Origin of the sequence: Bacteroides caecigallinarum, from assembly GCF_016902295.1 — a bacterium.
Lineage (GTDB): Bacteria > Bacteroidota > Bacteroidia > Bacteroidales > Bacteroidaceae > Phocaeicola > Phocaeicola caecigallinarum_A.
Map to the genome: position 1 here is coordinate 1 of NZ_JACJLQ010000007.1, position 57455 is coordinate 57455.

The following is a 57455-nucleotide window of genomic DNA, read 5'->3' on the forward strand; positions in this document are numbered from 1 at the left end:
CGCTTCCTATGATATATCAGAGCGGTTACCTGACCATCAAGGATTACGATATGGAGTTCAATACTTTCCTTCTTGACTTTCCGAACAATGAGGTCAAGAACGGTTTCCTTACAGCGCAAGTTTCTCTTCCGAAACCGGAACGATAGGAGATTGGAAAACGGTCTGACTAATTAAAAGTTAATACTCATCAGCCGTACGGATTTGTCCGTTGCCCCTACAACCAGATTGACAACTATCACGAACAGCCGCCGGGAGAGATTTGCCTGTACTATGGAGTTCTCGGCACTGTCGGTGGGTATCGTCTTATTCTGATATAAACGGAAAGAGCAACTAAGGTTTTAGGGCCCGGTTGCTCTTTCTGCTTTTTATAAAGGAATAAAATTTACTGCTTGCTTATGTCTCCATAAAGTCCGGAAGTGTATTTCATCAGAGCTTTCTCGCATAAGGCATCGCCCACGTTATAATAACTCTCGGAAATTTTGTTGAAACGTTCCATAATTTTGTCTGCCTTTTCACGGTCTTTATCGTAAATCAGGGCAATGGCATATTGGATTCTTAACGCGGAAGGCCGGAATGTGGCATTCTGGTTCAAGTAATTCATAATGTTCTTGTCATTGACAGCTTCTTCGATTTTGCTTATCTCGCCATTGTCTATCAGATTGAGGAACAGACGTTCCATTGCTATTTCGTTTTTGTATATCTGAATTATTTCATTCCATCTTTCTTCGGCTAAGGCTATCAGACTATGTGCTTTATCGAAGTCCAGCCTGTCTAGTGCCACTGCCAGATCCATGGTAAGGGCGCAGACATGAAACGGAGACGACATGTCAAGCCGTTTATTGTCGGAATAATACTCTTCCATAGCTTCGTGAGGTCTTTTGCCGCTTTGTGTTTTTGCCAGAAAACGGAGTGAATCCAGAAACACCTGTGTGGAGAACTTGTCTTCTCTGAGTCGCAATATATTGTAACCGTCGTTAGGGATGCCTGAGAAAGTGGAAGGAATACCGTTTACCAGAAAAAAGCATATCCCTACACCAGAAAACAGCATCAGGAATATATTCAGATATGGGTTTAGCGACTCGTGGCATGTCCACAACAATATCCCGCTAATGACGGAAAACATCAGATTGAACATTACGCCTCCAAGATTGTAAAGCATAATCCCGAAATCCGAGTCCCCTTTTTCTGGGGGGAGCAGAAGGCATTGCCCTCCGGCACCCGCAAGTTTCATGGTGGAGATTCTGTAGTGTCCGTCACGCCTGGTCAATATAAAACCGAACGCCATAAAGGAAATGAATTTCCATCCGCGCATCAGAGCTGCGGTAAGATGTCCCGTTTCATGTATTATTATTTGCAGGAAGATACATACAATCATTATCAGGAATGAAAGCAACAGATTCATTATAAGAGAAACGAAACCTTGTTCCTTGCCGAAAAAAATTATTAATGAATATCCGATGCATCCTCCAAAAATCAATGACAATACTATAAACAGTATTACGGCAATGTTTTTCTTTAAAAAACTAATCATGCTATTTTCGGAAGTATTATTTGAAAATCATTGTAGCAAATTCAGACAGATAAATTCTCCAGTTGCGCCAGATGTGTCCGCCTTCGCTTTCTCTATACACATATTTGTAGTTGTGTTTGTCAAGCAACTTTCTGTATTCCACGTTGGCATTATACAGGAAGTCTGTCTTTCCAATTGCAATCCAGTATAGTTTAGGGGCTTTGCTGAACTGTTTGGCCAGTTTTTCTTCCATGTTTTTGTAGATGTCAGAATCTTTTTCCTTGTCAGGGAGTATTGCTGCAGAGAAAAGACCTACATAATCGAATTTGTCCGGATATTCTTTGGAGATATGGAGTGAATGATATCCACCCATTGAAAGGCCTGCTATGGCACGGCTTGATTTTTTCTTCTCAACTCTGTAATTTTTTTCGATGAATTTCATTATTTCAGGGAATGTACTTTCCATAGTGCCTTCCATTGTTCGGGGAAGATTCATCGTAGGTTTATATAGTCCTAAAGAAGATTCTCCCGGAGCGGCTTCCTGATCTACATTTCCGTTGGGCATCACCACTATCATCGGTTCTGCCTTTCCCTGGGCTATCAGATTATCCATTATCTGTGCTGTCCTTCCAAGAGTAGTCCAGGCATCCTCGTCGCCACCCATTCCGTGAAGCAGATAAAGCACGGGATAACGCTTGTTGCCGTTTTCGTAGCCTGACGGAGTATAGACAGTCAGTCGGCGGTCATATCCAAGCTTGTCGCTATGGTACCAGCGTTTTGTCACTGTTCCGTGAGGTACTTTATTCACGCTGTATAAATCGCCAGGCTCTCCTTTCACAATGAAAATATTGAAAACGGACGCTACATCACGGCTTACATATACATTGTTCGGATCTGTCACTTTCAGACCATCGACTATAAATGAATAATTGTAAAGCTCTGATGCTAAAGGTTGCGGAGTTGTGTATTCCCAAACACCGTTCTTGCCTTCTTTCAGCTCGGCATCTCCCGGTACATCGACCTTGCCGAACTGAGTGTCCATTTTTACAGTAGGCAGGAAGTCGCCTGTCACCTTTACCTGAACCGCTTTAGGTGCATGAAAACGGAAGGTTACAGTGTTGTCCGGATGTATTTCCGGTGAAATTATATTTTGTCCACCCCATAATGATTCTTGGGCAAAACAAGTCAGACTTATAAATAAGACTGATAATAAAAGATTGAATTTTCTCATGGTGCTGTAAATGTTATTGTTTAAATAAGTTATTCAGGTTTGACTTTCAAAGATTCCTTGCATATACCGTTCAATCCGCATTCCGCACATTTGGGCGAACGTGCGATACAGACATATCTTCCGTGCAGAATCAGCCAGTGATGTGCCTTGGGTACAATATCCTTTGGAATATATTTCATCAGATAGTTTTCTGTAGCAAGAGGGGTTGTGCATGATTTTGGAACCAGTCCGATTCTGTGGCTCACACGGAACACGTGTGTGTCAACAGCCATTGCGGCTTTATTGAAAACCACGCTTTGTATCACGTTGGCAGTCTTGCGGCCCACACCAGGCAGTTTCACAAGCTTTTCCAATGTGTCCGGCACAGTGCTGTTATATTCGCTTACGAGCATCTTTGCCATTCCTACCAGGTGCTTGGCCTTATTGTTGGGGTAGCTCACACTGCGGATATATTCGAATATCACTTCGGGAGTGCTTGCGGCAAGGGCTTCCGGAGTAGGGAAGTCGTGAAACAACGGGGGAGTAATCATGTTCACACGCTTGTCCGTACATTGCGCGCTAAGTATCACTGCAATGAGCAGTTCAAAAGGGTTTGAGTAATGTAGCTCGGTCTCTGCCACCGGCATTGCCTTCTCAAAATATTCTATAACCTTATTGTATAATTCCTGTTTACGCATAGTCTGTTACCATTTTTTGTGTCTGAAAAAGAAGAAAAGCGAGATACCCATAGTCAGCATAAGGCTCCATGCGAAGAGGTATCCGTACTCCCAATGCAGTTCGGGCATCCATTCGAAGTTCATTCCCCACATTCCGGCAAGGAAGGTTAGAGGGATGAAGATTGTTGAGACTATGGTGAGCTGTTTCATTATGTCGTTCAGTCGCTGGTCGTTTCTTGAGATGTAGAGGTCAACGATGGCGGTTATCAGGTCGCGGCAGCTTTCCATCGTCTGTAGAACGAACTGAAGGTGGTCGTTCACATCGTTGAAGAACGGACGTTGCTGTTCGTTCAGCAGTTCGTTGTCGGCATGAAACAGCTTGTTGATATGTTCCTTCATCGGGAAGATACATTTCTTTATTATACGGTAGTTTTTCCTGTATTTCTGTATGTTCTCTATTCCCGGTGCGTCCGGATTGTGAGGAACGATTAAAGCTTCTTCCATATCTTCCAGTTCATCTTCCATAGCTGTCAGCACGGACATGAAGTTTGCCATGGAGCTGTTCAGTATCACACTTAGCAGATAGTCCGACTGGCGGTGACGTATCTTCAGCGTGTTTTTGTTCAGGGCGGAAATAATCTCATTGAAGAAATCTGTTTCTTTTTCAACGAATGTGAGAACATATGATTTGCCTTGAATGATACATAGTTGCATCGATTCGTAATCTCTATCCTTGTTCATCGCCAGGAGCTTGATGATGATGACATTGTAATCATCGTGTTCTTCCACTTTTGTGAGGTGTTCCGGATTAAGGATATCCTGAGTAGTCAGAAAATCGATGCAGAACATCTGGCATATATTTTTTATTTTATCAGTATCCTGCATACCGGTAATCTGTATCCAGTTTATTTCGTCCTCGTTCATTAATTCCTGAAGATGCTCTAGTTCTATATCCTTGTGATACGTGATGGAGTCTTTCTTATAAGAACACAGATTTATTTTGGTAGGACATATGTTCTCGCCTGTATATCTCAGTTGTTCTGTAAGTAGGTTATTTTTGGTCATGGTGGAAACTCTTTTTTAATACAGCTTCAAAAGTAAATATAATATGTGAGATTATAAATATTTGCTATTTGAATATTCCTGTTAAAATTCAAATATTTATCAGTTAATATTTTTGATTTAGTTTCTTTATTACTTTTTTCTGCAAGTTGAAAAATGTTGCATCTTTTTGAAATAACCTCTATTTTTGTGTTATAGTAGCGAAATTCAGAAGAATCCTGAAGTATTATAAGAATTATAAGAGAAGACGGAAATGCAAAAACTGCGCTGTGTAGTAGAACGTATCACATACCAGAATCCTGAGAACGGATATTCGGTGATGAGGGTTAAGGTGAAAGGTTATGATGAACTGGTAACTCTGGTGGGAAATCTCCTGGAGGTACCGGCAGGAAGTGTGCTATTGTGTGAGGGCGACTGGAAGGTAGACAAACGCTATGGCAGTCAGTTCGTGGCTCAGACATGGGAAGAGGTGATGCCTGCCACTCTTTACGGCATAGAAAAGTATCTGGGAAGCGGACTGGTGAAAGGTATCGGACCTAAGTTTGCACAGCTCATTGTGAACCGTTTCGGTCTTGATACTATCGAAATCATAGAGACAGATATAAAACGCCTCTATGAAGTGCCGGGAATAGGCCAGAAACGGGTAGAGAAAATAGCTGAGAGTTGGGAAAAACAGAAGGACATTAAAAATGTAATGCTCTTTCTGCAGGGTTATGGGGTGAGTACCGTTTATGCCGCAAAAATTTACAGACAATATGGCAAGGAGAGTATCGACACAGTGAAAACTAATCCATATAAACTGGCAGATGATATTTGGGGAATAGGTTTCAAGACAGCCGACACTATTGCCTCAAAAATGGGTTATGAGAAGAATGACCTGCGCAGACTGAAAAGTGGAGTCACATACACATTGAGCCATATGGCCGAGGAAGGCAATGTCTATGCCGAGGAAGAACAGCTTGTAAAATCTGCAATTGAACTTCTTGATGCAGATGAGAATCCCGTTCGTCAGGCTATATCTGAGATGTTACAGAGTGAAGACCTCATAGCTGATGCCGAAGCCATATATATGCCACCGTTCTATTATGCCGAAGTCGGTACAGCGAATCGCCTGAACAAATTGCTGGACTGTGTGGAAGGCAGTCTGTTCAATATAATTCCTGATATTTCAGTTATATCAAAACAAACGGGGATAGAGTATGACGAAGTGCAGGCAGAAGCCATTCGTGAGGCTGTATCTTCTAAAGTTATGGTGCTTACAGGAGGTCCCGGAACAGGAAAAACTACTACCACACAAGGTATTATAGCGGCCTTGAAAGCTATGGGCCTACGCATTCTGCTCGCAGCTCCGACCGGTCGTGCAGCCAAACGCATGAGTGAGGCTACCGGGATGGAGGCCAAGACCATCCACCGTCTGTTGGAGTACAATCCTAAAGATGGATATAAACGTAATGATGATAATCCTTTGGAAGGAGATGCTCTCATTGTAGATGAATGTTCTATGATAGACCTCTTGCTGATGAACAATCTGATGAAGGCAATTCCGGCAGGCATGCGTCTTGTATTGGTAGGCGACATTGACCAGTTGCCGAGTGTGGGTGCCGGAAACGTGCTGCGTGACATCATCGACAGTAAGAGAATACCCGTCATCCGTCTGACACGTATTTTCCGCCAGGCACAGGAAAGCCGTATCGTCATGAGTGCGCATGCCATAAATAAAGGTGTATTTCCAGATACAAGCAACGGTAAGCATACTGATTTTTTCTTTATCCAACGGGAGGAACCGGAACAGGCAGTAGATACAATCGTCAAATTGGTGAAAGAGCGTCTGCCTAATGCGTATAAGCGTCCGACAAGCGATATACAGGTCCTTACACCAATGCAGAGAGGGGTAGTGGGGGCCGCCAATCTCAACATGGCGTTACAGACTGTATTGAATCCCGGGCAGGTGTCATTGAACCGCAGTGGATATTCATTCCGTCAAGGAGACCGTGTGATGCAGTTGCGTAATAATTATGATAAAGAGGTTTTCAACGGTGATTTGGGCTATATCGAAAGAGTAGATATGGAAGACAGAACATTGTTTGTCTGCTTCGACGGAAGAACGGTGGAATATGATGTATCTGAACTTGACGAGCTGACACTAGCTTATGCTACTACCATCCATAAGTCACAAGGCTCCGAGTATCCCATTGTAGTAATGCCTGTGCTGATGACTCACTATGTAATGCTCCAGCGCAATCTGATTTATACCGGAATTACACGTGCTAAAAAAATCTGTGTGCTGGTAGGTACAAAAAAAGCATTGAGCTTTGCTATACGTAATTTGTCGGTGCTGAAACGAAATACAAAGTTGAAAGAGCGCCTGAATGCGCTTGAAAGTCAGTCTGCTGAAATATTTATGGCTGCTGAGTCGGATGAAGGGTATGGAAAGAAGGCATAACTGTTCAGAGGTCGGACATTAATATAATTTAATCCGGATTTACAAATTGTCCATGTTATATCACAAATTGCAGCTGTATTATTTTTTATCATTTCTTTTTGTAAATCTATGACACGTTCCAATTCTTTCTTATATATTTCAGAATCTTCCCAATTATAAATCGGTCTATAAATACCATAGTCCATTATATTTATATCATTAGTAAGTTTCTGAATGTCATTAGATAGTTCATTATATGTAGCTAAACTTTTCAAATAATCCTGGTTAAGATATTCTTTTTTATGTTCTAAATACTTTATTTTCTTCTGAATATCTCCTAAATCTTTCAATAATTCAAGTTTATAATCCTCATAAAAATGTATATCACTTTCCAAACGAGAAATTTCACTTTTCAATGCTTCCTTCTTATCTTTAAATTCTTCGCTCATAGTAAAAATATATGTATATCAATACATCGTTTTATTTTTAATTAATTTTGCCTTTACATTTATTCGCCAGTAGCCAGTCTTGTCAGAACCTTCATGAGTCAAAATACCCATAGTCCTAAGATTCTTGATGTTTTTCTCTATAGCGCGTTTAGTTACACCAATCTTGTTAGCCATATTATCGGCTGTTATTGATGGATCAGAAATAACGAGGTCAATTATCTTTTGTGCAGTTTTACTGACCGTCTTCTGTTTTTCCAATGTGTCTCCGAACTTTTCTGTGTTTACACCGAACTTTTTCACCGAACTTTCTTCGTTTTCACCGAACTTTTCTGTGTTTACACCGAACTTTTTCACCGAACTTTCACCGTTTACAGGGTACTTTTCGAGGGTACTATTTACCCTGTTGGCAACTTCCTCAACAGGTATCCTTCCGTTCTCTCCCCAATTTAAGTTATAGAATGTGGTATAGAAAGAAATCGCTTCCGTTTGATATTGTGGTTCTTTGCCAGGCAGGAAATTAGGCAGTTTCTCCGTAAGTTCACGCATTTTACGTAAACCAGAGCCACGTTTCTCCATATAGTCCAATTGGGTAAACATATCCGCAATGACAGGGTTACGGCGCATGGACGGTACTTTGTATATGTCTCGGTCTTGGATTTGTGTGCCATCAAGCATTGCACCGGGTGATACCAATTCTACCCGGTCATCATAGATATCAATATGTACTTCACCACCCATTACAGTGTAATCTCTATGGATAAGATGGTTTACTAACCCTTCAAAGATAGCGCGGTCGGAATAGTCAGGGAGGTTCAGGCGATAGTTAGGCATCTTCACCCATCCGCTCATTGTATAGTTTTTGATGAAGTCCATACCATATTTCAAAAGCAATACGAGATTTGCCCGATGTTCTACGGAACTGATAGCATCGTCTTTATAGAGCCCTGTCCAACGGGTGCAGAAAATACGTGATTGGAATACAGTGCAATTATCTACAAACAGCAATCCGGCATTGGTCAGCTTACCGTCAGATGTGACAAGTCCGAATGACTCCAAATACTTATCATTCCATTCCTGATGGGTTTGCTCTCGGAAGGTGTTGGCAAGTATAACGAAAGAATGTTTGTTGGCATCTACTTGTGTAGGTAGAGAATCCCAAGTCATGTGCGTACCCTTTAATACTAATGAAAGAAGTTGTTGCGAATTGCATTCCACACTTTCATTGCCGACTCGTGTATAAGCTGTACGTGTTCCGTCTTGATAATAATAATATGGTGTCAGCGTTCCTGCCTTTACTTTCACTTCAAGCAGGGTATGTCCTTCGTGTTCAATAGGGATAAGCTGTACTTCCGGGACAGGGTCAAGTCGTGCCTTTATCATTTCACTGATAAAATCGGCATCTGATTGCGGATTTTCCAAACCAACAATCACTCCGTCATCGTTTACTCCATAGAACAAACTGCCACCGTCCGTATTGGCAAAAGCTGATACGGATTTGAGCCATGACTTTACTTTCTTACGCTCCAGCATTTCCTTGAAATCATAAGACGAGCATTCCGCTATCAATGTATTGTTATGAATCTGCATCGTTTTCTTTTTGTTGTTCGGGTATAAATCTCAGGTTATATATACAAAGGTAATGATAAAACCGGATATTCTGTTAAAATCACTCCATTGATTTGATTACTATGTGTTTGTATCACGATATTTATACAGTTATTCCCAGTTTTATACTCATATTCAGTCACAAATATAACTTTTTCTTGCATATATCGTAAATACTCTGTACTTTTGCGCCCGAATTAAAAAAGAAACAGAGATCATTAACATGCGATGCCGTGAATAGCGGCCGTGTATTCTAGAACACCACGTAAAAAACAGGAACGATGAAAAAAGAAAATCTCGTATCAGTACCTTTTATGGTCTTGGGTATTGTGTTTTGTGTCTGCCTCGTGGCAGCCAATCTTTTAGAGGCCAAAGTCGTACAATTCGGTCCGATTTCCGTAACTGCCGGACTGATAGTTTTCCCAATCTCTTACATTATCAATGACTGTATTGCCGAAGTCTGGGGCTTCCGCAAGGCGCGTCTTATCATCTGGATGGGGTTCCTTATGAACTTCATGGTCGTAGCCCTCGGTAAAGTGGCAGTGGCTCTTCCTGCGGCTCCTTTCTGGGAAGGCGAACAGGCATTCGATTTCGTGTTCGGTCTTGCTCCGCGTATCGCGGCTGCCAGCCTGACTGCTTTCCTTGTAGGCTCGTTCATCAACGCTTTCGTTATGAGCAAGATGAAGATTGCTTCAAAAGGTAAGAATTTCTCTGCCCGCGCTATTGTTTCAACTTTGGCCGGCGAGGGTGCAGATTCAATCATTTTCTTCCCGCTGGCTTTCGGCGGACTGATGCCTGTGAACGAACTGCTGAAGATGATGGCGGTGCAGGTAGTCCTGAAAACGCTGTATGAAATCATCATTCTCCCTGTGACTATCAGGGTGGTGAACTACATCAAGCGTGTGGACGATTGTGATGTGTATGATGAGAATATCTCATATAATGTACTGAAAATTAAGGAGATTTGATTATGACAATGAATAAGGAGGCCGCACTGGTAGTTTTCAGTGGCGGCCAGGATTCTACTACTTGCCTGTTCTGGGCAAAGAAACATTTCAAGGAAGTTTATGCGCTTAGTTTCATCTATGGTCAGAAACATGTGAAAGAGGTGGAACTGGCGAGAGGAATTGCCGAAAGGGCAGGGGTGCATTTTCACGCAATGGATGTATCGTTCATCGGTCATCTTGGCAAGAACTCTCTTACTGATACTTCAATAGTGATGGACGAGGAAAAACCGGAAGGCTCTTTCCCTAATACTTTCGTGCCGGGAAGAAATCTTTTCTTCCTCAGTATAGCTGCTGTTTATGCGCGCGAGCATGGCATCAGTCATCTGGTGACAGGAGTTTCGCAGACTGACTTCAGCGGTTATCCCGACTGCAGGGATTCGTTTATCAAGTCGCTCAACGTCACTCTTAACCTTGCTATGGACGAGCAGTTCGTGATTCACACTCCGCTGATGTGGATAGACAAGGCACAGACATGGGCTTTGGCTGACGAGCTTGGAGTGCTTGACCTGATAAGAAACGAAACTCTGACATGCTATAACGGGGTGCAGGGCGACGGATGCGGACATTGCCCGGCGTGTAAGTTACGTCGCGAGGGACTTGAAAAGTATTTGAACTCGAAAAATAAATAATCTGCTTTTTATTGCTGATTTCCGATAAAGAATGTTTATCTCCACACGGCCGTGTCGAGTTCTCCACACGAGCGTGTCGAGCGCTCCACACGAACGTGTGGAGATAATTGTTTGCGGACATTATATCGTACAAAAGGAAAAATTATATATAAAATGGAAAGAAAAGAAGAACTGACTCTGCTTGGCGGTAGCACTGTATATCGTCAGGACTATGCTCCGGAGGTACTTGAGGCTTTTGTAAACAAGCATCCGGAGAATGATTATTGGGTACGTTTCAACTGCCCTGAGTTTACAAGTCTTTGTCCTATCACCGGACAGCCTGACTTTGCTGAAATCCGTATAAGCTATCTGCCTGACGTGAAGATGGTGGAAAGCAAGAGCCTGAAACTCTATCTGTTCAGTTTCAGAAATCACGGAGATTTTCATGAGGACTGTGTGAATATAATCATGAAGGACCTTATCAAACTGATGGATCCTAAGTATATCGAGGTGACTGGTATATTCACTCCGCGCGGAGGTATATCTATTTATCCTTACTGCAACTACGGACGTCCGGGAACGAAGTATGAGGAACTGGCTGAGTACCGTATGCGCAATCACGATTTGTAATTTTATTGTTAGAAATTTCTTTAGAGGGTTTTATTAAATATCAATAAGCAGTATAAAAAATCCGGTAAGAGAAGATTCTGTCTCCTCTTACCGGATTTTTTATACTGTATTCTTTATTACATATCTTCCATTGAGAGATCCTTGTAAGATATGTCATATCCCTTGAACTCGCCGGTGGCACGCAGGAAAGCTGCTGCCTTCTGCTTAAGCACCTCCATATCGATATTTGCGGATTTACGTTTTATTTCGAAGAATGTAGCTTTATTGTTTAGCTCATTTTCCGCCACGATGTCAATCTCATTTTCTCCTTTGCGGTCCCACCATCCTCCAATCCTTGTATATATCTGGTGTTCAATCAGTACTCGCCTGAAATAACGTTCAAGCATCAAACCGCTGAATGTTTCGTAGTCTCTGTTTATAATTGTTTTTAAGCTTTCGTAGTTTTCTATTTCCAGCATATAACTGTATTTGTAGATAAAGCGGAACCAGAACATAAAGAAATTGTCTTCTATAGTATAGCGGACATTTTTTGTGGAGCTTTTTTCAAACAGAGGTTGTTTTTTTGCAATTACCTCGTACTCGTTTTCAAGTTTGGTCAGATAACCGCCAATTTCTCTACCTACTACGTTTTCTATTTCTGAACGTGAAGTTTTTCCCCTTGCTATGGCTGATAGTATTGAAAAATAAATGCCATAGTCTTTACCGAATTCCTCTATAAGTATTGCTTTGCCTTCACCTAGAAAAATCGAATCACCCTTTACAATTTGATCCAACATTCTTTCTTTTGTTGTAGCTCCGGCATCTATAAGTAACTGTACATACTTTGCCACTCCTCCAGTGAAAGAATATAGAGCCAAGAGGTCTTCTGCAGTGTAACTGGTGTTATAGTCTGTTAAAATCTCCTTTAGAACTGCTGGTGTAAATGGCCGTACAGTCATTAAACGTGTCTGTCTGTTATATAGTGGTTCCTTCTTGTCTTTGAAGATTTTTGTCATCATTGAATAAATAGATCCGCAGACAATCAGGTTTATATGGGCTTTCTGGCTGTACATATCCCAGATACGTTGCATATCACTGTACACAGACTTGTTTACACGAAAGAATTCCTGAAACTCATCGATAAACAGCGTGATGGGGCGTTCTATGGAGAGTTTCATCAGAAATTCAAATATATCTGCAAAATGCTCTGTGCGTCCGATAGTTGGGATTCCCAACTTGTTTTCAATTTCAAGCCGATAATCTTCACACAAGTCACTTTCAGCTTTGCGAGCAACGAAAAAATAGAGAATAGGTTCATCTTCATATGCTTTCCATATAAGGAATGTTTTACCGATACGGCGTCGCCCTGTTACGACCGTGAACTGTGCATTATTTTTTGCCATTTCACGAATCTCACGCAGAGATGCGATTTCTTTTGTTCTATCAAAAAATTTCATATCCTTATTTGTTTATTTTCTATTTCCGAAATGACCGTTTCCGAAACAGCCGTTTCGCTACTGCAAATATAACGTGTTTTAATTAGTCCGGAAATGAGATTTCTATGATAACTCCAGTCCGAACTCTTCTTTCAGTTTCAGCAGATTAGGATTTTTCTTGCTCATCATCTGGAAACGTTCCACATGGCTGTAGGCTCTGATATTCTCATCGGCTGCACTTACGCGGACGGTCATTCTGATTTTTCTGTTGTGAAGCTGTTCCCTCAAGTGATTCTCTATCTGCGGTGCCAGCTGCTGCATGTATTTCTGAACCATCTCGTTGTCTACTGCCACTTCGAATGTAGTCTGGTCGTCAAGAAGTTTCGGCGACATGTTCATCATTCGTCCTGCATTAGCTTTTTCCTCTTTGGGAAGTCGGGTGGCAAACTCTCTCCAGTAGTAGTTCAGGTCTTTTTCATACACATCGTAGTCTTCCCATTCCTTTTCTGCCTGCTGGACTTGTGCTGCAGGTTTCTGCGCTACGGCCTCCTCCAGATGCTGTGGCCTTTTCTTTATTGACGGTCCGAGTATTCCCGCTTTTACTACAGGTATTTTCTTCTCCTGGGTAACTTTCAGTCCGTCGGGCAGTTTATGCATCTGCTGTTGGGCGGGGTTGTTGCCGTATTGTGGTTGAGGCTCTGAAGTGTTCTGCTGTACCGGTTGCTGCACGTTCTGTACATTAGCCGGTTGCTGAGTTATCGGTTGCTGCTGGGCTACGGGTTGTTGCTGTGTTGCTGCCGGAGCAGTCTGCTGGTTGAAGATAGGTTTTATCACTTTAGGGCTACGCCCATTGCCGGCATCATCTTCTTCGGATGTTATCTGTGCCAGCTGTATCAGTGTCAGCTCTACCAGAAGTCGTTTATTTTTGCTCTGTCTGTAGTTCAGGTCGCAGTCGTTGCACAGCTTCATTGCCTTGTAAAGGAATTTCTGTTCGCATTTCTGTGCCTGAGCCTTGTATCTTTCTCTGATTGAGGCTCCTACTTCCAGAAGCTGGAGTGTCTGTTCATCGCGGCTTACGAGCAGGTCGCGGAAATGTGAGCTAAGTCCGGTTATAAAATGATTGCCGTCGAATCCTTTTTTCAATACCTCGTTGAACAGAAGCATACATTCCGAAACCTTGTTCTCAAGAATATAGTCCGTCAGTTTGAAATAATATTCGTAGTCAAGTACGTTGAGGTTTTCGATGACGCTCTTGTAAGTGATATGCCCGTTTGAGAAACTTGTCACCTGGTCGAAGATGGACAAGGCATCGCGCATACCACCGTCTGCCTTTTGTGCTATCACGGTCAGCGCTTCAGGTTCGACGTCTATACCTTCTTTCTGTGCCACTCCCTGAAGATGTTCCACTGTATCGGTCACACTGATACGACTGAAGTCGTATATCTGACATCGGCTCAGAATAGTAGGCAGGATCTTATGTTTCTCTGTTGTGGCAAGAATGAAGATGGCATGATGAGGCGGCTCTTCAAGGGTTTTCAGAAAAGCATTGAAGGCGGCAGTTGACAGCATGTGCACCTCGTCGATGATATATACCTTGTATTTGCCTATCTGTGGCGGGATGCGTACCTGCTCTATCAGCGAGCGGATATCTTCCACAGAGTTGTTTGATGCGGCATCCAGCTCATGGATATTGTATGAACGCTGCTCGTTGAACGCCTTACATGATTCGCATTCGTTGCAAGCCTCGCCGTCAGGTTTCGGTGACAGACAGTTGATGGTTTTAGCAAAAATACGTGCGCATGTGGTTTTTCCTACTCCTCGCGGTCCGCAGAAAAGGTAGGCGTGGGCCAGCTTGTTGTTGGCAATGGCATTCTTCAGAGTCGTTGTGAGTGCACGCTGTCCTACTACGGTATCGAATGTGGCAGGGCGGTATTTACGTGCTGATACAATATAGTTGTCCATAATCAGGATTGGTTTTTCTTGTTTTGTTAAGTTATGACAAAGATAATTATTTCTGCCGACAATTCATTATGCTGTATGAAAGAATTGGGGTTTACAGCATTTATTGTTATATTTGCGCCAACAAAATCTTCTTGTCATGAAAGAGAAACTGGTAAATATATGGAATTTTGTGCGTCTTCACAAATACGGTGTCACATTGGCTGTGTTTGTGCTGATAATTGGTGTTCTGGATGAGAACAGCTGGATTCGCCGTTTGGAACATCGCGCTGAAATAAACAGACTGAATACTGAAATCAGGCATTATAGAAAGCAGTTTGAGGAGGATAGCAAGTTGCTGAAGGAAATCTCAACCAATCCGGAGGCATTGGAGAAAGTGGCGCGTGAAAAATACATGATGAAGAAGGAAAACGAAGATATATTTATTTTTGAGCAGGATTTGGAAGATGAATAAACTGGATAATATAATAGCTGTTGCTGGTGCGGTAGCGTTGTTTGTGGGGCTGATATTGCAGTTCGTAAAGTTTGAATACGCACCGTATATTTACATTGTCGGGGCACTGATGTTCGGGTGGATTCAGGCAAAGACAGGAAGATATTTTGGCAAGAACATAGTTCTCAGACGGTTGAAACGTCAGCAGTTGATAGGGGCTATGCTGCTTGTTATAGCAGGTGTGATGATGATTGTCTGGCATCATAACGAATGGATTTTATGCCTGAGTGTAGCAGCTGTGCTCGAGTTATATACAGCATATCGTATTCCGTACGAGGAGAAGAAAGAAGAATAACAAGACATTCAGAAAATATTAAAGAGCCGTTCTATACAAGTATTGTGTAGAGCGGCTCTCGAATTTTATATCAGTTTGTTGCCTTGAATATAGGGATACCTCCCTGTTCGTCGGGATTGAAGGCATACCATATATAATGGTCGTTGTCATCAACGGGCAGTTTGCAGAGACGCAGACGTTCGTCGTATGTTCCGTATACGACTTCCCATGAATCTGGAGGTGTGACATGTTTTGTCCTTATCGCTTCTGCAGGTTCTTTCTTGAGCGACATTCCTGCCTCTATCCATGCCTGAGTGGCGGACAGTGTGTATTGCGGATAATTACTCTTGCAGAACTTGTAAAGAATTATTCCTCTTCTTTCCAGTCCCATAGGCTGGTCTATTACTCCGATGTTTGTAAGATGATTAAGGAAGCGATACAGGAAGTCTTCATTCTCTACTATCAGTAGGCGTGTAAGTCTCTGCCATGCTTTGGCATTGTAGAAACCGTCCAATAGTCTTGACAGAAGTCTTGCTGTCTGAAGTTCGTCTGATGTAATATCGTTTGTCTCTAGTACTTCGTATGGAGGTAGGGGAGAATATCTTATTCCAAGCTTTTCCGCTCTTCTTCTCATTTCAGTTCCGGGAAGCAGTTTCAGTGATTCCAACTGTATTTCTCCTGCATTAAGTCCGGCAAGAGTACGAACGTCTTCGAATATCTCGCTCAGATGATAGTGGGGCAGTCCTGCTATAAGGTCTGCATGTGTTTCCATATTCTCCAGTGAGCATAGGAACTTCAGCCCTTTCATCGCATCTTCAAGTTTTCCGGCGCGACGGCTTGTGGTCAGTACTATTTCTCTCAGGCTTTGTATTCCGGCCTCAAGATGCAGAAGTCCTTTGGGCATTGATCTCAATTCTGCTTTCAGTTCCTCTGAAAGTAATGCCGGATGTATTTCAAGATGGAAATTTATATCCGGATATTCGCGGAACAGGGCTAACAATGATTTTGCATAGCGGGTGTTGTAGTTGAAAGTGCGGTCCAGCACTCTTATGTTTTTGATTCCGTGGCTGTGAATTATTTCTATCCTTTCTCTGATGGTGTCGATACCTAGATTTCGTACGGGTTTGTCGCCACCGCTTACACAAAATGCGCAGGTGTTGAAGCAGCCTCTTGTGGTCTCCAGTTGTACGAAAGGTTTGTCCCAATTGAACAGTTCGCTTTTTTCAGGATATTCCAGGGCGGTAAAATCGCTCACTCTTGCCATACCGTTGTCGTGGTATTCTCCATTATCGTCAATATAGCAAAGTCCGTCAATGTTTTTCCATTCTTCCTTATTGTCGAAATGCTCCATCCACTGCATGAAACCGATTTCTCCTTCACCTCTGAATACTCCTTCAATAAAATCGTTAGTTGTAAGGAATTTTCTGTTATCTCCAAGAAATTCCGGACCTCCGAGGATTATCCTGCATTGTGGCAGCAGAGATTTTACGCGGCATGTTATATGCAATAGCGCTTCGTGGTTGAAGAGCCAGCATGTAGATGCTACAATATCAGGCTTGTGTTTATAGATTTGTTCTGCCACCATTCCCGGGTTCTCGTTGATGGTAGCCGAAACCTTTACCCACACAATGCTTTTGTCGTCTGCCATCTGTGCATGCAGAGCCGGAAGTGCAAGTGATGAATGTGCATACGAACTGTTTAAGTCCAACCAGAGTAATTTCATACTATAAAAGATGAGAGTAAACTATTATTACAAAAGAAAGCGAAGAACCACAATAAGCCGTCTGTATCAGGCTTTATGATTCTTCGCTTAATATTTTTTATCGTGCGATGAATATTATTGAATCAGATACTGTGAACTGATTGATTCGTTAGTCATCACGCGGCGGATAGTTTCAGCGAACATATCTGCAATTGAAAGCTGTTTAACCTTAGCGCAACGGTTTGCATAAGGAATACTATCTGTGAATACAATTTCTTCCAATTGAGAGTTCTGTACACGTTCAGAAGCAGGACCTGACATTACGCAGTGCGAAGCTATAGCTCTTACTGAATTTGCTCCGGCTTCTTTCATGATGTCGGCAGCCTTAGTGATTGTACCGGCTGTATCAACCATGTCGTCAACAAGAACAACATCTTTTCCTTTTACGTCACCGATAATCTGCATTGAAGCTACAACGTTTGCTTTTTCACGGGTTTTGTGACAAAGTACCAAAGGAACGTCGAGGAACTTGGCATATGTGCTTGCACGCTTGGAACCACCAACGTCAGGAGTAGCGATTACAAGATTTTCCAGATTCAATGACTGAATGTATGGGGCAAATATTGTAGATGCATACAAGTGATCTACAGGAATATCGAAGAATCCCTGTATCTGGTCTGCATGAAGGTCCATTGTTATCAGACGGTCGATACCTGCAACGCTTAAGAGGTCTGCAACCAATTTTGCGCCTATAGAAACACGCGGTTTGTCTTTACGGTCCTGACGAGCCCATCCGAAGTAAGGTATTACGGCGATAATGCTCTTTGCAGAAGCACGTTTAGCAGCATCAATCATAAGGAGCAATTCCATAAGATTGTCAGAATTTGGGAATGTAGACTGTATTATGAACACATGCTGACCACGGATTGACTCTTCGTAAGATACGGCGAACTCTCCGTCAGCAAAGTGAGTAATCTTCATGTTACCAAGTTCGCATCCTAAACTGTTGCAGATTTTTTCTGCCAAGTATCTCGAGTTTGTACCAGAGAATACTTTAAAAGGTGATTGTACGTTCATTGTAAATAGATATATTGCCTTGATTTGTTTGCAAAGTTATACCATTTATACAAGTATGTCAAACGTTTTGTCGGAAAATTACAATAAGTATTTAGTCGGCAAGTCGTTTTAACTTTCTGAAATGGTCTATAAGTTCTTGATAATTGTTGTCAAAACTATGGTTGAATTTGGACCAGAGCCCTCCCATAATGGCTGCGCCTCCGAATCCAAAATCCTTTACTCTAAGAATATTTTCCTCATCAATACCACCTAAAGCAATGACCTTCTTATCTATAATGTCAGCCTTTACGGCTTCACGTATTGCTTCAGGAGTGAATTTTGAAGAATAACCCTCTTTTGAGATACTGTCGAATATCGGACTTAGGAATACATAGTCGCAAGTTTTCTTGTCTTCCTGTACTTCTTCAAGAGTATGACAGGAAGCACTGATATGTCCGGAGTAGTTGTCCGGGGCAATAGGATTGCGGCTGTTCAAGTGAATACCTTTCAACTTATATTCATTGCATAAGTAGAAATGGTCATGTATAACTATTTTCTTATGATATTTTTCCGGGATGAGTGTAAGCAGTCTCTCTGCGTAAACCGCTTCTGTTCCGGGTTTGCGAAGATGTAATATGTCTAGCCCTTCTTCGAAGAGTGCATTTAGTATTTGGTCCTCCTCTACAAAATATTCTGGAGTTGTTATCAATATCAGTTTCATGTGTGTACCACTAAATCTGGACGCAAAGTTAGTAACCAAAATGAAATATTCCTAATCTTTACAGTAAAATCGTATTTGTTTGCAACGTTTTCAGGTCTATGTACCATAGTTTGCCAGAAAGAATCTCTCCGAAACCGCAGATTATCTTGATTACTTCGTTTGCCTGCACGCAACCTACAAGTCCTGGTGTTACCCCGATTACTCCTTTGGGAGGGGCAGGCATTGACAGCATTTCTTCTTCGTCCGGAAATAGGTCGCGATAGTTCTTTCCGCCCTGATAATTGAATACTGAAACCTGTCCGTCAAAAGCACGTATGGCTCCATAGACGTAAGTCTTGCCCAATTTTACGCATGTGTCATTTATAATGTAGCGAGTGAGGAAGTTGTCGCATCCATCAACTACTATGTCATATTTGCTGATTATCTCTTCTGCGTTTTCTTTCGTCAGACGTGTGTTGTATGCGTCTATTTTTATCTGGCTGTTAAGGGCATTCAGTCTTTTCTGTGCCTGAATAGCTTTAGGCAGACCTACTTCAGTTTCTGAATAGAGGACTTGTCTTTGCAGATTGCTTTCGCTTACCACATCATCGTCTATCAGGCCGATATTGCCTACTCCTGCTCCTGTAAGATATAGTGCAATAGGCGATCCCAGCCCACCTACACCTACAATAAGCACTTTTGCCTTGCTGAGTTTTTCCTGTCCTCTTTCACCTAACTCAGGTAGGATTATTTGTCTGTTATATCTTTCCATGTTATAATTAAAAAAAATACCGGCGGCACAAGGGTATTGCAATCCTATGCCGTCAGTATTTATATTGTCAGATCAGACAGCTTTCCCTGTCTTGATAAAGTCGAATGAAGCATCCCAGTCTTTCCAAACAGGCTCACGCCCCAATGCTTTTAAAGCTTTGTCTATTTCTACGGCTGTGCGTTCGTCGCTTACATGGAATTGCTCAAGTGCCTGAGGATATGTGTAGTAACCTCCGGGTTCGGTCTTGCTTTCTGCACTCATGGTTGTAACACCTAGCGAAGCCATGTTGTCGCGGATATGTGCCGGCTCGCGTGTAGAGTAGGAGATATCCACATCGTGGTCGAATATACGCATGGCGAAAGTAACCTGAGCCAGCTCCTTGTCACTCATGATGACATTAGGCTGGAAACCTTCGTTTTCTGCAGGACGCATACGCGGGAAATTTACGCTGTATTTTGTCTTCCAGTAATGTTTCTGCAGATAGCGTAGGTGATATGCCATCATGGTTACGTCTGTACGCCAGTCTTCCAGTCCGATAAGTACACCCATACCGATGGAGTGAACACCTGCCTGTCCCATACGGTCAAAACCGTTTACACGCCATTCGAATTTCGATTTCATACCTCTTGGATGGTAGATATTGTATCTGGCTTTGTTGTATGTCTCCTGGAAACAGATAACTCCGTTCAATCCGTGTGTTACCAGCTCGGCATATTCCTCAGCCTTTAGAGGCATCACCTCTATTTTAAGATTTGAGAAGTAAGGTTTTGCCAGGTCAAGTGCTTTGGCTATGTATGGTACACCTGCTTTTGCCGGATTTTCACCTGTTACGATAAGCAGATTTTCGAACGGGCCTAGTTTCTTTATGGCTTTATATTCGTTTTCTATTTCTTCTGGTGTAAGTATGGTACGTGCCATCGGGTTGCTGATGTGGAATCCGCAATACACGCATGAGTTTGTACATGAATTTGTTATATACAATGGTATAAACATAGACATTGTACGTCCGAAACGTTCTTCAGTATATTTCTTGCTGAGTCGCGCCATCGGTTCAAGATATTTTTCGGCAGCCGGCGAGATGAGTGCCATAAAGTCATCCACGTCGCAGCGGCTTTTACCGAGAGCACGTATCACGTCTGCCTCGGTCTTGGAGTAAATGGCTTTGGTCGTCTCCTCCCAGCTTATTTTTTCAAGTTCATCTGAAAACATTCTATTAGTTTTTAAATATTCTTTAAATCTCTACTTAATTTCATCGCACAGAAGTTAGGACCGCACATTGTACAGTATTCACCATCTGTGTGACGTCCTTCGTTGAAATATTCAAGGGCACGGTCAGGATCCAGTGAAAGATGGAACTGGTCGCGCCAACGGAATTCGTAGCGGGCCTTGCTTAAGGCGTTGTCGCGTATCTGTGCTCCAGGATGTCCTTTTGCAAGGTCGGCGGCATGAGCGGCAATCTTGTATGTGATGACACCTGTGCGTACATCCTCGCGGTTAGGCAAGCCGAGGTGTTCCTTCGGAGTCACATAGCAAAGCATTGCGGTACCCAACCAACCAATCTGGGCAGCACCGATAGCTGATGTGATATGGTCGTAACCCGGAGCGATATCAGTTACAAGCGGGCCGAGTGTATAGAACGGAGCATTGTGGCACGACTTGATCTGGCGTTCCATGTTCTCCTGTATCTTGTGCAAAGGTACATGTCCCGGTCCTTCGATGAATGCCTGTACGTTTTTGTTCCATGCACGGAGTACCAGTTCACCCAGTGTGTCAAGCTCTGCAAATTGTGCCTCGTCGTTGGCATCGTAGATAGAGCCCGGACGGAGACCGTCGCCCAATGAAACTGCTACGTCATACTGTGCAAGGATATCGCAAATCTCGTCGAAATGTTCATAAAGGAAAGACTCCTTATTATATATCTTACACCACTTGCTCATGATACTTCCGCCACGGCTCACGATACCGCAAAGACGTTTGTCGGCAAGGTGTACATTATGCAGACGAATTCCGGCGTGGATAGTGAAGTAGTCAACACCCTGCTCGCACTGTTCTATCAGTGTATCCTTGTAAATCTCCCAGTTGAGGTCTTCCACCTTACCGTTTACTTTCTCCAAAGCCTGATAGATAGGCACAGTACCTACAGGAACAGGGCAGTTGCGTACAATCCATTCGCGGGTTTCGTGGATGTTTGCACCTGTAGAAAGATCCATCAGTGTGTCGCCACCCCATTTGCAGCTCCATACAGCCTTATCCACTTCTTCGTCGATACTTGAGGTAGTGGCAGAGTTACCGATGTTGGTATTGATTTTCACAAGGAAGTTACGTCCTATAATCATAGGTTCCGATTCCGGGTGATTGATATTGGCAGGCAATACGGCACGTCCGGCAGCAATCTCGTCGCGTACAAATTCCGGAGTGATATATGTTTCGATGCCTAATTCGCGGCAGTTCATGTTCTCGCGGATGGCAACATATTCCATTTCAGGAGTTACGATACCCTGCTTGGCATAGTACATCTGAGTGCAGCACTTACCTTCCTTTGCGCGGTATGGCAATGCGATATGTTCGAAGCGGAGATGGTCGAGCGACTTATCATCACGGCGCATTTTTCCGTATTCTGAAGTGATTGAAGGCAACTGCTCCACATCACCGCGTGATGTAATCCAGCTTTCACGCATACGTGGCAATCCTTTCTTCAGGTCAATCTCAATATTAGGGTCGCTGAAAGGCCCGCTTGTATCATATATATATACAGGGGCGTTCGGTGTCATCACTTTCTCGCCGTCAACGATGTTGACAGTAGGAGTGAGGTTTACTTTCTGCATACCTACTTTAATGAAAGGGAACATTGTGCCTTGCATGTAGGCTTTTTCTGCATGGGCGTATGCTTTTTTATCTTTTTCGTTGTCCATGTGAATTGTAAAGTTTATTCGTTTAAGAATGAAGTTAAAGGAGATGAAGCTGAAGCTACAAGGTTGTCAGCCTGAATACCCAATCCTGCTTCGTAGGCGCGGCGGCCGGCGATGACAGCTTCCTTGAATGCGATTGCCATTTCTACAGGATTACCGGCAACGGCAATAGCTGTGTTTACAAGGCAGGCGGCTGCACCCATTTCCATAGCTTCTGCAGCATGGCTCGGAGCGCCGATACCGGCATCAACTACTACAGGAACGTTGCTCTGTTCGATGATTATACGAAGGAAATCTCGAGTCTGCAAACCTTTGTTTGTACCTATAGGAGCAGCAAGAGGCATCACAGTAGCCGCACCAGCTTCTTCCAGACGCTTGCAAAGTGTAGGGTCAGCCTGGCAGTAAGGAAGGACTACGAAACCGAGTTTTACCAGTTCTTCAGTAGCCTTAAGTGTTTCTGTTGAGTCCGGCAACAGGTAGCGAGGGTCCGGATGAATTTCCAGTTTCAGCCAGTTAGTTCCGAATGCTTCACGAGCAATCTGTGCGGCAAATACGGCTTCTTCCGCTGTACGTACACCTGAAGTGTTTGGCAACAGCTGTATATGAGGATGAACGATATGGCGCAACATGTCGTCTTCCTTGTCTTCAAGTTCGATACGTTTCATGGCTACAGTAACCATTTCTGTGCCGGATGCCAGGATGGCTTCTTCCATCTGCTGGTTTGAGTTGAATTTTCCTGTTCCCAGGAAAAGGCGGGAATCGAATTCACGACCCGCAATAATAAGTTTTTCCATATAGTAGATAATTAATATTTTATTGATCCTTTAATTTTAAATGGTGTTTAAATAGTGTTTAAACAGTGCTTAAATGCTATTTAAACTCAGCAATTTTCGATAAGTGATTTTATCCTACCGGTTTCTTCCACCGGATTTTCAGCCCTGAGTATAGTTCCGCTCAGTGCGATGCCTGTCACACCGGTTTGCATTATTTCCGGAATGTCATCAATAGTGATTCCGCCTATTGCAACTATCGGGAGGTTGATACCTTCGGCTTTCATCTGACTGGTGATTGAGCGGTAGCCTTCAAGACCTAATATCGGGCTTAATTTTTTCTTGGTAGTTGTGAAACGGAACGGACCGCAACCAATATAGTCGGCACCTGAAAGGTAATGTGCCTTAACGTCATCGAAAGTATTGGCAGTTCCACCTATAATGAAATCATTTCCCAATATCATTCTTGCTTCAGCTATAGGCATGTCGTTCTTTCCAAGATGCACACCGTCTGCTTTCAGCTTCTTGACGAGTTCCACTCGGTCGTCTATGATGAAAGTTGCGTTATGCTGTCTGCACAACTCTTGAACCTTTACGGCAATGGCTTCCACCTCCTCGTCGGAAGCATCCTTCATGCGCAGTTGAATCCATCGGCAACCGCCTTCAAGAGCCATACGCGCTGAATCCAGATAAGAATACTGTTCGGTGAAATGAGTGATGAACTGTAGTTTGAATGCTTTAGTATCCATGTCATTATCCTCCGCAAGCAGCTTTTATTATAACAAGACTGTCGCCTTCCTTGATTTCCTGTTCGGCCCACTGGCTGCGCGGAATCATACGGTTGTTGATGGCAACTGCCACTCCCTGCTCAGGAAGTTCGAGCTGTTGTGCAAGCGATGCAACATTATTACCTTGAGTGAGTTCGGTCTCTTTGTTGTTTACTTTTATTTTCATAAATGATAGGTATTATAGTGTTTTGCAAAGCAAACACAAAGAGAATACTGGAAAACAGTTTGAGAGAATATCTTATGACGGATGTCTTTTTTGAGGACAATCCCTTCGTCGGTATTAACCGCATCAGGTTCATAGGGTATAATCTCAGCCCGGGTTTTATTCTTTGGGCACCCCTTTGTCTTTACTTCGGACGCAAAGTTAAACAAAAGATTCAAAAAGCGGACAATAATTTATATTTTTTACAATACCTGTTGATATTCAGAACGTCAACGATACGCCTGCAAGGAATTCACGCGGACGGAGCGTAAAACGATAATAGTTCCGTTCGATGGAAGAGACAAACTCACGCTCGTGTTTGCCTTCGACTGAATGTCCAAAATAAATGTACATCGAGTTTTTCTTTAATGCTCTGAAAATCAGCCAAGCTATTGTGGAATAATGTACATAACGCAGTTTATTCTGATATACCGGTATCACGTATATTTGCATTCATAAAACAGGGTTAAAAAAGACTTTTCAGAGACTTAAATAAAACACGGCCGTGTTTAAGTTCAAACGCGGTGTCATTTTAAATAAAACACGGCCGTGTTTTTTTAAAGTACTTTTGTCGGCTGAAATCTAAGTATTGATCCTATATAATATAAGACTTAAAATCAATTTATTTATGAATCGTTTTAAAACACTAATTGTAAGATTTTCTATTGCTATTTTTATTTTGTGCGGTTTTGTTTCACTTTATTCACAGGACATGAATGAGAAGCGATTATGGTTAGTAGAACTCAACGGTGCATTGACCAGTCAAAGTTCTTGGGAGGTAGAACCTTCAGTTACTTTTCTGCCTATAGACTATGTAGGTCTGACGGCTGGCTTGGTATTTACATCTCCGTATCCGTCTAAATCTTTAGGTGGAGTTACCGTCAACAAGCAATTCTGGTGGAGTGAAACAAATGACAATTCAGTCAGTTATTATTTTGCTTTCCGTCCAGCTCTGCGTTTCAATTCTCCAAAATTGTGGATAGGTAGGGATAAAGACTATGCGCTGTATTTTTCTGTATCGCCCGGACTGACAATTCCTCTCCCTTCCGACAGAAGATTTACCATTGATTACTTTCCAAACAAGAATGGGGCGTGGTCTGCATTAAAAAGGGAAGAGGTGGCAAACAGTGGTGCAAGAAAGGTATATTACAATGTCCGTACAGCCGTATCATTGGAAATGGACGAAAGAATAATTCTTTCAGCTGGTTATACTTTCTCTGATTTTGATATTTATGGTGGAAGCAGGAATATTATTGTTGAGGGTGGCAAACTTCCATTGCCAAAAGCATGTATGATGCATTCGGCTTTTGTCAGCATTGGTGTACGTCTTTAATTTTGCATATTTATGTAGCTTTTTGTGCTTTAATTATAGAAAAATATATCTTTTATCAATTAAATATTACATATTGCTTGCATATATCAATTATAATGCCGAATATTGCGCGATTTTTATCAATATGTAGAGTTTTTAAATTATAAAAGGTATTTACATAATAAATAGGTTTTAGTTACTATGATTTATGATTTGGAGATGATGAAACAATTTTATGTTTCATATAATGGTAAAGTACAGGATACAAGAAAAAAATTAGGCAGGGCATTGACCTTGGCGGAAAAGATTTTATACAGTCATCTCTACGATGCTGATTCCATGAAATGTTTTGAGAGAGGTGTGGACTATGTGAATTTTCGTCCTGACAGAGTTGCAATGCAGGATGCCACCGCGCAAATGGCATTGCTTCAGTTTATGAATGCCGGTAAGAATGTTTCTGCTGTACCAGCAACTGTACATTGCGACCATCTGATACAGGCATATAAAGGCGCTTCTGTTGATTTGCCTGTAGCACAGACAACCAACAAGGAAGTATATGATTTTCTGAAGAGTGTGGCATCGAAATATGGAATCGGTTTCTGGAAGCCTGGAGCAGGAATCATACATCAGGTTGTACTTGAAAATTATGCTTTCCCGGGAGGAATGATGGTAGGTACGGATTCACATACACCGAATGCCGGTGGTCTTGGAATGATTGCCATTGGTGTCGGAGGTGCCGATGCCGTTGACGTGATGACCGGTATGGAATGGGAATTGAAGATGCCGAGAATAATAGGTGTACACCTTAAAGGAAAACTGAACGGATGGGCCGCGCCAAAAGATGTTATTCTAAAGCTGGCCGGCATACTGACTGTCAAGGGTGGTACAAATGCCATAATAGAATACTTTGGAGAAGGTACTTCTTCAATCTCGGCTACAGGAAAGGCAACAATTTGTAATATGGGAGCTGAGGTAGGAGCGACTACATCTGTATTCCCGTTCGATGGTGAAATAGTGGAATATCTCAGAGCTACTGGACGTGCGGAAGTTGCCGATATGGCATTAAAAGTTTCGGACGACCTGAAAGCGGATAATGAAGTTTTGTCATCACCTGAAAAGTATTACGACAAGGTGATAGAGATTGACTTGTCGGCATTGGAACCATATCTTAACGGTCCGTTTACACCGGATGCGGCATGTCCGTTGTCTGAGTTCAAGGACAAGGTAATAGCAAACGGTTATCCTCAACGTATGGAAGTAGGATTAATCGGCTCATGTACCAACTCTTCATATCAGGATTTGGGAAGGGCTGCTTCGTTAGTTAGACAGTTGAAGGACAAAGGTCTGAAGATGGCATCACCATTGTTGGTTAATCCTGGTTCGGAACTTGTGTATTGTACATCAAAGCGTGACGGCATGATTGCTGATTTTGAGGAAGCAGGTGCCGTGATAATGACAAATGCATGCGGTCCGTGTATCGGTCAGTGGAAACGTGAAACTGATGATCCTACAAGACCTAATTCCATTGTGACTTCGTTCAACAGAAACTTTGCAAAGCGTGCGGACGGTAACCCTAATACACATGCTTTTGTAGCATCACCGGAGATTGCTACAGCATTTGCCATAGCAGGAGACCTGTGCTTTAATCCTATGACAGATACTCTGATAAACGATAAAGGCGAGCAGGTGAAACTGGATGCCCCTACTGGTGACAAACTTCCTGTGAAAGGATTTACAGTTGATGATAATGGTTATGTAGCTCCTTCTGCTGACGGATGTAATATTGAAGTTATCATTGATCCGAAATCAGAACGTCTGCAGAAGCTTCAGCCGTTTGTTCCATGGGATGGTAAGGATTTATTGGATATGCCTTTGCTTATCAAGACCAAAGGCAAGTGTACTACAGACCATATCTCAATGGCTGGTCCATGGCTTCGATTCCGCGGACATCTGGAAAATATCTCAAGAAATATGCTGATGGGAGCTGTGAATGCTTTCAACGGAGAGACGAACAAGGTTTGGAACTCGGCAGACGGCAGTTATGGCGAAGTGTCGGCTGTAGCCGGAGGATATAAGGCTAAAGGCATTTCATCAATAGTAGTGGCGGAAGAAAACTATGGCGAAGGCTCAAGCCGTGAACATGCTGCCATGGAACCACGATTCCTTAATGTAAAAGTTATTCTTGCAAAGAGTTTCGCGCGTATCCATGAAACAAATCTGAAGAAACAAGGTATGCTTGCACTGACTTTTGCCGACAAGGATGACTATGACAAGGTGCAGGAACATGACAGGATTTCAATCGTCGGACTTGAATCATTCGCGCCTGGACGTAATCTAAAAGTGGTATTAACTCATGAAGACGGTACTCAGGATTCTTTCGAGGCCGTACATACATATAATGAAATGCAGATTGAATGGTTCAAGGCCGGTTCTGCACTTAATACATTTAGAAAATAACAATCAATATACAACTAATATAGGAGAAACTAGACGATGAGTAAAGTTCGTATGGAAGAAGGTAAACTGGTAGTACCTTCAAGTGTTACTATACCTTTTATAGAGGGAGATGGTGTTGGAGCTGAGATAACTCCGGCTTGTCAGAAAATTGTAAATGAAGCAGTAAAATTAGCTTACAAAGGTGAACGCTCAATAGAATGGATGGAAGTGCTGGCCGGTGAAAAGGCCTACAAACAGGTAGGAGAGTGGCTTCCGGAATCAACTATGGATGTGTTCAGAGAATATCTTATAGGAATTAAAGGACCGCTTACAACACCTGTGGGAGGCGGAATACGTTCGCTCAATGTTGCATTGCGCCAGACGTTGGACTTGTATGTTTGTCTGCGTCCAGTAAGATGGTTCAAAGGTGTAGTATCTCCTTTGAAAGAGCCCCAGAAAGTGGATATGTGTATTTTCAGAGAGAATACAGAAGATATATATGCCGGAATAGAATGGGAACAGGGCACTCCTGAAGCAAAGAAATTCTATGATTTCCTTTACAATGAGATGAAAGTTACCAAGGTGAGATTCCCTGAAACTTCTTCTTTCGGAGTAAAGCCTGTTTCTGTGGAGGGAACGAAACGTCTTGTTCGTTCTGCAATACAATATGCTTTGGATCATAAACTTCCGTCGGTAACACTTGTCCATAAGGGAAACATCATGAAGTTTACCGAAGGTGGTTTCAAGAAATGGGGATATGAAGTGGCTGAAACAGAGTTTGCCGAACAGACATTCACCATGAACTATTATCAGCAGTTGAAGAAAGATTTGGGAGAAGAATCCGCAAAGGCTGCCATGGCTGAGGCTATCAACAAGGGAAAGGTAATAATAAAAGACTGTATTGCGGATGCTTTCCTTCAGAATACATTGCTGAAACCGGAAGACTATTCTGTTATCGCAACTCTGAATCTTAACGGTGACTATGTATCAGACCAGTTGGCTGCCATGGTAGGCGGTATAGGTATTGCTCCTGGAGCAAACATAAACTACAATAGCGGTCATGCCATTTTCGAGGCTACCCACGGAACAGCTCCTGATATTGCGGGTAAGAATATGGTCAATCCATGTTCTCTTCTTCTGTCATCAGTAATGATGCTTGAGTATTTGGGATGGCAGGAAGCAGCCGACCTTATAACATCTGCACTTGAACAGGTTTTTGAAAATTCTGAGGCTACCATCGATTTGGCAAGATTTATGCCGGACGGTAAAGTATTGAGTACAGAAGAGTTTACTGAAAGAATAATACAAAGTCTTTAATTCAACTATAACGAACTGAACATGAAAAAAGAATATATAGTTTACAAACTTTCCGAATGTGCTAAACAGGCGTGCAGAATAGACAACAGTTTATTTACGAGTTTTAATGTTAAGCGCGGACTTCGTAATGAAGACGGAACAGGTGTGCTTGTAGGACTAACCAAGATAGGAAACGTAGTGGGATATGAGAAAACGGAAGAAGGCTTGAAACCTATTCCGGGTAAACTCTTCTATAGGGGGTATGATTTGGATGATATCGTTCATGCTCTTTTGAAAGAGAAACGTTTCGGCTTCGAAGAGGTTGCATATTTGCTTTTGTCGGGCGAGCTTCCTGACAAGGAACAGCTGGCTTCTTTCAAGGAACTGATAAACGACAATATGCCGCTTGACAAGAAAACTACAATGAATATCATCGACCTTGAAGGTCATAACATAATGAATATCCTGGCCCGTAGTGTTCTGGAAATGTACACATTCGACCCTAATCCGGATGACATCTCTCGCGACAATCTTATGCGTCAGTCTATCGAACTTATCTCAAAGTTCCCAACAGTCATAGCATACGCATATAGCATCTACCGTCACAGTACACACGGACGCTCATTGCATATCCGCTATCCGGATGAGAAACTCTCGTTGGCAGAGAATTTTCTTTACATGATTAAGAAAGATTACACTCCTCTTGAGGCACGTATGCTTGACCTTCTGCTGGTTCTCCAGGCTGAGCACGGTGGTGGTAACAACTCTACATTCACTGTCAGAGTTACAAGTTCTACACGTACAGATACATATTCAAGTATCGCAGCGGGAATCGGTTCGCTAAAAGGTTCATTGCATGGTGGAGCAAACATTCAGGTAGTAAAAATGTTCCATCACCTGAAAGAAGCCATTTCAGACTGGACTAATGTAGATGAAATAGACACATACCTTATTCGTATGCTTAATAAAGAGGCATACGACAAGACCGGACTGATATATGGTATCGGTCATGCCGTATATACTATTTCAGACCCGCGTGCTGTCCTTCTGAAGGAACTGGCAAGTGAACTTGTGGCTGAAAAAGGCTGTGAGAAAGAATTTGCTTTCCTTGAACTGATAGAAAAGCGTGCCATAGCTTGTTTCAAGAAAGTCAAGGGAGACAAGAAGAAAGTATGCTCTAATGTTGACTTCTATTCAGGATTCATATACGAGATGATGGGCTTGCCTCATGAGATATACACTCCTCTGTTTGCTATGGCAAGAATTGTCGGTTGGACGGCTCACCGTATTGAGGAATTGCATTTCGACGGTCGTCGTATTATCCGTCCTGCATACAAGAATGTACTTGAGGAAGTTTCTTACAAACCAATAGCTGAAAGATAGAATATATAAAATTGGGGCTGTGTCGTGATGTACGATGCAGCCCCAAATTTTATGTTGCTATATAGGTTTTATTTCAAGATAATCTGTTTAGCCCATTCTTCAGCCTGTTTGCTTCCTCTGTTGAACAAGCGGCCTTCTTTCCAATCCACTTCTGGATACAGCTTCTTCAGTTGTTTAACACTGTTGTTGATGGAGCTTCCGCCTGATGTAGCAAAAGGAATAACCGTCTTGCCGGAAAGGTTATACTTCTCAATGAATGTATTTACCGGACGCGGACATAAATCCCACCAGATAGGGTAGCCTATAAATACAGTGTCGTAGTTATTCATATTAAGAGTTTCACCACCAAGTTCAGGACGTGAATTGTCGTCATTCATTTCTATTGAACTTCTGCTGTTTTTGTCTCTCCAGTCAAGGTCGGCAGAAGAATATGCTTTCTTTGGAGTAATTTTGTACAGTGTTCCACCGGTAGCTTTTGAAATTGATTTGGCAACGCTTTCGGTGTTTCCCGTACATGAAAAATAAGCCACAAGGATTTTAGCTTCAGCATTATCCTTCTTTTGCTGTGCGTTTGACTGGCTGTTTAAGCAAAAAAGACTCATAATTATCAGTATTAAAGTTTTCATGTTATTTCAGTTTTGAATAATCTTCGTCATTAACCGGTTCCAGCCATTCGTTACTGCATCCTTCACCCGGAATTTCCATAGCAAGATGTGAGAACCAGCTGTCAGGAGCGGCTCCATGCCAATGCTTGACTCCGGTCGGAATATATATAACGTCGCCCGGATTCATTTCTATTGGTTCTTTACCCCATTCCTGATAGTAACCACGTCCGCCTACGCAGATAAGAGTCTGTCCTCCACCTTTTTCGGCTTTATGGATGTGCCAGTTATTACGGCAACCAGGTTCGAAAGTTACATTGGAAACCGGAACGCCTTCTGTGACGATTGGTGCAAGATAACTTTGTCCTACGAAGTATTTGGCGTATGCATCGTTAGGTTTGCCTATCGGGAAAATAATAGTTTGTGAGTATGCGTCAAGAGAGGCATTTGATGTGCTGTCCACATTTTCTGCCCATACTTCTTTTGCCATACGGAATGCAGCCCATGCCTTAGGCCATCCTGCATAGAATGCGGCATGTGTAAGTATCTCTGCTATTTCAGTTTTTGTCACTCCGTTTTTCTTTGCAAATTCAAGATGGTGTCTGAACGATGAGTCTGTCAGTCCCTGCGACATCAGTGCAACAACGGTAACGATTGAACGGTCGCGCATGGATAGCAAGTCATTGCGGCTCCATACTTCGCCAAAAAGGATATTATCATTAAGATGTGCGAATTCGGGAGCGAACTCTCCCAACACATCATGTCCTGCGGTTTGCTGGACTTTAACCTGTGATTTAGCCATATTCGGGAAAATTAAAAATGATAACGTGATAAGTAAGAATGATTTTGTTTTCATTTGTTATGGGTTTTATAATGAATGAAATTATATGTATGATTTATCAATCAAGCTCAATTAATTCATATTTTTGGCTTCCCATTCCAAGTGCTTCAGCATGATTCAAAGTATGCATGCCGTGACGTGAATCGATACGTTCAATCAGGTGTATCTTGCCATGGTCTTTTGACGAACGAACCAAGTCGGTACATGCACGGTCGAGAGCTACAGGGTCAAGCGATGCGAGAATACCTATATCGCCCATTTTAGGATCTTCCGGCGAAGAATCGCAGTCGCAATCAACTGAAAGATTGTTCGCTACACTTATGTAGAGTATATTTTCTCCGCAGTGGTCTGCTATTGCTTTTGCAGCTTCAGCCATTGATTCCAGGAAATCATCCTGTTTCGGGTTGCCCCAACTTGTGGTACTCTCTCCGGCAGAATGTATCAATCTTTTACCATTGGACGATGCAATTCCTATAGACATGTTCTTGATTGCACCACCGAATCCTCCCATGGCATGTCCTTTGAAATGAGAGAGGATTATTGTGAAATCATAATTGAGAAAGTTCTTGCCGACAATATCTTTTGTGAGATGCTTTCCTCCTTTTACTGGAAGTTCAGTTTCTCCTTCGGCATCCATGATGTCAACATTCGCGATTGCGGTGAAACCATGATCGGCAGCGGCTTTCAGATGACTTTCTGTATTGGAACGTCCGCCGCCATACGCAGTATTGCATTCTACGATTGTTCCATTTACTTTCTGCACAAGGTCTTTGATAAGCTTGGGTTGCAGGAAATTGTGTCCTCCGGGTTCTCCGGTAGAAAGTTTGACAGCCACTTTCCCTTTAGCTTCGCGTCCTAATGCCTCATAGATTTTAATCAGATTCTCGGATGAGATGTTTTTGTACCAGTAAACTTTAGGGGTATCAGTCGTTTCCGTATTGGCTGATTCCTGCACTTTTGGCGAATGTCCGCAACTTGGGGCTACGAAAGCGATTGCCAAAATAATTGTTAGAAAAATCTTTTTCATATCTTTAAGTATTTGTAGATTGTTTAGAAATTGATATTCACTCCACCCATAACGGTTGCTTTAGGCATCGGGTAACCGGCATTGATTTCATATTTTTGTGCAAGCAGGTTTTCTCCGCGCACCCAGATGTCGAGCCATTTTGTTGTGCGGAACGAAGCTCTTATATTCCACAGGACGAAATCTTCCGTTTTTACAGGTTCAGTCTGTGTGTATAGTCCGGCTATGTACTGTATGCCTGTTGATATGTTCCAGCGTCCGCATGAAAAGTTTGCTCCTCCGTAAAGCTTATGTTCCGGTGCGGCAATCACAGGCTCCTTCATGTGCAGATAACTGTAGTTACCGTCAACTGACCATTGTCTGTTTATGCGGTATGCAGCCTGTACTTCGATACCGGTATTGTCTATCTTGCCTGAATTCTGGTTCAGCATTCCGCTACCGTTTGGATTAGGCAGTGTCATTATGAGATTCTTGCCGTCTATATAGAAGAGGTTTACTCCATAACTAAATTGTCCGTTCATCAGTCGTTGCAAGAATGCAAGTTCGTAAGTCCACATAGACTCGGGTTTCAAATCAGGATTCTGCGGTGGAAACATATACATTTCCCTAAGGATAGGGTAGCGGAATCCTTTTGACGCAGATGCTTTCAGTTCCATGGCGTGAGGAAGATGGAAAGCCAATCCTGCCTGTGGTACCCATTCTGTTCCTATGCGTGAATGATGGTCGGCACGGATACCCATATTCAGTGTGATAAAGGAATTTATATCCTGACGCACATCTATATATCCGGCAAATTCATTTTCCTGCTTGTCAACCAGATCGGATGTAGTTCCTGCCTTTTCACCACTGATATACTCATTCCATGCATGGCCTCCATAGTTGAACCAGTCGAATCCGGCTGTGATGCGGTTACCTTTGAAGAACTGCATACTTTGATAAACAGATACTCCCATCATCTTGTCGAATGACAGGAAGCGGTCGTCCTGCGGCCCTTCTCCCTCAGATGGTGTATAACCGTCATTAATCCAGTGGTCTCCCCAGTTGTAAAAGAAACTTACCGCTCCTGAGGTCTTGTCGTAATTGTTTTCAATGGCAAATGAAGTCATTCCGCGTGTAATTCTCTGGTCTCCATCCAGAAGTGGAGAACTCACAGGTCCAGGGTATGAAGCGTTGAAGTGGGTAATGTTTACGTCTCCTCTAAGATTCCAGTTGTTTGTCATTTCATAACCCAATTTCGCATATCCGCCGTATTGTTCGAAATTCATATCGGCACGGTGTCCGTCAGTGCGGTTGTACGAACCTGATATTACGCTGGAAAATCGTCCTTTACGTACACGGTTTGTAAGTTCCGTCTCAAGTGTATTGTATGAGCCATAACCTGCATGGAGGTTTGTGTTTACTCCGTCTTCCTGCATTTTGCGTGTTACGATATTAACTACACCTCCCATAGCGTTGGAACCGTAAAGCACTGAAGCCGGACCTCTCAATACCTCTACACGTTCTGCGAGGAATGACTGGTAGGCATCTGATATCGGATGTCCGAAGATACCGGCATATTGCGGATGACCGTCAATCATCACCATCAGTCGTCCTGAGCCACCGCTCAGTCCACGCAACGAAATACCTCCCGCAGCACCGTTTGACACTCCATATCCCATAATGCCACGTGATGTGACAAACAGTCCCGGGACATGCTCGGTAAGTAATGGCAGCAGTGAAGGATGCATGGTGCTTTCTATACGGTCACGACCGACTACCGATACTGTCTGTGACAGATGGCGTACATCCGTTTCACTACGGCTTCCTGTCACTACCACTTCATTGATGTTATAAACCCGTGTGGAGTCGATTATGATTTGTGCCGACAGACTGAGTGGGGTAAATAATGCAATATAAAATATATTTCTTTTTATATTGGGGATTATTGTTCTCATAAAATATTCTGTTCAGTTTCTATAAATTATGTCTCTATAATTTTTAAATTTGTTTTGATGCTACAAAGTTATCATACATATAGTATAAATACGTATATCTATTACTGCATTATTTACCCAAATTACAGATATTTGTATTTTCCTTTTATCTCCATCCCATGAACATGCGTACGGTATCGGCATCATGATGGTCGAAGAAAAGACTTTTTCCTGTGTCCAGTCCAGCTATATTTCCCATGTCTTCCTGTGACAGTGAAAAATCGAAAATTTCAATATTTTCTTTCATACGTTCGATATGAGTAGATTTCGGTATGATGATAACTCCACGTTGTATTAGCCATCTTAATGCTACCTGTGCAATGCTTTTTCCATACTTTGCTCCAATATTGGCTAATATCGTATTATTAAAGAAATTGTTGCGTCCTTCAGCAAGCGGTCCCCATGACATGATTCTAGTACCGAATTCCTCCATGATTTTCTGTGCTTCAATCTGTTGGTCGAAGACATGCGTCTCCACCTGATTCACTGCTGGTATTATTTCCATGTTACTGGCTATATCTATAAAGTGATCAGGATAGAAATTACTTACACCGATAGCTCTGAGTTTACCTTCCTTGTATGCTTTTTCAAGTGCCCGATATGCTCCGTAGCGGTCACAAAACGGCTGATGCAGTAGCATCAAATCAATATAATCTGTTTGTAGTTTCTTTAAACTTTCGTCTATTGATTTGCGTGCATTCTCGTAGCCGTAATTTGATATCCAAACTTTGCTTACAATGAAAATTTCATTTCGTTTTATTCCGCTGTTTTTAACTGCTTTTCCTACACCTTCTTCGTTATGGTATGCTTGTGCCGTATCAATCATACGGTAGCCACATTCCAAAGCGTTGCTCACACAACGTTCACATTCTGAAGGAGAGACCTGATATACTCCATAACCAATCTGTGGCATTTCGACGCCATTGTTTAATCTTACTGTTTTCATATTTTCAGTTTTAATTTATTTTGATAATTTTGTTCTTTGTGCAAAGATAGATACATGGTAATATAGGACTAAAACAAAAAATGCGGATATAATTACCATTTTTACAGTTCTTGTTAGTAATTGGAGGATATTTATATGGAAGAAAATAAAGAAATATTCATAGCCCATAGACTTGGTGAAATAAAAACAGATTCGGACGAGGAGTATCTTGCCCATATGCTTTGTTTGGGAGGAACATGTAAGTACTGTTTCAACAGGCAGGATTTTGAATTGCATGCAGGCGATCTGTCCATAATACGCAAGCGTAAAATGATAGAAAAGATAGAAGCATCAGATGATTTCCGATGCAGAATTATTTATGTAAAACCGGAATTTGTGACTCTATGCACTCCGCAGAGTAATTATGGAACTAAGGGACAGTTGGCCTTGTTTCTGAATCCTGTCATGCACTTAAATCGTGAGCAACAGGATATATGTCTTCGTGATTTTGAACTGCTTGAGCAAAGGATAAACGACACAAGTCATCGTTTTTATCGTGAGACGGTTATTAATGCGATGCGGATGGCAATTCTTGATTTTTTTGATTTCCATGCCCGTATTTATGGTGAAAATGATATTACCACACAAAATGCATCCATTATGAATAGATTCCTGAAGATGCTGGAGGACGGAGCATACCGCGAGCACAGAGAGGTGACATATTATGCGGATTGCCTTTGTGTCACATCAAAATACCTGTCCGAAGTTTCAAAGAAGGTTAGCGGATACGGAGCCAATTATTGGATCAATAATTATACCATACTTGATATAACTCGTCTGCTCCGCGATAAATCTCTTTCGCTAGTACAGATATCAGATATGTTCGGGTTTTCATCTATGGCCTATTTCAGCCGTTATGTACAACAATATTCAGGTATAAAGCCTTCTGATTACAGAGAGTGATGGGCATGATTAAGTGCTAAATGTCATTCCTTTTCTGTTTTACATACTCTGTCGGGGAACATCCGCAACATTTTTTGAATAATCTGCTAAGGTGTTGCGGGTAGTCAAAGCCTAGATTATATGCTACTTGTGATGCTGTTGCTCCGCTTATAAGTTCATTTTTGGCACGTTGAATAATGTATTGCCTGATATGGTTACTTGCGGTATCGCCTGTAGTCTTTTTTATAAGGTCTCCAAAATAGTTTGACGACATGCATAATTCATTTGCACAATATTGTACAGTGGGTAATCCGAGTGTAAACTGTATTCCTTTCTCATAATAATCCTGTAACAGGGAATTGAATCGCATCAGTATATCTGAATTTTCCAGCTTTCTGGTCAGGAACTGGCGATTGTAGAAACGTTGGCAGAAATTAAGCATCAATTCAATGTAGCCTACTATAATTGCCTTCTGTTGTTCATCGTGTCTTTTTGATAACTCATCTCTCATCTGGTGCATTAATGACACCAAAATGTCATGTTCCTCTTCTGACATGTGTAGAGCCTCGTTTATTCGGTAATCGAAGAATGTATAATTCTTTATAGTCTTTTCCAGTGCTGTTCCTTGTAGTATATCAGGGTGGAAAAGCAGTGCCCATCCCGTCAGCATAACCTGTTCACCGTTGTCTTCCTTTCCTCCAATCTGCCCCGGGGCTACACAAATTACAGTACCTTTTTTGTAGTCATATTTGCCACATCCGTATGTCAAGTCTATTTCTGCTTCATCGTGAAAGAATATTCCGTAAACATTGTAGTTGGCCAGGCAATGACGTATGGGGGAAACCTCCTTGTAGTCAATTACACAAACCTGCTGGTGTTGGCTTTCATAACCAAGCCAGTTACAATAATCGTTTACATTTTTTACTTTCAGAATTTTGCTCATTGTGCTATGCTTTTATACATGTCACGGCAAAAATAAAACTTTTCACTTAATCTTAAAACTCAATAGTGGCATTATCAGTAAAAATGATACAAATGTCCCACTTATTGTTACTTCATTGTTATCTGGGGCAAGTAACTTTGTGATATCAAAAAAACAGTGAAAAATGGATAGGCAAATTATCATTTCTCCCCAATTATGTGAAGACGAGGTCGTTTGTTTTATTGCAGACCGTTATCACATTAATCCACAAACACTTTTGCAGCTTTTTCTGACGCAGAATGGAATTATAACAGATACAGATAATGTGGAATGTGAACTACAACTAGAAGATAACGAAATAGAAATATTACGTGACTTGACAGGTTTTGATAATAGTAATTAATAATGGTTTATAGATTATGGACAGAAGAAATTTTTTGAAACTATCATCTGTGGCAGTATTATCTACCGCAGGTTCTTTGACTGGCATATCTAAGGTGATAGCCGATGGTACTTCTGAGTCTGAGAATGTAGATAAAGGTATAAATGAAGTATCTTACGGAGCTGATTCGTAAGTGGGCTATGCGAAAGAATATGACTCCGGCACAATTTGCCCTTGCGTGGATGTTGTCGCGTAAATCGTGGATAGTTCCGATACCCGGTACAACAAACCCTCAACACCTGGATGATTTACTTGGAGCTGGAACAGTACGTCTGGCAGCATGGGAAGTTGAGGAGTTTGATCGTGAATATGCAAAGATAGACCTTATGTGACATCGTGCAGATCCGTTTACTGAAAGTCAGATAGATAAATAATGACGATGTGTGGATTACAGATTAAAGTTCCATTTTCCAACCGTTATCATTATGATATACCATCAGTCTGCCCATTCCTCCGTCTATCGTGAGGTTTGTTCCGTTGATGAAACCGTTCTTTTCGTCACACAGGAACATAACGGCTCTGGCAATATCTTCAGGCTCGCCTATGCGCTGTGAAGGATGTTGCATGATGTCGGCTTCGGAATATTCCGGAACTTCAGTATCCTTATGGAAACGTGCGGTCTCAATCCATCCTGGAGCAATGGAGTTCACTCTTGCCATACCGCTGAGGCTTACAGCGAGAGCATGAGTAAGTGCTGTTATACCGCCCTTGGCCGCCGTATAGCTTTCTGTATCGGCTTGCGACTGGAATGCCCTGCTTGAAGATATGTTGACGATGGACGCACCTTTGGAGAAATGTTCCTTGAATAATACAGTCAGCCAGTAAGGGGCAGCCACACCGACTTTCTGCACATACATGAAATCCTCGTATGAGCATCCGCTTAATATACCTCCGTTCATCAGACATGCATTGTTTATAAGGAAGTCAATTCTCTCTTCTTTTGACAATACCCATGCGGCAAAACTTTCCAGTACTTCTTTCTCTGAAATATCCCCTTTGTAGCAGAATATATTTTCGTCAGTATCGTGGTCAATGTCTCTGTCTATAACATATACTCTGGCACCTTCTTTACTGAAACTCTCAGCAATACATCTGCCTATACCGGCATTACCTCCGGTTACTATACATACCTTGTTGTCGAACTGCATATCTTTATGAAAAAAGACGATATTATCCGTTTTAAAAGATAATATCGCCGTTATCAGTTATTGTTTTAGAATTGGAATTTTTCAAGTTTCATAGCTGCAAGGCTCTCAATCTTAGGAACCAGTGTAGTGAAGTGTGCACTTTCTGAATGAGCTTTCAGAGAGGCCTCGTCTGTCCATGTTTCACAAATCATATAAACATCTTCACGTGTAGCGCTCTTGAAGAAATCGTATGCTATGCATCCTTCATCTTTCAATGATGCTGCTACCAGTTCTTTAGCTGTTTTTTCCACTTCTGCCTTGTTTTCTTCCGATACTTGGATAAATACATTTAATCTTAGCATAATCTTGTCTTTTTAGTTGTTTGTAAATTAATTATTATATCTGCATTTGCATTATATTCTTTATCTTCCCGGCATTATAGTAGGGTTGCCGCCCTGATTTTTAAATTTTGCGCTTCTTATTATCTCATAAAGAATACCTCCGACGTCCAGTCCTATTTTGGTCTTATTAAATTTGTAATAAGGTATTGCAATAGGGCGTGTGTCCCATCTTCCTCTCATAGGGTCATATATCCTTTCTGCACCGACTTCCATTCCCCATCTATCGTTGAACTCATAGCCTATGGTTCCTCCGAAACTGCTCATTTGAAATCCGTATGCACTGGCCGGAGCATATGAACCGAAAGCCCTGAAACTCAGTCTCTCATTCGGCCTGTAAATTACAGCTCCTGATGTTCCGAAAGCCTGACCTGTACTGAACGGGAAATTAAACTTGGTAGCATTCAGTCCTGCCTGTATTTCCCAATAATCATTTATATTGTATTGGTATATCAGTGACGCTTCGTTTATTCTTCCAATCCCGGGCAGCGTTGATTGTGAACCGTAACCATACAGATTGGGAGCCATCATTCCTCCGGTAGTGTAATCACCGTAAAACATTGGCGACGGGTTCGTGTGGTAAGGCATGTAGAAGGGGCGGCGGAGTTTTATTTCCTGTATTTCCATCTGTTGTATTTCTGTTTCTGCCTTTACTTCAGGCTTTTTCATTCCATCGTTTACAGGTGATATTTCCGGGATGCCGATACTCTCATCAGTTATGGCTCTCAGACTGTCCTTTCTCAACTTTGAGTTGTCTTCCTGGGCATAGATGCCCGCTGTAAAGAGGCAAAATGCAGATAGTATGATAATCCTGAATTTCATATACAGATGTTTTTACAAATGGATATAAAGTCTGATATTTTTATCAAAGTTAGCCAAAGCTTTAATAATTACAAAGTCTCTTCTGTATCTTTATTATTTGTTTTTCGTTTTTTACAAATCAGCCATAGTGAATACCGTTTAAACAGCATTTAAATACTGCTTGAATGGTATTTAAACGGTATTTGATAAACAAAAAGTAGCACCCCTGTTGAGAGTGCTACCTTCATAAAAATATTTTTACTTTTCTGTTCCTTTTGAATTTTATTTTACAATCTTGGTCAGCAAGGTCTTTCCGTAGGCATTGCCTTTTGTATCGTGAGCCTCAGACTTTACGAGCCCTACACCTTTTGCATACCATTCAGTGATTCTCAAGGTTGTAGTCTTCAATACAATCTTGGTACGTTTCAGATACGATATTTTAATACAGTCAAATTTTCCTGCTGTAGTACTTACTGTTTCATTACCCATATATGCGGCTCCTGAAATATTAATTTCATTTTTCAGCATATTGAGAATAAGTTTATATGAACGATCCGGCATAGATTCACCGGCTTTGGCATTATCAGACAATGTGAAAGAGTTGTCTCCATCAAACTTTTTGTCTTCCTGCAGAGCTGCTTTAGCTGTAGGACCGTACTTGGCAGGATCGGAGTCCGAAGCAATATAAAGTTCGTACATCAGGTCTTCAGTGCAAACGGTATTATTGCCGTCGTAGCTCCATTGTGTCAGTGAATAGGAAGTGTTGTTTTTGGTCTTGGTTGTCACTGTCTTGCTGTAATAATCAGCAAGAGTTTTACCGTCTTCATTTGTAACGTTCTTTACAGTGGTAGTTACATTAGAAATACTCTGGCCAGCTTCGTCATAGTTTACGTAATGCAGTTCCGTACCGTTCTTTGTGCAGAAATACTGTGCATTAGCCATTCCGCAGATGAGTAATGCACTGACGAATAATGCTGTTTTTTTCATAATAGAATTGTCTTTTATTTGTTTAAATAAATCAAGTTATATTCCAAATTGGCTGCGAACTTACAAAAAATATGATAAACTTTTTACTGACATGATAGAAATGTATATTAAAAAAAGAGTATAAGGTAAAAATCAGAACTAAACTTTTACATATAATCTTTGTAATATCTTTTTGTTTCAACACTTCATCATATTTGCCTTAAAATTTCTTGTCGTCAGTTTTTAAGCCTGTTATTTTATTTTCCGGCATTAATATAAACCTTATGCGTTCCCAACCCCTTTATTGCAATTCCAGACTCTGTATCTGCTGCCCAAGCCTTCAGTTCCTTCGCAGCAGTTGTACGGTTAAGCTCAACCATCTTTGAATAGTCACTAACAGTAATGAAGGGATTTTCTTCAAGATATTTCTTAACTATGTTCAGTCTTTCTTCAGCAGTAGTTTTAGGTCTTCTGCATTTTTTCACTCCCGAACCTCGTTCAAGGTTGCAAAGAGTATTTGTTTCGTTGATAAGTGTCCTGTCGGCACGAAAGTTGATTCCTCCAATTTCTATGCTGGCAGCGTTACGGCGCGGAGAGTTCCCTTCTATATTTTCTCTTTCCTTGCCTTTTCTTAGTTTGACTGTAGGAGTGAAAAGACCGATTCCATCTATTCTTACAGACCGTCCTTCTGCCATGAAACGTGCCATAGTGCCGGTTATCAGGTCCAATGCTCCGCGAACTTCGCCGCGATTGAACGTAGAACCTTTGATGCTTGCTTCCACCAGTTCGTCAGTCTCGCATGTGCCTGTAATTTCCATTCTCGGATAAAGTAATGTTTCGCCCTCTTTCTTCATGTCGGGCATTTCCTGCATGAAATATTTTGCCATAATCAATAAAGATATTTGTGGTTATTAAATTAATTGTTTCAGTTCTATAAATTATAAATTTCCTTGCATTATCTTTAAATACAAGTTATATCTATATAAATACAACTTGTGTTTTTATAAATATAAGTTGTATTTATAAATCAATAATCTGTATATATAGATTATGTAAGTACAAAAGTAAATTATAATCAGCAGATTTACAATTTATTACGCGGACAAATGAGGATATGTGGAGGGTAAAATGATGATTTACGTGTTGAAAAACAAAATCATTTTGTGAAATCTTTTGTCGTAAAATAAATCTATGTAACTTTAACCCATGATGTTTATTTGAACTTGATACATGTGTATATAACTGCTTATACAATGAAAAATATTATAGAAACCATCAGAAAGCATTATCCGGTGTCAGACCAGACAATTCAGGAACTGGAATCATATTTAACGCCTTGCTGTTTTCCGAAAAAATATCAGCTCATTAAGGAAGGTATATATTGTAAATATGCCTATTTCATAGAGAAAGGTATGTTGAGAGCATATTGGATTGTCGATGGGGAGGAATATACTACATCATTTGGTGCGGAAGGTTGTATAGTTTTCAGTATGGATGAGCTTTATTATAACAGGAAAAGTGAGGAATACGTTGAGGCGCTGGAGGATGTGGAGGCATACAGAATAAATATATGTGATCTTAAAAGGCTTATGGAAACAAACCTTGAGTTATGCAATTGGGGAAGGATAATACATCAGAATGAGTATAGAAGACTTCACAGAAGTCATAAAGAACGACTGTCTCTGCCGGCAAAAGAACGTTATGAGGAGTTCCGTAAACAGTTTCCTGAAGTTTGTAAAAGGGTTAATCTGACATATATAGCATCGTATCTGGGGATAACCCTTTCTACACTCAGCAGATTGAGAAACGAAAAACCATAATTTGATTTAGGACAAATTTTTATTGGATGATACTGTGTATATTTGCGCATATTTACAGTAGCATTTAATATTATTATCAACATGACAGGAAATATTTCATCAGCCGCATTTTCCGATTCCAAACCTCATTATGAACTCCTTGACGGACTGAGGGGAGTAGCAGCTTTGCTTGTAGTGTTTTATCATATTTTCGAGGGATTCTCTTTTGCCGGAGGAGGAACACTCATTACTACAATTAACCATGGTTATCTGGCAGTAGATTTCTTCTTCATTCTTTCTGGATTTGTTATCGGATATGCATACGATGACAGATGGAAAAAGAATATGACGCTGAAGAATTTTTTCAAGCGAAGGCTTATCCGACTTCATCCTATGATAATAATGGGAGCTGTAATCGGTTTCATAGCATTTTTCATTCAGGGAGGTGTGAAATGGGACGGGACTCATGTAGCTACATCTATGGCCATGCTGGCATTGTTGCTGACTATGTTCTTTATTCCTGCATATCCGGGAGCCGGGTATGATATTCGTGGTAATGGGGAGATGTTTCCTCTCAACGGACCAGGCTGGTCACTCTTTTTCGAATACATAGGCAATATTCTTTATGCTCTTTTCATTCATCGTCTTGGGAATAAGGCTTTGACAGTGTTGGTTGTTCTTCTCGGACTTGGACTTTCATGGTTCGCATTGTTTGATGTAGTGGGCTACGGGATGATAGGTGTAGGATGGACTCTTGACGGTCTGAACTTTTGGGGCGGTATGCTCAGGATGCTATTCCCTTTCACTCTCGGTATGCTTATTTCAAGAAATTTCCGCAGTTTCAACATAAGGGGAGCATTCTGGATTTGTACTGTTGTACTGATTGCAATTTTCTGTGTTCCATATATTGAAGGGAAATCACCTGTATGTCTTAACGGAGTGTTCGAGATGGTATGTATTGCAATTGTATTCCCTGTTCTGGTATGCATAGGTGCGTCAGGTAAGACTACCGACAAGAAATCAACAGCTATCTGTCGTTTTTTGGGTGACATATCATATCCTCTATATGCCGTTCATTATCCTGTGATGTATGTGTTCTACTCTTGGCTTATAGAGAACAAACTCTATACACTGGGGGAAACGTGGATGCTTTCGGCAATGGTTTATTTGGGCAGTATAGTATTGGCATATGCGTGTCTGAAATTTTATGATGAACCTGTAAGGAAATGGCTTGGCAATAAGTTCGTTAAATCTAAACCTACTGTATAGTTGTTTGCTTGCATTTGTTCTCAAGTTTTATTACCTTAGGTGAACAAAATATTATAGTATGGGAACTTTAGGATGCATAAACGACATGATGCGTCGTGACAAGGAGAACCGTGAGCTGAGAAACAGAAATCGCGAGCGGATGAATGATACGCGTAACCGCCTCATAGAGGTGGGGAAGGGACGTGAACTTCCTGATATGTCGGCCGACAGTATAGACCATATAAGGAAAAATACAGTGGAAAAGGAGAGGGCTGATAACGACAAGTTGTTTCGTCTGAAACTGAAGTTTGCTGTGATCGTTGGTGTGGCGCTGTTGCTATGTTATGTTGCTTATGTGTTTATAATAAAATAGGCAGCACCTGTGAAGAGAAGTGCTGCCTGTTTGCGGTTGATCTTATTGTTTATGGATGATTTTTTATTCAATAATCCATTTCTCTATACCTTTAATAGTGTTATTGAAATTGACTCCTACCTTTATGAGTTTTCTTCCGTCCGAGGCAAAAGGTAGCGCATATTGTTTGTCGTTGATTTGTTTTATGGCCTCTTCTGCTGTGCCTTCCAGTTTGAATTCCATGATGTAGATATAGTCGTTTGTCTTCACAACCATGTCTATGCGTCCGGATGATGTATGATATTCCACTTCGGTATAGAATCCAAGCAATCGGAATACTATGAAAAGTACATTCTGATAATGCAGTTCTAGCTGACGTGTCAGTTCGTAAGGAATATCTGCAAAGAAACTTTGCAGGCGGGTCATGAAACTGTTGATGTCGCCTTTTCTCACATCCTGAACAAATGATATTATCTGGAATGATGACTTTCCGGATTCGATAGAGGCATAATATGGCAATAGAAATCTTGTAAATCCGTCTTCCACTTCACGGTTTGGAAAACCGAGGTTGTATGTTCTGAATTCCTTATCATACCCTTTTATAGTGAGATAACCGCTTTGATAGAGGATAGGTACAGGGTTTGTGTACATAGAGTCTATCCCTCCGAGGGTATCGGCAAATGCTACTTCTTCAGTCAGTCTGTAGAGATTATAACTACTTCTTTTGAGCAGTTCCACCAAGAATGTAGGAGTGCCTGTCTCGAACCAGAAGCTTCCGAATTCACGGCTTTTCATTACGTTGAGTATGCTGAAAGGATTGTATATACCTTCCGGGCTGCTACTGAAATGGTAACCGTCGTACCATAGTTTTAGCTTCTGGCATGTCTCTTCGTATGTCATATCGTTTCTTTCTCCGAGGTCTTTTATTTCATCGGGGAAATAGCGCAACAATTCTTCTTCCGTTATTCCGCAGAGATTGTTGTAATCTCTAAGGATTGAAATGTCCTCTAAGTTGTTAAGATCGCTGAATACACTTACCTTACTGAACTTTGTAACTCCGGTAAGCAGTGCAAAACGCAGATACTGGTCGCTGCTTTTAAGAACTCCATAAAAAGCTTTCAGTGTGTTGCGGTACTCGTCCATGAGTTCGTCATTGCCTATAGCCTGGAGCATAGGCTTGTCGTATTCGTCGATAAGAACTACTACATTACGGCCGGTTGTAATACTTATCTTCTCTATAAGGTAAGAAAATCTTTCTTCCGGAGAGCGATCTTTTTTTTCATCGCCATACATCTGTTCCCATTTTTCAAGATGTTGGTTCAGTATTGCAGTAGGTGAAAGTTTGTCTTCGTATTTTTTTGAATTCAGATCAAGATGCAGAACCGGGTATTCTTTCCATTCAGTTTCCAACTTTTCCATGGCAAGCCCCTTGAAAAGGTCTTTCTTCCCAAGAAAATATGCCTCAATGGTCGATACAAGAAGACTTTTTCCGAAACGTCGCGGACGGCTCAGAAAATAGTATTTACCTGTCTTCACCATTCTGTATATGAGTTCTGTCTTGTCTATATACAGATATTTCCCTTCTCTGATTTCTCTGAAACTTTGTATGCCTACCGGATATAGATTGTTCATAATAGCAGTTTGCTTAACCATATTACACAGTATCACAAAAGTAATGTTTTTTTTCTGATATTGCAAAAGATGAGTCTTTGCAAACCTTTTTAAAAGCCTTTTAAACAGTGTTTAAATGCTGTTTAAACAGTGATTAAAACTGGAATGACGAAGTCACCGATTTGTTATACGGATTATAGGTGGTAGTACCACATGAACTGAGACATGCGGAAAGGCAGATTACTGCGAGGAATATAAAAAGCTTCATGTGAATTAATTAATAATTAAAAATTAATAGATAAGAGTTGTTAGTTTTTAGTTATTAGAGGCATTCTGATGGGAACTAACAACTAAGAACTAAAAATTAAAAATAATACGTCAGTGATACTACAAACGTCCTGTTCTTGGTCTCAGGTTTGTTCATATAAGCATTTTTCATACCCCAGTCATATCCTATTGCTATCTGTGTCTGACGCGCAATTTCCACTCCGGCACGGAAACCTATTCCCCAGTCGAAGCGTGGTGAGAGTCCGTCTTTGAACATATTGTTTGATGATATTCCTGTTTCCGTTTTGCCGTCTGGATATGTAGTCGTATAATTCATCTTGCCAAACATTCCGATGTTGAAGTACGGACCTGCGTTTACGAAAATGCTTAGATTGTCATTGACCTTGAATTTATAACCTAAGTGGATTGGTATGTTCAGGTAGTAAGGTGTTGTGTCCCATTCTAATTCTTTTCCGGTTCCGTTCTCGTATGCAGGTGTGGATTTCCAACCGTATGATGAAATCATCAGTCCGAAATCGGTGTACAATCCTTTCTGTGCATCCCTGAAAGCATATTCACCTTTCAGTCCGGCATGGAAACCTGATTTTGATTCGTTTGCTGTCATAGAGTTCAGGTTGTAGCCTCCGGAAAGTCCGTATCTGAATTCCTGTGCTTGTGATGTCGCAAATACTATTGCAGACATTGCGATAGTGAGTAAAAATTTCTTTTTCATAAGTCTATGTTTAAATAATTGATTATTCTTAGTTCCTTTTGTCTTTTGGGTTATCAATCCAGTCGGTTTCGTAAATATTGCATCCGCCCAAAAGACCGATACCGTTTTCTATGTTTGTGTAGTGGCTGCGAATAGGAGCAAGGCCGTATTCTCCTAATTCATTGTTGTTAATATCGTTTACTGATTTCAGATACTGGTACATTTCTTCCGAGAATCGGTAAAGACAGATTTTGAACTTGATGGTTTCTATCATTTCATCATCATTATAGCCTTCGTAATAATATGTACTGGGTTGTAATGTATAGCTTTTCCCATTAAGCATGGTGTCGTCCCACAGATATATGTCACGGTAATAAGTTTTTGAAATGTCAAAAATCTCGTCAAAGCCTACTTTATTAAATAGCAGGGGTTCTTCATCAAGTTTCAGGTCTATTCCTTCGATTTTCTCTTCATCATCAACTTCACCATAGTAATGTGTTACTGTATTCCTTACTATTCTCATTCCGTAATAGTCCTTTGTCTCTGCATTATCAGTAAATGATATGCGGAACTGTATTTCTCTGCCGTATGAACCGTTTTCTAAAACCATTTCCCACTTGTCCAATGGGAAGGCTTGTGGTATTACAGTACTTGATTTTGCCGTAGGCATATCCGGATATGATGCCTCCAAGTCTATCTTGTCGCCTTCCTTCAGTTTGCCAAGAACATAGTATGAATTAGCAGGTAGCAAGTCAGTCGCTTTGTCAGTATATTTTATCTCCTTTTCCACTCCGTTCAACTTAAATGTTATGTCCGGTTTGTCAGAAGTGTTTGTACCTTTATTGTTTACAGTTGTGCTTTGCGATACCTGTATCAGTGTAGTGTCGCTGAGGGTGTTTGGCATACAGAATACTACAGGCTTTCTTTTAGCCTCTATATCATCTATACTGAATTCGTATGTACAAGATGATAATGTAATCAGTAGTGATGCAATATATATAAATTTATGTCTCATATCAGTTTAAAATTTAAGTGTGTAGCTGAATGATGGAATAATAGGGAATACACCCTGTCCTTTTCCGGTGAATGTACCGTCCTTGTTCTGTTTTACTGTGGCATACAATGGATTCATCCTGCAATAGGCATTGTAAAGACTGACATTCCATATTCTCTCAAAGCCTCTTTTAGTGGTTTTGCGGAAGTTTATACCCAAGTCAAGTCTGTGATAGGCCGGCAGGGAAACATTGTTCGGGGATTCATAAACCATAATACTTTCGTTCTTATCCTCTGTTCCGGGTATTGCAGGTGCTTCTACCTTTTGTGTCGGTATAGTCATGCGGTTTCCGCTATGGAAATTCCACGATGCGTATGTGTCAATCCTGTCGCTGAACTTGTGGCTCAGGTTGATAGAGAATTTATGACGGTTGTCGAACTTGTCCGGGTACCATGACTGATGGAAGTTCGCGAAGAATCTCTTGCTCCACGAAAGGGTGTAGGATGCATCTATGGATGTTTTTCCGTTACTGTAGCTGATGTCAGCTTCCGCTCCGTATGCTTTCCCTTTTCCTGTCCTTACGTTCTCTTCCCAGTCATCAGCAGAAGGGTTAAGTTGGTTATCGCCATTGTATTCTATCAGATTGTTCATGGTCTTATAGAATCCTTCTATGCTTAATCTGATGTTATACGGAAGTCTGCTGTATATCCCTGCTGAGTATTGTCGCGACCTCATAGGGGTGATTTTTTCAGTAGAAGGCACCCAATAGTCTGTCGGCAGGTTCAGGTAGGTAGCCGATAGCTGATGCATGAACTGGCTCATCTCCGTATATGATACCTTGAAACTTGCATTGTTGCATATCTTGATGTTCATTGCTGCGCGTGGTTCAATAGAGTGATATTTCGTTCCTGCAATACCGAACATGGTGTAGTGTATTCCACCGTTCAGTTTCAGACGGCTGCCAAGCGAGATGTCATCTTCGGCATAGAGGGTAAATTCATTACTCTTGTACTGACTTTTTATTCTGTCTGTCAGTTCATTGTTTGTCGTATTTTCATACTTGGAATAGTAATTCTGCGGCATGAAAATGTGGCGCATATAGTTTGAACCGAAACGGATGTGGTTCCATGTGTTAGGACGATAGTCGAACTCCATCCTGTAGCCGAAATCGTTTATGGTGGAATGGTTGTTCTGAATCTTTATTATTGCACCGTCCAATCCCTCTATATATCCCAAACGTTCTTCACTCAGATAGTCGAATTTGGAGCGGTTATAGGTATATACTCCGGTAAAATTTGCAAACAGCTTGTGAGAAAAAATATATTTCCAGTTTGCTGATGCGGTGAAGTTCCCCCATTGCAGGTTGAACTTGTCTATATTGGAAAGTTCCGAAGAATAAGAATATGCCTTGTTGTTCACTTTTAGAAGATCATTACCGGAATACAGGCTGATATCCGCACGGCTCTTTTCAGAGAATATGTGAGTAACTTTCGCGTTTATATCATGGAAAGCATATCTTACGTTCTTCTTGTCTCTGCGGCTTGTATTTATTATGGCGAATGAGGGTGCGGTGAGCAAGTCCAGCCATGTGCGTCGCATCGCCACGTTGAACGAGGTGCGGTCTTTCACTATCGGCCCTTCAAACTGTATTCTGCCTTCAAGGAGTCCGAGCGTGAAACTTCCGTGATATTCTTTCATGTTTCCGTCGTTTGTACGGACATCAACTACCGATGAAAGTCGTCCACCGTAACGGGCAGGGAAGCCGCTCTTGTAGAAGTCGATGTTCTTTACAATATCTGTATTGAAAGCAGAGAACAGTCCTCCGGCATGGTTCACCTGATAGAGTGGTGTACCGTCGAGCAGGAAAAGGTTCTCGTCGTTTCCGCCGCCGTGAACATAAAGTCCGGAGATTAGCTCCGTACCGCTAGCTACTCCCGACAGACTTTGGAGTTTCTTCACTACATCAGGCGAGCTCATGAAGTTGTTTCCGCTTACGAAGTCCTTTGCCGTAAGCGAAACTTTTCCGGTCTGTGTAGTGTAGATAGGGGAGTTCAGGTCGGCTGTTACCACTACCTCATTTATGCGGTAATCCGCTTTCAGGTATATGTTCTGCGATTTGTTTCCTTTTAGCGTAATATCTTCGGTTTGTTCACCGCAGCTGATATGCGAGAAACGGATTTTATGTTTTCCTTCGTTGAGTGTAAGACTGTAGAAACCATGCTCGTTTGTCAGTGTACCGGTATTGGAGGTGATGTCCCAGACAGTGGCGTTTATCACTGTCTCGCCGTTCTCCTGATAGATATATCCACTCAATGTATATGACGACAGTCTTTTCAGTATCACGTAGTCACCGTTTATCTCCCATTTGATGCCGGTATTGCTGAATATTGTTTCAAGGCTGTTTTCAAGGCTTACCATACTTGGTTTCTTGCCCGAATACGGTATGTTCAGCTTTATAGACGAGTCGTAAACAAAGCTTACAGGGTAGATACTTTTCACCTGCTCCATCATGTCTTCTACAGTGACTCTGCCTTGTGCATTTATTGATGAAACGCATATTGTAGAAACCAGAAGGATTATTGATATAATTCTGTTCATGTTCAGTCTTTCTTAGTTATTGTGATGTCTAATGTTTTCTCTATAAGTGAGATAATCTCGTCCAAGCTGTCCGTTTTGAACTCGGCTGTAATGGTTTTGAAATGTTCGGACGCATAAAGGCTTGTTCCATAATAAAGTGATAGTTCCTTCATTACGGCATCTATAGGAGTATTCTTGTAAACGAACTTTCCTGTAGCCCATGCTGACGGGTTAGGGAAGGCGGCGTTTGTTATTTCTGGCATTTCGTTTCCGTGCTTCAGTGTTCCGCTTATATCCTTTGTGAGTATAATGCCTTTGGAACTGTTCCTGCCCTTGAACATTACCTTTCCGGATTTCACATACACGTTTGTGACAGTGTCCTGCATACGCTCGTCAATCTCAAATTCAGTTCCGAGGACTTTGACCTGTGCATACATTGCTGTGGCCATGAATGGTGACTGCTCGTTTCTGCGGACAGAGAAAAAGACTTTTCCTGACATATTTACCTCTCGTGACTTCTTTCCGTAATTATCGGAGTCGTATTTCAATGTGGAACCTTTGGAGAGTATGACAAGTGTGCTGTCCGGCAGGAAATGTCTGGTGATTCCTGCATCCGCAGTGACTGATATCATGTTGTTGTCACTTCGGCTTAACAGTGTATAGCTTACTATACATATCAGTATCGCGGCAGCTATGCCGGATGAGAATATCCATAGCCTTTGCTGATTATTCTGCTGACTGTGGCCTGTGATTTTGTTTAGTGCCTTTGTGGTATCCAGTTTCCCGTATCTGTAATATCTGAGGACAAACTGCAAGTTTTTTTCTTCTTTATCTTTCATGATTGTACTTTGTTTTTAGATAAGACGCAAAGTATTGAAAAAACTACTATGCGGAAATGAAAAAAATTATCCGAAAAAGAACATATATACTTTGCGGACACCTTCTTTGAGGTTTTTAAGAGCCTTGTTCATCTGATTTTTTACCGTGTTTACGGAGATGTTCATCCTGACGGCTATTTCCTCATACTTCATTCCGTCGCGTTTTGCAAGCAGGAACACTTCCCTGCATTTTTCCGGTAGTGAGTCTATTGCGGTCCATAGTCGCGCTTCGTCGTACGAACGTTCCTCGCATTCCTCTTCGGAGATGATGCCTTCAAGGTCGGACGGCTGGACATTGCTGTCTATCAGAGAGTCTTTCCTTACAATATCTATACAGCGGTTTCTTACCATAGAATACAGATATGATTTTATATCAGAAATCTCCATTCCTGAGTCTTTCCGTTCCCAAAGCTCGGCAAAACAGTCCTGCACTGTGTCTTCCGCATTGTCAATATCGTGGAGATAATGCAATGCGAAAAGGCATAGCGGACGGTAGTACAGACGGAAATTGTCCTTGAATGAGTTTGTAGTTATAGTCATGATGTGTTGTTTCGTATAGTTCGTATTTTATGGAAGACTATAAATATATGTTTTAGTACTATAAGGAAACAACAATTTTAACAACCTTTAGAGATACAAGACTATTATGAAAAATTAGAAATAATACATTACCAGTCCCAATATTCGATGGTTTGTAACGTCATGTGTGTTTATCACACGGCCGTTTGAAAGGTCGGTATCTCCATACCATGCCGTTGTAGGTACGTATTCCAATCCTATTTGCCAATGAGGAAGATTATACGAGAAAGCCAGATTAAATGAACATATCTGGTCTATGTCGAGCCCCATGCCATATTGCTCGGATGAAACTAAAGCCTTGTTACATCCTAATTTTTTGGTATATCCGGCATAAATATGCGCTTTCCATTTGTTTCCGTATGTGAAGTTCATCCATGATGTGGAATGCCGCATTGGAGTGTATTCCTGTTTGCCGGTGACCGGATCTATGCCGGAAATTCCGTAGCCTCCGAGCAAGGCTGTATGGTCAAGACATGACGCCAATAGCGTTTTTGCAGCGAATCGCCATTGTGGGGCTTTATATTCCAAATGCGCTTCGCAAGAGAAGGTTGTCATACGTTCGTTTACCTTGAAACGCTGTTCGTTTCCTGCTTCGTCAACAACAGTTGAATATGTGCGCGGCTTAAGTGAAATCATGTGTATTCCGGCACCGGCTGTAAAACCTTTGTTACTATAGTCCGCGCCGACGTAAAATTCCGGCAGGCAACTGTTTTTCAAGTAATTTTCGCTTGCACCTTCAGGACCTGATGACATATATTGGAGTTGCCATAAGGCAGATGCGGTGAAACTCATTTTGCCGGTGTTCCATTTTAAAGTGATTTGAGGCTCACGGTTAAACGGTTGGAAAGGGGCTCCGGTGGAGAGATTTAACACATCCGGAACAACACTGCCGAACAGAGGATGCCATGCCTGTCCTATCAGCATGTTAACGTGTTTCCAGTCTAAAGCCACATACGCCTGCCGTATTCTAATCATCGTAGTACTAAGCGAGAAACCTCCGAAATCTACTTCCACTTTGGCACTTGATTTGGCTTTGCCTATATCGGGACCTTTCATGTCAATTCCAAAGCGGGTGGTAAAAGTGTAGAAACTTCCATTGGGCGTGGCATTAATGTCGTTTCCCTGACTGTCGAAATCGTTGTTCAAAGGGTACAGATAGAAATTCCCATCTACAGGGGCCTGGTTTGCCCGTGTGTTGTAGAATAAATCCCCGCGTACGAAACCATAGAAATGATATGAAAAGTTTTTCTTTTGTGCGGTAATAGAGCACGATAAAGCCAATAAGGCGATTAAAACAAGCGTATTTTTCATAGTTGTAAAGATTACTTCGCTATTTGTTAGTAGAATTGTGGTTTATGTATCATTTTGCGAATATATAAAAGTTTTTTATTGTATTAATAAACTCAAGGATTTTTTTTGTTAGTTATTTGCATGTATATGCCTGACACTCTGTTCCTGTTATTTCAGTTTCTATGGTACAATGGTGTACTCCTGCATTATTGAATATTTTTCTCACTTCGCATTTTACTTCTTCCATCTTTCCAAGGTCTTTTATGACTATATGAATGGTAGCGGCGACATCAGTAGTGCTGATAGCCCAGATATGCAGGTGATGCCAGCTTTCTATCTGGTCGCAATTACGCAAATCTTCTATAATATGTTCTTTGTCAACTGATGAGGGAACGGCATCAAGCGTCATCAGCAGGCTCTCCTTAAGCAGATTGTAAGTAGAGAACATGATTATTATTGCCAATACTATGCCTATTACAGGGTCAATCCATACCCATTCCGTGTAGCTGATTATAATTCCCGATATGACAACACCTACAGATACGAGTGTGTCCATGAGCATGTGAAGGTATGCGCCTTTTACGTTTATGTCCTGCTTGCTTCCGCCCATCAGTAACCATGTTGTAAGTCCGTTTATCAGTATTCCTACTCCTGCGGTCCAGCTTATGGCTGTACCTGATATCGGTTGAGGATTCTTCAGTTTATAAACACTTTCGATTATGATAGCACCGACGGCAACAAGCAGTATCAGTGCATTAACAAGAGAAATAAGTATTGTGGCTTTCTTGTATCCGTACGTAAATTGAGGTGTAGATGCTGCCTTATTCATTCTGAATGCTACAAGCACAAGTACAAGACTGAATACGTCGCTCAGATTGTGTCCGGCATCAGATAATAGTCCTACAGAATTGTATAGCAGTCCTACGATGGCTTCTATACCGACAAATAAAAGATTCAGTGCTATGCAAAAAATGAAAATCTTGCTCATCGAAGCAGATATTTCATGATGGTGGTGATGATGATTGTGGTTGTGATGAGTGTCCATAACATAATTAATTTTCTTCAAAGATATGTATTTAGTTATAAAACTACCAAAGGTTAGGTAAGAAACCTGTTTCTGCCGACATTAAAATCATTATTTTTAGGTATTTCAGAAACATTTTGTTTGCACTTATTTTGCAATGTCAAATCAATAAAATGTAAGGAAATGAAAAAGACTGGAATTTTTTATGGTTCCACTACTGGAACTACAGAATCGGTAGCAGGAATGATTGCAGGTAAATTGGGCGTTTCATCGGCCGATGTACACGATGTGAGCAAGATGACTGCGGATATGGTAAATTCATACGATGTCCTTCTGCTGGGAACATCAACATGGGGCGACGGCGAGTTGCAGGACGACTGGTACGACGGTGTAAAGCTGTTGAAAGGGCTTGACCTCAGTGGCAAACTTGTCGGACTGTTCGGCTGTGGAGATTCAGAATCGTATCCGGATACGTTCTGCGATGGTATGGGAATTATCTATGAAGATTTGAAAGGCACCGGATGTGAGTTTATCAATGGAGTGTCTGATGCTGATTATACTTATTCTTCGTCTGTTGCGGTAGTTGACGGTATGTTTGTAGGTCTTGCCATTGACGAGATGAATGAGAGTGGAAAGACTGATGAAAGAGTGACTGCATGGACTGACCATATCAAGACTTTATTATAATAATATTTATATGTAAAATCTATAGCCTATGATGATGTCAAATGTAAATCCCACTGACATGAAGGTCTTCCTGAATCATGTTTATGAGTTCAAGAAAGGAGTGCGACAGATGGTTCTTTACACCATGAACAAGAAGAATCAGGAGTTTGCCGTGAACCGCCTGAAGAGACAGCGTATAAAATTCATAATACAGACTGTTGATGAAGAACGTATCAATCTGTTTTTTGGCAAGGACGAATGTATCAATGCCATACGGATGATAGTCACCCGTCCGCTGAATCAGCTTACACCTGAAGAGGATTTTATTTTGGGGGCCATGCTCGGGTATGACATCTGCGGGCAGTGCAAGCGTTATTGCGACCGCAAGATGAGAAAAAAATGTGTTTTGATAAACTAAAATCAGGCTCGTATTTGTATTTCAGTCTCAATCATACTATTTTTGCAATATGAAATACATATACAGTGTCATAGGCTTTGTTTCGGTGTTGCTGGGCTTTATAGGAATATTTCTTCCTGTATTGCCCACAACACCTTTTCTTTTGCTGGCGGCCGCATTGTTTTTCCGTAGTTCGCCGCATGCCTATAAATGGCTGACAGAGCATCCGCAGCTGGGACCTTACATAAAGAGCTTCCGCGAGGACAAATCAATCCCTTTGCGAATCAAGATTATATCCGTAGGCACACTGTGGATTACGGCTGTACACTGTATTGTTTTCATTTTTGATACTTGGTGGCTGAAATTGTTTATGGGCATACTTGCCACTTGCATCACACTTTATATTCTTTCTTTCAAAACACGCAAAAACAAATGTCAAGACTAAACAACTGACGCTATTTATGAATATGAGAAATTCCGCTTGTTTGATGCAATGATTGCCGGTAAATATTATTACATTTGTAAAAACAGGTTTTTAAACTCATAAATTGAGATATTATGACAAACAGACTTTCAAAACTATTTGCAATCTTTTTATTATTGTTTGTGCCTTCTTTAATGTTTGCACAGTCTTATTCGTATGACAAGAGAAACGGTCAGGTCTATTATGACGGTAAAGTCATTCATGGAGCCGATTCTCATTCTTTCCGTGATTTAGGTTATGGCTATGGTAAAGACAGAAATCATGTTTACAGATATGGAACAATATTAGAGTATGTGGATCCTTCCTATTTTAGGGTTGACAGAAGATTTTCTGCTGATAACCGTCCGTCGCCCGGTAAACCAGGTGGAGGATATCATTATTGTGACAGACCGGGATATTATGTATCAACCTTCGATGTTTTTTATAATGGAGAGAAGATACCTGGAGCGTCAGGCAGTAGTTTTGTAATCCTCAAAGAAGGATATGCCAAGGACGCATTCAATGTATATTGGATGGGGAAGAAAATCTCTGGGGCGTCAACTTCTTCCTTCGTCTGTCTTGGAAATGGTTATGCCAAGGATGCTTTCAATGCATATTGGGAAGGAAGCAAGATAAATGGAGCTTCAACTTCATCATTCAAAGTTACCAGAGGATTCTATGCTGAGGATGCTTTCTATGTGTATTTTAAGGGAGAGAAACTTAAATAACCAGTTAATGTTCCAATTATGGAGATATCCTTTAGTTGGTTCGTTTTATTTACACCTTGTCAAGTATTCTTTTCACTACCGGCAGGTTTAGTATCGGAATTAAAAAGAATGAAGGGGTAACAACGCACAGTAGAACTGTTATTTTTGTAAATATTCCGGGAATACATTTGTGGCGTTTTCTGAAAAGATATTTCAAGGCTACAGACACGGTCTTTTCCGGAGATTGCATTATCCCCAATTTTCGAAGTATTTTTCTCTTT

Annotated in this window: 58 protein-coding genes, 1 pseudogene and 1 riboswitch (1 of these 60 running past the window's edge); of the genes and pseudogenes, 21 read left to right on the plus strand and 38 right to left on the minus strand. The window is 41.4% G+C overall.

Annotated features, from left to right (window positions below):
- Nucleotides 1-382: 382 nt before the first annotated feature.
- Genes H6A27_RS03330 through corA form a run of 4 tightly spaced genes read right to left on the minus strand, consistent with a single transcriptional unit; the run spans nt 383 to nt 4462 of the window.
- On the minus strand, nt 383-1531 hold the full coding sequence (locus H6A27_RS03330; RefSeq protein WP_204507671.1) for a site-2 protease family protein: 1149 nt from the start codon (nt 1529-1531) through the stop codon (nt 383-385).
- A gap of 16 nt (nt 1532-1547) precedes the next feature.
- The gene (locus H6A27_RS03335; protein WP_204507672.1) at nt 1548-2741 is read right to left on the minus strand and encodes an esterase; all 1194 of its coding nucleotides are present in this window, start codon (nt 2739-2741) and stop codon (nt 1548-1550) included.
- A gap of 29 nt (nt 2742-2770) precedes the next feature.
- On the minus strand, nt 2771-3418 hold the full coding sequence (nth, locus tag H6A27_RS03340; protein WP_204507673.1) for an endonuclease III: 648 nt from the start codon (nt 3416-3418) through the stop codon (nt 2771-2773).
- A gap of 6 nt (nt 3419-3424) precedes the next feature.
- Nucleotides 3425-4462, minus strand: a complete 1038-nt coding sequence (corA, locus tag H6A27_RS03345; protein WP_204507674.1) for a magnesium/cobalt transporter CorA — start codon at nt 4460-4462, stop codon at nt 3425-3427.
- Between the two features lie 250 nt (nt 4463-4712).
- On the opposite strand from corA, the gene recD2 reads away from it, so the two are divergent.
- A complete protein-coding gene (gene recD2 / locus H6A27_RS03350; protein ID WP_204507675.1) occupies nt 4713-6902 on the plus strand; it encodes an SF1B family DNA helicase RecD2 in 2190 nt (729 codons plus the stop codon).
- On the opposite strand, the gene H6A27_RS03355 is transcribed toward recD2, so the two are convergent.
- Both H6A27_RS03355 and H6A27_RS03360 read right to left on the minus strand, forming a co-directional pair.
- Nucleotides 6842-7330 (minus strand): hypothetical protein, encoded by a 489-nt coding sequence (locus H6A27_RS03355; RefSeq protein WP_204507676.1) that lies wholly within the window; start codon nt 7328-7330, stop codon nt 6842-6844. The genes recD2 and H6A27_RS03355 overlap by 61 nt on opposite strands.
- 18 nt (nt 7331-7348) lie before the next feature.
- Nucleotides 7349-8917 carry an RNA-binding domain-containing protein gene (locus tag H6A27_RS03360; RefSeq protein ID WP_204507677.1) on the minus strand — a complete coding sequence of 523 codons (1569 nt, stop codon included), beginning with the start codon at nt 8915-8917 and terminating at the stop codon, nt 7349-7351.
- Nucleotides 8918-9216: 299 nt separating this feature from the next.
- Here H6A27_RS03360 and H6A27_RS03365 point away from each other — a divergent pair, with 299 nt between their 5' ends.
- The 3 genes from H6A27_RS03365 (at nt 9217) to queF (ending at nt 11180) form a co-directional block, all read left to right on the plus strand.
- Complete coding sequence (locus H6A27_RS03365) at nt 9217-9903, plus strand: queuosine precursor transporter (RefSeq protein ID WP_204507678.1); 687 nt, start codon at nt 9217-9219, stop codon at nt 9901-9903.
- Nucleotides 9904-9911: 8 nt separating this feature from the next.
- Entirely contained in the window at nt 9912-10571 is a 660-nt protein-coding gene (gene queC, locus H6A27_RS03370) for a 7-cyano-7-deazaguanine synthase QueC (RefSeq protein ID WP_204507745.1), read from the plus strand.
- Between the two features lie 153 nt (nt 10572-10724).
- Nucleotides 10725-11180: a preQ(1) synthase gene (gene queF, locus H6A27_RS03375; RefSeq protein ID WP_204390877.1), complete on the plus strand. Its 456-nt coding sequence runs from the start codon at nt 10725-10727 to the stop codon at nt 11178-11180.
- 116 nt (nt 11181-11296) lie between these two features.
- Here queF and H6A27_RS03380 read toward each other — a convergent pair whose 3' ends face one another.
- Nucleotides 11297-12616 (minus strand): ATP-binding protein, encoded by a 1320-nt coding sequence (locus H6A27_RS03380; RefSeq protein WP_204507679.1) that lies wholly within the window; start codon nt 12614-12616, stop codon nt 11297-11299.
- 102 nt (nt 12617-12718) lie between these two features.
- Nucleotides 12719-14557, minus strand: coding sequence for a DNA polymerase III subunit gamma/tau (locus H6A27_RS03385; RefSeq protein WP_204507680.1), 1839 nt, complete (start codon nt 14555-14557; stop codon nt 12719-12721).
- Between the two features lie 136 nt (nt 14558-14693).
- On the opposite strand from H6A27_RS03385, the gene H6A27_RS03390 reads away from it, so the two are divergent.
- Both H6A27_RS03390 and H6A27_RS03395 read left to right on the plus strand, forming a co-directional pair.
- Nucleotides 14694-15008 carry an FtsB family cell division protein gene (locus H6A27_RS03390; protein WP_204402400.1) on the plus strand — a complete coding sequence of 105 codons (315 nt, stop codon included), beginning with the start codon at nt 14694-14696 and terminating at the stop codon, nt 15006-15008.
- Nucleotides 15001-15342 (plus strand): hypothetical protein, encoded by a 342-nt coding sequence (locus H6A27_RS03395; protein ID WP_204507681.1) that lies wholly within the window; start codon nt 15001-15003, stop codon nt 15340-15342. The genes H6A27_RS03390 and H6A27_RS03395 overlap by 8 nt, the downstream gene beginning before the upstream one ends.
- Nucleotides 15343-15412: 70 nt before the next feature.
- Here H6A27_RS03395 and H6A27_RS03400 read toward each other — a convergent pair whose 3' ends face one another.
- The 10 genes from H6A27_RS03400 to H6A27_RS15415 all read right to left on the minus strand — a co-directional run bounded on the left by H6A27_RS03400 (nt 15413) and on the right by H6A27_RS15415 (nt 24574).
- A complete protein-coding gene (locus tag H6A27_RS03400) occupies nt 15413-17044 on the minus strand; it encodes a B12-binding domain-containing radical SAM protein (protein WP_204507682.1) in 1632 nt (543 codons plus the stop codon).
- A gap of 114 nt (nt 17045-17158) precedes the next feature.
- Complete coding sequence (locus H6A27_RS03405) at nt 17159-18100, minus strand: ribose-phosphate pyrophosphokinase (protein ID WP_204507683.1); 942 nt, start codon at nt 18098-18100, stop codon at nt 17159-17161.
- Nucleotides 18101-18191: 91 nt separating this feature from the next.
- Nucleotides 18192-18800: a thiamine phosphate synthase gene (locus tag H6A27_RS03410; protein ID WP_204402393.1), complete on the minus strand. Its 609-nt coding sequence runs from the start codon at nt 18798-18800 to the stop codon at nt 18192-18194.
- A 58-nt stretch (nt 18801-18858) separates the two neighbouring features.
- Nucleotides 18859-19551 carry a HesA/MoeB/ThiF family protein gene (locus tag H6A27_RS03415; protein WP_204507684.1) on the minus strand — a complete coding sequence of 231 codons (693 nt, stop codon included), beginning with the start codon at nt 19549-19551 and terminating at the stop codon, nt 18859-18861.
- Nucleotides 19552-19623: 72 nt separating this feature from the next.
- On the minus strand, nt 19624-20760 hold the full coding sequence (gene thiH / locus H6A27_RS03420; protein ID WP_204507685.1) for a 2-iminoacetate synthase ThiH: 1137 nt from the start codon (nt 20758-20760) through the stop codon (nt 19624-19626).
- Nucleotides 20761-20771: 11 nt separating this feature from the next.
- On the minus strand, nt 20772-22463 hold the full coding sequence (gene thiC, locus H6A27_RS03425; RefSeq protein ID WP_204507686.1) for a phosphomethylpyrimidine synthase ThiC: 1692 nt from the start codon (nt 22461-22463) through the stop codon (nt 20772-20774).
- A gap of 14 nt (nt 22464-22477) precedes the next feature.
- Nucleotides 22478-23254 carry a thiazole synthase gene (locus H6A27_RS03430; protein WP_204507687.1) on the minus strand — a complete coding sequence of 259 codons (777 nt, stop codon included), beginning with the start codon at nt 23252-23254 and terminating at the stop codon, nt 22478-22480.
- 86 nt (nt 23255-23340) lie between these two features.
- Nucleotides 23341-23979 (minus strand): thiamine phosphate synthase, encoded by a 639-nt coding sequence (locus H6A27_RS03435; protein WP_204507688.1) that lies wholly within the window; start codon nt 23977-23979, stop codon nt 23341-23343.
- A 4-nt stretch (nt 23980-23983) separates the two neighbouring features.
- Entirely contained in the window at nt 23984-24184 is a 201-nt protein-coding gene (gene thiS / locus H6A27_RS03440; protein WP_204507689.1) for a sulfur carrier protein ThiS, read from the minus strand.
- An 83-nt stretch (nt 24185-24267) separates the two neighbouring features.
- A riboswitch (TPP riboswitch) is annotated at nt 24268-24369 on the minus strand.
- A gap of 73 nt (nt 24370-24442) precedes the next feature.
- The gene (locus H6A27_RS15415) at nt 24443-24574 is read right to left on the minus strand and encodes a hypothetical protein (RefSeq protein ID WP_262897118.1); all 132 of its coding nucleotides are present in this window, start codon (nt 24572-24574) and stop codon (nt 24443-24445) included.
- 274 nt (nt 24575-24848) lie between these two features.
- Between H6A27_RS15415 and H6A27_RS03445 the strand changes: the two genes are divergently transcribed.
- From H6A27_RS03445 to H6A27_RS03460, 4 genes are all read left to right on the plus strand, one after another.
- Entirely contained in the window at nt 24849-25553 is a 705-nt protein-coding gene (locus H6A27_RS03445) for a hypothetical protein (RefSeq protein ID WP_204507690.1), read from the plus strand.
- Nucleotides 25554-25733: 180 nt separating this feature from the next.
- Nucleotides 25734-27989: an aconitate hydratase gene (locus H6A27_RS03450; protein WP_204507691.1), complete on the plus strand. Its 2256-nt coding sequence runs from the start codon at nt 25734-25736 to the stop codon at nt 27987-27989.
- Between the two features lie 36 nt (nt 27990-28025).
- Nucleotides 28026-29285 carry an NADP-dependent isocitrate dehydrogenase gene (gene icd, locus H6A27_RS03455; protein ID WP_204402377.1) on the plus strand — a complete coding sequence of 420 codons (1260 nt, stop codon included), beginning with the start codon at nt 28026-28028 and terminating at the stop codon, nt 29283-29285.
- Between the two features lie 21 nt (nt 29286-29306).
- Nucleotides 29307-30647: a citrate/2-methylcitrate synthase gene (locus H6A27_RS03460; RefSeq protein ID WP_204507692.1), complete on the plus strand. Its 1341-nt coding sequence runs from the start codon at nt 29307-29309 to the stop codon at nt 30645-30647.
- A gap of 68 nt (nt 30648-30715) precedes the next feature.
- On the opposite strand, the gene H6A27_RS03465 is transcribed toward H6A27_RS03460, so the two are convergent.
- The 5 genes from H6A27_RS03465 to H6A27_RS03485 form a co-directional block, all read right to left on the minus strand.
- Nucleotides 30716-31273 (minus strand): flavodoxin, encoded by a 558-nt coding sequence (locus tag H6A27_RS03465; RefSeq protein ID WP_204507693.1) that lies wholly within the window; start codon nt 31271-31273, stop codon nt 30716-30718.
- Nucleotide 31274: 1 nt separating this feature from the next.
- A complete protein-coding gene (locus H6A27_RS03470; RefSeq protein WP_420867840.1) occupies nt 31275-32105 on the minus strand; it encodes a carboxymuconolactone decarboxylase family protein in 831 nt (276 codons plus the stop codon).
- A 43-nt stretch (nt 32106-32148) separates the two neighbouring features.
- The gene (locus H6A27_RS03475) at nt 32149-33117 is read right to left on the minus strand and encodes a DUF362 domain-containing protein (RefSeq protein ID WP_204507695.1); all 969 of its coding nucleotides are present in this window, start codon (nt 33115-33117) and stop codon (nt 32149-32151) included.
- 23 nt (nt 33118-33140) lie between these two features.
- On the minus strand, nt 33141-35048 hold the full coding sequence (locus H6A27_RS03480; protein ID WP_204507696.1) for a TonB-dependent receptor: 1908 nt from the start codon (nt 35046-35048) through the stop codon (nt 33141-33143).
- A 145-nt stretch (nt 35049-35193) separates the two neighbouring features.
- Nucleotides 35194-36033 carry an aldo/keto reductase gene (locus tag H6A27_RS03485; protein ID WP_154044420.1) on the minus strand — a complete coding sequence of 280 codons (840 nt, stop codon included), beginning with the start codon at nt 36031-36033 and terminating at the stop codon, nt 35194-35196.
- A gap of 135 nt (nt 36034-36168) precedes the next feature.
- On the opposite strand from H6A27_RS03485, the gene H6A27_RS03490 reads away from it, so the two are divergent.
- On the plus strand, nt 36169-36975 hold the full coding sequence (locus tag H6A27_RS03490) for an AraC family transcriptional regulator (protein ID WP_204507697.1): 807 nt from the start codon (nt 36169-36171) through the stop codon (nt 36973-36975).
- 16 nt (nt 36976-36991) lie between these two features.
- Here H6A27_RS03490 and H6A27_RS03495 read toward each other — a convergent pair whose 3' ends face one another.
- Complete coding sequence (locus H6A27_RS03495) at nt 36992-37897, minus strand: helix-turn-helix domain-containing protein (protein ID WP_204507698.1); 906 nt, start codon at nt 37895-37897, stop codon at nt 36992-36994.
- A gap of 163 nt (nt 37898-38060) precedes the next feature.
- Here H6A27_RS03495 and H6A27_RS03500 point away from each other — a divergent pair, with 163 nt between their 5' ends.
- From H6A27_RS03500 to H6A27_RS03510, 3 genes and pseudogenes are all read left to right on the plus strand, one after another.
- Complete coding sequence (locus tag H6A27_RS03500; protein WP_204507699.1) at nt 38061-38279, plus strand: hypothetical protein; 219 nt, start codon at nt 38061-38063, stop codon at nt 38277-38279.
- Nucleotides 38280-38295: 16 nt separating this feature from the next.
- Nucleotides 38296-38451, plus strand: coding sequence for a twin-arginine translocation signal domain-containing protein (locus H6A27_RS03505; RefSeq protein WP_204507700.1), 156 nt, complete (start codon nt 38296-38298; stop codon nt 38449-38451).
- A pseudogene (locus H6A27_RS03510) lies at nt 38432-38650 on the plus strand (aldo/keto reductase); the annotation flags it as partial. The gene H6A27_RS03505 and the pseudogene H6A27_RS03510, both read left to right, overlap by 20 nt.
- Before the next feature lie 63 nt (nt 38651-38713).
- Here H6A27_RS03510 and H6A27_RS03515 read toward each other — a convergent pair.
- The 5 genes from H6A27_RS03515 to H6A27_RS03535 all read right to left on the minus strand — a co-directional run bounded on the left by H6A27_RS03515 (nt 38714) and on the right by H6A27_RS03535 (nt 42497).
- Entirely contained in the window at nt 38714-39466 is a 753-nt protein-coding gene (locus H6A27_RS03515; protein ID WP_204507701.1) for an SDR family oxidoreductase, read from the minus strand.
- Nucleotides 39467-39531: 65 nt separating this feature from the next.
- Nucleotides 39532-39807 carry a putative quinol monooxygenase gene (locus H6A27_RS03520; protein WP_204507702.1) on the minus strand — a complete coding sequence of 92 codons (276 nt, stop codon included), beginning with the start codon at nt 39805-39807 and terminating at the stop codon, nt 39532-39534.
- A 60-nt stretch (nt 39808-39867) separates the two neighbouring features.
- Entirely contained in the window at nt 39868-40665 is a 798-nt protein-coding gene (locus H6A27_RS03525) for a hypothetical protein (RefSeq protein ID WP_239469554.1), read from the minus strand.
- 261 nt (nt 40666-40926) lie between these two features.
- Nucleotides 40927-41631 carry a TapB family protein gene (locus tag H6A27_RS03530; RefSeq protein WP_204507703.1) on the minus strand — a complete coding sequence of 235 codons (705 nt, stop codon included), beginning with the start codon at nt 41629-41631 and terminating at the stop codon, nt 40927-40929.
- Between the two features lie 236 nt (nt 41632-41867).
- Nucleotides 41868-42497: an HU family DNA-binding protein gene (locus H6A27_RS03535; protein ID WP_239469555.1), complete on the minus strand. Its 630-nt coding sequence runs from the start codon at nt 42495-42497 to the stop codon at nt 41868-41870.
- Nucleotides 42498-42863: 366 nt separating this feature from the next.
- Here H6A27_RS03535 and H6A27_RS03540 point away from each other — a divergent pair, with 366 nt between their 5' ends.
- The 3 genes from H6A27_RS03540 to H6A27_RS03550 all read left to right on the plus strand — a co-directional run bounded on the left by H6A27_RS03540 (nt 42864) and on the right by H6A27_RS03550 (nt 45030).
- Entirely contained in the window at nt 42864-43430 is a 567-nt protein-coding gene (locus tag H6A27_RS03540; RefSeq protein ID WP_204507704.1) for a Crp/Fnr family transcriptional regulator, read from the plus strand.
- A gap of 81 nt (nt 43431-43511) precedes the next feature.
- The gene (locus H6A27_RS03545) at nt 43512-44678 is read left to right on the plus strand and encodes an acyltransferase family protein (protein ID WP_204507705.1); all 1167 of its coding nucleotides are present in this window, start codon (nt 43512-43514) and stop codon (nt 44676-44678) included.
- A 58-nt stretch (nt 44679-44736) separates the two neighbouring features.
- A complete protein-coding gene (locus H6A27_RS03550) occupies nt 44737-45030 on the plus strand; it encodes a hypothetical protein (protein WP_204507706.1) in 294 nt (97 codons plus the stop codon).
- A gap of 63 nt (nt 45031-45093) precedes the next feature.
- On the opposite strand, the gene H6A27_RS03555 is transcribed toward H6A27_RS03550, so the two are convergent.
- The 8 genes from H6A27_RS03555 to H6A27_RS03590 all read right to left on the minus strand — a co-directional run bounded on the left by H6A27_RS03555 (nt 45094) and on the right by H6A27_RS03590 (nt 54962).
- A complete protein-coding gene (locus H6A27_RS03555) occupies nt 45094-46641 on the minus strand; it encodes an ATP-binding protein (protein WP_204507707.1) in 1548 nt (515 codons plus the stop codon).
- Nucleotides 46642-46984: 343 nt separating this feature from the next.
- Nucleotides 46985-47620 (minus strand): porin family protein, encoded by a 636-nt coding sequence (locus H6A27_RS03560; protein ID WP_204507708.1) that lies wholly within the window; start codon nt 47618-47620, stop codon nt 46985-46987.
- Nucleotides 47621-47648: 28 nt separating this feature from the next.
- Complete coding sequence (locus H6A27_RS03565) at nt 47649-48614, minus strand: DUF4249 domain-containing protein (RefSeq protein ID WP_204402338.1); 966 nt, start codon at nt 48612-48614, stop codon at nt 47649-47651.
- Between the two features lie 6 nt (nt 48615-48620).
- Nucleotides 48621-51191: a carboxypeptidase-like regulatory domain-containing protein gene (locus H6A27_RS03570; protein WP_204507709.1), complete on the minus strand. Its 2571-nt coding sequence runs from the start codon at nt 51189-51191 to the stop codon at nt 48621-48623.
- A 2-nt stretch (nt 51192-51193) separates the two neighbouring features.
- Nucleotides 51194-52009, minus strand: coding sequence for a FecR family protein (locus tag H6A27_RS03575; RefSeq protein WP_204507710.1), 816 nt, complete (start codon nt 52007-52009; stop codon nt 51194-51196).
- A 66-nt stretch (nt 52010-52075) separates the two neighbouring features.
- Nucleotides 52076-52588: an RNA polymerase sigma-70 factor gene (locus H6A27_RS03580; protein ID WP_204507711.1), complete on the minus strand. Its 513-nt coding sequence runs from the start codon at nt 52586-52588 to the stop codon at nt 52076-52078.
- Between the two features lie 114 nt (nt 52589-52702).
- Complete coding sequence (locus H6A27_RS03585; protein ID WP_204507712.1) at nt 52703-53938, minus strand: glycosyltransferase family protein; 1236 nt, start codon at nt 53936-53938, stop codon at nt 52703-52705.
- Between the two features lie 112 nt (nt 53939-54050).
- A complete protein-coding gene (locus tag H6A27_RS03590; RefSeq protein WP_204507748.1) occupies nt 54051-54962 on the minus strand; it encodes a cation diffusion facilitator family transporter in 912 nt (303 codons plus the stop codon).
- 162 nt (nt 54963-55124) lie between these two features.
- Between H6A27_RS03590 and fldA the strand changes: the two genes are divergently transcribed.
- From fldA to H6A27_RS03610, 4 genes are all read left to right on the plus strand, one after another.
- Nucleotides 55125-55628, plus strand: a complete 504-nt coding sequence (fldA, locus tag H6A27_RS03595; protein ID WP_204507713.1) for a flavodoxin FldA — start codon at nt 55125-55127, stop codon at nt 55626-55628.
- A gap of 28 nt (nt 55629-55656) precedes the next feature.
- A complete protein-coding gene (locus H6A27_RS03600) occupies nt 55657-56025 on the plus strand; it encodes a DUF2023 family protein (protein ID WP_204507714.1) in 369 nt (122 codons plus the stop codon).
- A 49-nt stretch (nt 56026-56074) separates the two neighbouring features.
- Nucleotides 56075-56449, plus strand: coding sequence for a YbaN family protein (locus H6A27_RS03605; protein WP_204507715.1), 375 nt, complete (start codon nt 56075-56077; stop codon nt 56447-56449).
- A gap of 113 nt (nt 56450-56562) precedes the next feature.
- Entirely contained in the window at nt 56563-57195 is a 633-nt protein-coding gene (locus tag H6A27_RS03610) for a DKNYY domain-containing protein (RefSeq protein WP_204507716.1), read from the plus strand.
- A gap of 49 nt (nt 57196-57244) precedes the next feature.
- Here H6A27_RS03610 and H6A27_RS03615 read toward each other — a convergent pair whose 3' ends face one another.
- Nucleotides 57245-57455 carry the 3' portion of an SDR family NAD(P)-dependent oxidoreductase gene (locus H6A27_RS03615; RefSeq protein WP_204507717.1) on the minus strand. Its footprint extends 584 nt past the window's final position, so only the last 211 of its 795 coding nucleotides appear in the window; its start codon lies off the right edge, out of view; its stop codon occupies nt 57245-57247.

What these genes read in the sequence shown, in the direction of transcription:
- H6A27_RS03330 (WP_204507671.1), bottom strand. Translation starts at nt 1,531, where the DNA reads ATGATTAGTTTTTTAAAGAAAAACATTGCCGTAATACTGTTTATAGTA.
- H6A27_RS03335 (WP_204507672.1), bottom strand. Translation starts at nt 2,741, where the DNA reads ATGAGAAAATTCAATCTTTTATTATCAGTCTTATTTATAAGTCTGACT.
- nth (WP_204507673.1), bottom strand. Translation starts at nt 3,418, where the DNA reads ATGCGTAAACAGGAATTATACAATAAGGTTATAGAATATTTTGAGAAG.
- corA (WP_204507674.1), bottom strand. Translation starts at nt 4,462, where the DNA reads ATGACCAAAAATAACCTACTTACAGAACAACTGAGATATACAGGCGAG.
- recD2 (WP_204507675.1), top strand. Translation starts at nt 4,713, where the DNA reads ATGCAAAAACTGCGCTGTGTAGTAGAACGTATCACATACCAGAATCCT.
- H6A27_RS03355 (WP_204507676.1), bottom strand. Translation starts at nt 7,330, where the DNA reads ATGAGCGAAGAATTTAAAGATAAGAAGGAAGCATTGAAAAGTGAAATT.
- H6A27_RS03360 (WP_204507677.1), bottom strand. Translation starts at nt 8,917, where the DNA reads ATGCAGATTCATAACAATACATTGATAGCGGAATGCTCGTCTTATGAT.
- H6A27_RS03365 (WP_204507678.1), top strand. Translation starts at nt 9,217, where the DNA reads ATGAAAAAAGAAAATCTCGTATCAGTACCTTTTATGGTCTTGGGTATT.
- queC (WP_204507745.1), top strand. Translation starts at nt 9,912, where the DNA reads ATGAATAAGGAGGCCGCACTGGTAGTTTTCAGTGGCGGCCAGGATTCT.
- queF (WP_204390877.1), top strand. Translation starts at nt 10,725, where the DNA reads ATGGAAAGAAAAGAAGAACTGACTCTGCTTGGCGGTAGCACTGTATAT.
- H6A27_RS03380 (WP_204507679.1), bottom strand. Translation starts at nt 12,616, where the DNA reads ATGAAATTTTTTGATAGAACAAAAGAAATCGCATCTCTGCGTGAGATT.
- H6A27_RS03385 (WP_204507680.1), bottom strand. Translation starts at nt 14,557, where the DNA reads ATGGACAACTATATTGTATCAGCACGTAAATACCGCCCTGCCACATTC.
- H6A27_RS03390 (WP_204402400.1), top strand. Translation starts at nt 14,694, where the DNA reads ATGAAAGAGAAACTGGTAAATATATGGAATTTTGTGCGTCTTCACAAA.
- H6A27_RS03395 (WP_204507681.1), top strand. Translation starts at nt 15,001, where the DNA reads ATGAATAAACTGGATAATATAATAGCTGTTGCTGGTGCGGTAGCGTTG.
- H6A27_RS03400 (WP_204507682.1), bottom strand. Translation starts at nt 17,044, where the DNA reads ATGAAATTACTCTGGTTGGACTTAAACAGTTCGTATGCACATTCATCA.
- H6A27_RS03405 (WP_204507683.1), bottom strand. Translation starts at nt 18,100, where the DNA reads ATGAACGTACAATCACCTTTTAAAGTATTCTCTGGTACAAACTCGAGA.
- H6A27_RS03410 (WP_204402393.1), bottom strand. Translation starts at nt 18,800, where the DNA reads ATGAAACTGATATTGATAACAACTCCAGAATATTTTGTAGAGGAGGAC.
- H6A27_RS03415 (WP_204507684.1), bottom strand. Translation starts at nt 19,551, where the DNA reads ATGGAAAGATATAACAGACAAATAATCCTACCTGAGTTAGGTGAAAGA.
- thiH (WP_204507685.1), bottom strand. Translation starts at nt 20,760, where the DNA reads ATGTTTTCAGATGAACTTGAAAAAATAAGCTGGGAGGAGACGACCAAA.
- thiC (WP_204507686.1), bottom strand. Translation starts at nt 22,463, where the DNA reads ATGGACAACGAAAAAGATAAAAAAGCATACGCCCATGCAGAAAAAGCC.
- H6A27_RS03430 (WP_204507687.1), bottom strand. Translation starts at nt 23,254, where the DNA reads ATGGAAAAACTTATTATTGCGGGTCGTGAATTCGATTCCCGCCTTTTC.
- H6A27_RS03435 (WP_204507688.1), bottom strand. Translation starts at nt 23,979, where the DNA reads ATGGATACTAAAGCATTCAAACTACAGTTCATCACTCATTTCACCGAA.
- thiS (WP_204507689.1), bottom strand. Translation starts at nt 24,184, where the DNA reads ATGAAAATAAAAGTAAACAACAAAGAGACCGAACTCACTCAAGGTAAT.
- H6A27_RS15415 (WP_262897118.1), bottom strand. Translation starts at nt 24,574, where the DNA reads ATGTACATTTATTTTGGACATTCAGTCGAAGGCAAACACGAGCGTGAG.
- H6A27_RS03445 (WP_204507690.1), top strand. Translation starts at nt 24,849, where the DNA reads ATGAATCGTTTTAAAACACTAATTGTAAGATTTTCTATTGCTATTTTT.
- H6A27_RS03450 (WP_204507691.1), top strand. Translation starts at nt 25,734, where the DNA reads ATGATTTATGATTTGGAGATGATGAAACAATTTTATGTTTCATATAAT.
- icd (WP_204402377.1), top strand. Translation starts at nt 28,026, where the DNA reads ATGAGTAAAGTTCGTATGGAAGAAGGTAAACTGGTAGTACCTTCAAGT.
- H6A27_RS03460 (WP_204507692.1), top strand. Translation starts at nt 29,307, where the DNA reads ATGAAAAAAGAATATATAGTTTACAAACTTTCCGAATGTGCTAAACAG.
- H6A27_RS03465 (WP_204507693.1), bottom strand. Translation starts at nt 31,273, where the DNA reads ATGAAAACTTTAATACTGATAATTATGAGTCTTTTTTGCTTAAACAGC.
- H6A27_RS03470 (WP_420867840.1), bottom strand. Translation starts at nt 32,105, where the DNA reads ATGAAAACAAAATCATTCTTACTTATCACGTTATCATTTTTAATTTTC.
- H6A27_RS03475 (WP_204507695.1), bottom strand. Translation starts at nt 33,117, where the DNA reads ATGAAAAAGATTTTTCTAACAATTATTTTGGCAATCGCTTTCGTAGCC.
- H6A27_RS03480 (WP_204507696.1), bottom strand. Translation starts at nt 35,048, where the DNA reads ATGAGAACAATAATCCCCAATATAAAAAGAAATATATTTTATATTGCA.
- H6A27_RS03485 (WP_154044420.1), bottom strand. Translation starts at nt 36,033, where the DNA reads ATGAAAACAGTAAGATTAAACAATGGCGTCGAAATGCCACAGATTGGT.
- H6A27_RS03490 (WP_204507697.1), top strand. Translation starts at nt 36,169, where the DNA reads ATGGAAGAAAATAAAGAAATATTCATAGCCCATAGACTTGGTGAAATA.
- H6A27_RS03495 (WP_204507698.1), bottom strand. Translation starts at nt 37,897, where the DNA reads ATGAGCAAAATTCTGAAAGTAAAAAATGTAAACGATTATTGTAACTGG.
- H6A27_RS03500 (WP_204507699.1), top strand. Translation starts at nt 38,061, where the DNA reads ATGGATAGGCAAATTATCATTTCTCCCCAATTATGTGAAGACGAGGTC.
- H6A27_RS03505 (WP_204507700.1), top strand. Translation starts at nt 38,296, where the DNA reads ATGGACAGAAGAAATTTTTTGAAACTATCATCTGTGGCAGTATTATCT.
- H6A27_RS03515 (WP_204507701.1), bottom strand. Translation starts at nt 39,466, where the DNA reads ATGCAGTTCGACAACAAGGTATGTATAGTAACCGGAGGTAATGCCGGT.
- H6A27_RS03520 (WP_204507702.1), bottom strand. Translation starts at nt 39,807, where the DNA reads ATGCTAAGATTAAATGTATTTATCCAAGTATCGGAAGAAAACAAGGCA.
- H6A27_RS03525 (WP_239469554.1), bottom strand. Translation starts at nt 40,665, where the DNA reads ATGAAATTCAGGATTATCATACTATCTGCATTTTGCCTCTTTACAGCG.
- H6A27_RS03530 (WP_204507703.1), bottom strand. Translation starts at nt 41,631, where the DNA reads ATGAAAAAAACAGCATTATTCGTCAGTGCATTACTCATCTGCGGAATG.
- H6A27_RS03535 (WP_239469555.1), bottom strand. Translation starts at nt 42,497, where the DNA reads ATGGCAAAATATTTCATGCAGGAAATGCCCGACATGAAGAAAGAGGGC.
- H6A27_RS03540 (WP_204507704.1), top strand. Translation starts at nt 42,864, where the DNA reads ATGAAAAATATTATAGAAACCATCAGAAAGCATTATCCGGTGTCAGAC.
- H6A27_RS03545 (WP_204507705.1), top strand. Translation starts at nt 43,512, where the DNA reads ATGACAGGAAATATTTCATCAGCCGCATTTTCCGATTCCAAACCTCAT.
- H6A27_RS03550 (WP_204507706.1), top strand. Translation starts at nt 44,737, where the DNA reads ATGGGAACTTTAGGATGCATAAACGACATGATGCGTCGTGACAAGGAG.
- H6A27_RS03555 (WP_204507707.1), bottom strand. Translation starts at nt 46,641, where the DNA reads ATGAACAATCTATATCCGGTAGGCATACAAAGTTTCAGAGAAATCAGA.
- H6A27_RS03560 (WP_204507708.1), bottom strand. Translation starts at nt 47,620, where the DNA reads ATGAAAAAGAAATTTTTACTCACTATCGCAATGTCTGCAATAGTATTT.
- H6A27_RS03565 (WP_204402338.1), bottom strand. Translation starts at nt 48,614, where the DNA reads ATGAGACATAAATTTATATATATTGCATCACTACTGATTACATTATCA.
- H6A27_RS03570 (WP_204507709.1), bottom strand. Translation starts at nt 51,191, where the DNA reads ATGAACAGAATTATATCAATAATCCTTCTGGTTTCTACAATATGCGTT.
- H6A27_RS03575 (WP_204507710.1), bottom strand. Translation starts at nt 52,009, where the DNA reads ATGAAAGATAAAGAAGAAAAAAACTTGCAGTTTGTCCTCAGATATTAC.
- H6A27_RS03580 (WP_204507711.1), bottom strand. Translation starts at nt 52,588, where the DNA reads ATGACTATAACTACAAACTCATTCAAGGACAATTTCCGTCTGTACTAC.
- H6A27_RS03585 (WP_204507712.1), bottom strand. Translation starts at nt 53,938, where the DNA reads ATGAAAAATACGCTTGTTTTAATCGCCTTATTGGCTTTATCGTGCTCT.
- H6A27_RS03590 (WP_204507748.1), bottom strand. Translation starts at nt 54,962, where the DNA reads ATGGACACTCATCACAACCACAATCATCATCACCACCATCATGAAATA.
- fldA (WP_204507713.1), top strand. Translation starts at nt 55,125, where the DNA reads ATGAAAAAGACTGGAATTTTTTATGGTTCCACTACTGGAACTACAGAA.
- H6A27_RS03600 (WP_204507714.1), top strand. Translation starts at nt 55,657, where the DNA reads ATGATGATGTCAAATGTAAATCCCACTGACATGAAGGTCTTCCTGAAT.
- H6A27_RS03605 (WP_204507715.1), top strand. Translation starts at nt 56,075, where the DNA reads ATGAAATACATATACAGTGTCATAGGCTTTGTTTCGGTGTTGCTGGGC.
- H6A27_RS03610 (WP_204507716.1), top strand. Translation starts at nt 56,563, where the DNA reads ATGACAAACAGACTTTCAAAACTATTTGCAATCTTTTTATTATTGTTT.